Origin of the sequence: Streptomyces sp. S.PNR 29, from assembly GCF_030386795.1 — a bacterium.
Lineage (GTDB): Bacteria > Actinomycetota > Actinomycetes > Streptomycetales > Streptomycetaceae > Streptomyces.
This window is the reverse complement of record NZ_JANUQM010000016.1, coordinates 150,969-206,712: the sequence shown is the minus strand read 5'-3', so window position 1 is coordinate 206,712 and position 55,744 is coordinate 150,969. Positions and strand designations below refer to the sequence as shown.

General features: G+C 71.1%; 53 protein-coding genes, 2 tRNA genes and 1 pseudogene (2 of these 56 only partly in view). 27 read left to right on the top strand and 29 right to left on the bottom strand.

Annotated elements, in window-relative coordinates; genetic code table 11:
• The 3 genes from NW895_RS34965 to NW895_RS34955 form a co-directional block, all read left to right on the top strand.
• Positions 1-149, top strand: the 3' end of a protein-coding gene (locus NW895_RS34965) for an MFS transporter (RefSeq protein ID WP_289940889.1). Its footprint begins 1,063 nt before the window's first position; only the last 149 of its 1,212 coding nucleotides appear in the window; the start codon falls outside the window, past its left edge; the stop codon is at positions 147-149.
• A gap of 238 nt (positions 150-387) precedes the next feature.
• Positions 388-978, top strand: a complete 591-nt coding sequence (locus tag NW895_RS34960; RefSeq protein ID WP_289940838.1) for a TetR/AcrR family transcriptional regulator — start codon at positions 388-390, stop codon at positions 976-978.
• Between the two features lie 145 nt (positions 979-1,123).
• Positions 1,124-3,349: an MMPL family transporter gene (locus tag NW895_RS34955; protein WP_289940836.1), complete on the top strand. Its 2,226-nt coding sequence runs from the start codon at positions 1,124-1,126 to the stop codon at positions 3,347-3,349.
• A 116-nt stretch (positions 3,350-3,465) separates the two neighbouring features.
• Here NW895_RS34955 and NW895_RS34950 read toward each other — a convergent pair whose 3' ends face one another.
• Entirely contained in the window at positions 3,466-5,787 is a 2,322-nt protein-coding gene (locus NW895_RS34950) for an MFS transporter (protein ID WP_289940833.1), read from the bottom strand.
• 358 nt (positions 5,788-6,145) lie between these two features.
• Between NW895_RS34950 and NW895_RS34945 the strand changes: the two genes are divergently transcribed.
• The 5 genes from NW895_RS34945 to ugpC all read left to right on the top strand — a co-directional run bounded on the left by NW895_RS34945 (position 6,146) and on the right by ugpC (position 10,869).
• Positions 6,146-6,219 (top strand) — tRNA-Pro (locus tag NW895_RS34945).
• A 270-nt stretch (positions 6,220-6,489) separates the two neighbouring features.
• Complete coding sequence (locus NW895_RS34940; RefSeq protein ID WP_289940832.1) at positions 6,490-7,770, top strand: ABC transporter substrate-binding protein; 1,281 nt, start codon at positions 6,490-6,492, stop codon at positions 7,768-7,770.
• 67 nt (positions 7,771-7,837) lie between these two features.
• Entirely contained in the window at positions 7,838-8,791 is a 954-nt protein-coding gene (locus NW895_RS34935) for a sugar ABC transporter permease (protein WP_289940831.1), read from the top strand.
• Positions 8,791-9,624, top strand: a complete 834-nt coding sequence (locus NW895_RS34930; RefSeq protein WP_289940828.1) for a carbohydrate ABC transporter permease — start codon at positions 8,791-8,793, stop codon at positions 9,622-9,624. Before NW895_RS34935 ends, NW895_RS34930 begins: the two co-directional genes overlap by 1 nt.
• Before the next feature lie 51 nt (positions 9,625-9,675).
• Positions 9,676-10,869, top strand: coding sequence for a sn-glycerol-3-phosphate ABC transporter ATP-binding protein UgpC (ugpC, locus tag NW895_RS34925; RefSeq protein WP_289940827.1), 1,194 nt, complete (start codon positions 9,676-9,678; stop codon positions 10,867-10,869).
• A gap of 28 nt (positions 10,870-10,897) precedes the next feature.
• Here ugpC and NW895_RS34920 read toward each other — a convergent pair whose 3' ends face one another.
• The 7 genes from NW895_RS34920 to NW895_RS34890 all read right to left on the bottom strand — a co-directional run bounded on the left by NW895_RS34920 (position 10,898) and on the right by NW895_RS34890 (position 17,423).
• Positions 10,898-11,920, bottom strand: coding sequence for an FAD-dependent oxidoreductase (locus NW895_RS34920; protein ID WP_289940826.1), 1,023 nt, complete (start codon positions 11,918-11,920; stop codon positions 10,898-10,900).
• Between the two features lie 4 nt (positions 11,921-11,924).
• Positions 11,925-12,452, bottom strand: a complete 528-nt coding sequence (locus tag NW895_RS34915) for an NUDIX hydrolase family protein (protein WP_289940825.1) — start codon at positions 12,450-12,452, stop codon at positions 11,925-11,927.
• A gap of 83 nt (positions 12,453-12,535) precedes the next feature.
• Positions 12,536-13,654, bottom strand: a complete 1,119-nt coding sequence (locus NW895_RS34910; RefSeq protein WP_289940824.1) for an amidohydrolase family protein — start codon at positions 13,652-13,654, stop codon at positions 12,536-12,538.
• Between the two features lies 1 nt (position 13,655).
• Positions 13,656-15,059, bottom strand: coding sequence for a glutamine synthetase family protein (locus NW895_RS34905; protein WP_289940823.1), 1,404 nt, complete (start codon positions 15,057-15,059; stop codon positions 13,656-13,658).
• Positions 15,060-15,096: 37 nt separating this feature from the next.
• Positions 15,097-15,909 carry an SAM-dependent methyltransferase gene (locus tag NW895_RS34900; RefSeq protein WP_289940822.1) on the bottom strand — a complete coding sequence of 271 codons (813 nt, stop codon included), beginning with the start codon at positions 15,907-15,909 and terminating at the stop codon, positions 15,097-15,099.
• Positions 15,910-16,015: 106 nt separating this feature from the next.
• Positions 16,016-16,837, bottom strand: coding sequence for a hypothetical protein (locus tag NW895_RS34895; protein WP_289940821.1), 822 nt, complete (start codon positions 16,835-16,837; stop codon positions 16,016-16,018).
• Positions 16,838-16,871: 34 nt separating this feature from the next.
• Positions 16,872-17,423 carry a response regulator transcription factor gene (locus NW895_RS34890; protein WP_289940819.1) on the bottom strand — a complete coding sequence of 184 codons (552 nt, stop codon included), beginning with the start codon at positions 17,421-17,423 and terminating at the stop codon, positions 16,872-16,874.
• A gap of 58 nt (positions 17,424-17,481) precedes the next feature.
• Here NW895_RS34890 and NW895_RS34885 point away from each other — a divergent pair.
• Positions 17,482-17,873 (top strand): annotated as a pseudogene (locus tag NW895_RS34885) (ATP-binding protein); the annotation flags it as partial.
• A 58-nt stretch (positions 17,874-17,931) separates the two neighbouring features.
• Here the strand turns inward: NW895_RS34885 and NW895_RS34880 are convergent.
• The 6 genes from NW895_RS34880 to NW895_RS34855 all read right to left on the bottom strand — a co-directional run bounded on the left by NW895_RS34880 (position 17,932) and on the right by NW895_RS34855 (position 21,568).
• The gene (locus tag NW895_RS34880) at positions 17,932-18,744 is read right to left on the bottom strand and encodes an SAM-dependent methyltransferase (protein ID WP_289940817.1); all 813 of its coding nucleotides are present in this window, start codon (positions 18,742-18,744) and stop codon (positions 17,932-17,934) included.
• A gap of 45 nt (positions 18,745-18,789) precedes the next feature.
• Positions 18,790-19,437 carry an endonuclease gene (locus NW895_RS34875; protein ID WP_289940816.1) on the bottom strand — a complete coding sequence of 216 codons (648 nt, stop codon included), beginning with the start codon at positions 19,435-19,437 and terminating at the stop codon, positions 18,790-18,792.
• A 2-nt stretch (positions 19,438-19,439) separates the two neighbouring features.
• Positions 19,440-19,784 (bottom strand): DUF3140 domain-containing protein, encoded by a 345-nt coding sequence (locus NW895_RS34870; protein WP_289940815.1) that lies wholly within the window; start codon positions 19,782-19,784, stop codon positions 19,440-19,442.
• A 141-nt stretch (positions 19,785-19,925) separates the two neighbouring features.
• On the bottom strand, positions 19,926-20,405 hold the full coding sequence (locus NW895_RS34865; protein WP_289940814.1) for a DNA starvation/stationary phase protection protein: 480 nt from the start codon (positions 20,403-20,405) through the stop codon (positions 19,926-19,928).
• A complete protein-coding gene (locus NW895_RS34860) occupies positions 20,402-20,659 on the bottom strand; it encodes a WhiB family transcriptional regulator (protein WP_289940813.1) in 258 nt (85 codons plus the stop codon). The genes NW895_RS34865 and NW895_RS34860 overlap by 4 nt, the downstream gene beginning before the upstream one ends.
• Positions 20,660-20,758: 99 nt before the next feature.
• Complete coding sequence (locus NW895_RS34855) at positions 20,759-21,568, bottom strand: alpha/beta hydrolase (RefSeq protein WP_289940812.1); 810 nt, start codon at positions 21,566-21,568, stop codon at positions 20,759-20,761.
• Between the two features lie 153 nt (positions 21,569-21,721).
• Here NW895_RS34855 and NW895_RS34850 point away from each other — a divergent pair, with 153 nt between their 5' ends.
• Positions 21,722-22,909 carry a thiolase family protein gene (locus NW895_RS34850; RefSeq protein WP_289940811.1) on the top strand — a complete coding sequence of 396 codons (1,188 nt, stop codon included), beginning with the start codon at positions 21,722-21,724 and terminating at the stop codon, positions 22,907-22,909.
• Between the two features lie 99 nt (positions 22,910-23,008).
• Complete coding sequence (locus NW895_RS34845) at positions 23,009-23,782, top strand: sulfite exporter TauE/SafE family protein (RefSeq protein WP_289940810.1); 774 nt, start codon at positions 23,009-23,011, stop codon at positions 23,780-23,782.
• 24 nt (positions 23,783-23,806) lie between these two features.
• On the opposite strand, the gene NW895_RS34840 is transcribed toward NW895_RS34845, so the two are convergent.
• The gene (locus tag NW895_RS34840; protein WP_289940809.1) at positions 23,807-24,607 is read right to left on the bottom strand and encodes a TIGR01458 family HAD-type hydrolase; all 801 of its coding nucleotides are present in this window, start codon (positions 24,605-24,607) and stop codon (positions 23,807-23,809) included.
• 84 nt (positions 24,608-24,691) lie between these two features.
• Here NW895_RS34840 and NW895_RS34835 point away from each other — a divergent pair, with 84 nt between their 5' ends.
• Positions 24,692-25,438, top strand: a complete 747-nt coding sequence (locus NW895_RS34835; protein ID WP_289940808.1) for a cobalt-precorrin-6A reductase — start codon at positions 24,692-24,694, stop codon at positions 25,436-25,438.
• Positions 25,439-25,470: 32 nt separating this feature from the next.
• Here NW895_RS34835 and cobF read toward each other — a convergent pair whose 3' ends face one another.
• Together cobF and NW895_RS34825 are read right to left on the bottom strand one after the other, a co-directional pair.
• Positions 25,471-26,241, bottom strand: a complete 771-nt coding sequence (cobF, locus tag NW895_RS34830) for a precorrin-6A synthase (deacetylating) (RefSeq protein WP_289940807.1) — start codon at positions 26,239-26,241, stop codon at positions 25,471-25,473.
• Positions 26,242-26,319: 78 nt separating this feature from the next.
• Positions 26,320-26,847, bottom strand: a complete 528-nt coding sequence (locus NW895_RS34825) for a DUF309 domain-containing protein (RefSeq protein ID WP_289940806.1) — start codon at positions 26,845-26,847, stop codon at positions 26,320-26,322.
• Positions 26,848-26,945: 98 nt separating this feature from the next.
• On the opposite strand from NW895_RS34825, the gene NW895_RS34820 reads away from it, so the two are divergent.
• Positions 26,946-27,019, top strand: a tRNA-Pro gene (locus tag NW895_RS34820).
• 134 nt (positions 27,020-27,153) lie between these two features.
• Here NW895_RS34820 and NW895_RS34815 read toward each other — a convergent pair.
• Entirely contained in the window at positions 27,154-30,741 is a 3,588-nt protein-coding gene (locus tag NW895_RS34815; protein WP_289940805.1) for a serine protease, read from the bottom strand.
• Positions 30,742-30,780: 39 nt separating this feature from the next.
• Complete coding sequence (locus NW895_RS34810; protein WP_289940804.1) at positions 30,781-31,071, bottom strand: trypco2 family protein; 291 nt, start codon at positions 31,069-31,071, stop codon at positions 30,781-30,783.
• An 83-nt stretch (positions 31,072-31,154) separates the two neighbouring features.
• Between NW895_RS34810 and NW895_RS34805 the strand changes: the two genes are divergently transcribed.
• The 7 genes from NW895_RS34805 to NW895_RS34775 all read left to right on the top strand — a co-directional run bounded on the left by NW895_RS34805 (position 31,155) and on the right by NW895_RS34775 (position 38,675).
• Positions 31,155-31,355 (top strand): helix-turn-helix domain-containing protein, encoded by a 201-nt coding sequence (locus NW895_RS34805; RefSeq protein ID WP_354670147.1) that lies wholly within the window; start codon positions 31,155-31,157, stop codon positions 31,353-31,355.
• Between the two features lie 348 nt (positions 31,356-31,703).
• The gene (locus NW895_RS34800; protein WP_289940802.1) at positions 31,704-33,278 is read left to right on the top strand and encodes a Re/Si-specific NAD(P)(+) transhydrogenase subunit alpha; all 1,575 of its coding nucleotides are present in this window, start codon (positions 31,704-31,706) and stop codon (positions 33,276-33,278) included.
• Between the two features lie 6 nt (positions 33,279-33,284).
• Complete coding sequence (pntB, locus tag NW895_RS34795; RefSeq protein ID WP_289940801.1) at positions 33,285-34,757, top strand: Re/Si-specific NAD(P)(+) transhydrogenase subunit beta; 1,473 nt, start codon at positions 33,285-33,287, stop codon at positions 34,755-34,757.
• Positions 34,754-35,602 carry an NAD(P)-dependent oxidoreductase gene (locus NW895_RS34790; RefSeq protein ID WP_289940800.1) on the top strand — a complete coding sequence of 283 codons (849 nt, stop codon included), beginning with the start codon at positions 34,754-34,756 and terminating at the stop codon, positions 35,600-35,602. Before pntB ends, NW895_RS34790 begins: the two co-directional genes overlap by 4 nt.
• Before the next feature lie 173 nt (positions 35,603-35,775).
• Positions 35,776-36,462, top strand: a complete 687-nt coding sequence (locus NW895_RS34785; RefSeq protein WP_289940799.1) for a lytic polysaccharide monooxygenase auxiliary activity family 9 protein — start codon at positions 35,776-35,778, stop codon at positions 36,460-36,462.
• 102 nt (positions 36,463-36,564) lie between these two features.
• Complete coding sequence (locus tag NW895_RS34780; protein WP_289940798.1) at positions 36,565-37,548, top strand: aldo/keto reductase; 984 nt, start codon at positions 36,565-36,567, stop codon at positions 37,546-37,548.
• Between the two features lie 323 nt (positions 37,549-37,871).
• The gene (locus NW895_RS34775) at positions 37,872-38,675 is read left to right on the top strand and encodes a DUF427 domain-containing protein (RefSeq protein ID WP_289940797.1); all 804 of its coding nucleotides are present in this window, start codon (positions 37,872-37,874) and stop codon (positions 38,673-38,675) included.
• On the opposite strand, the gene NW895_RS34770 is transcribed toward NW895_RS34775, so the two are convergent.
• The 6 genes from NW895_RS34770 to iolC are packed head-to-tail and all read right to left on the bottom strand — an operon-like array spanning position 38,676 to position 45,667.
• Positions 38,676-39,461, bottom strand: coding sequence for a GntR family transcriptional regulator (locus NW895_RS34770; RefSeq protein WP_289940796.1), 786 nt, complete (start codon positions 39,459-39,461; stop codon positions 38,676-38,678).
• A 25-nt stretch (positions 39,462-39,486) separates the two neighbouring features.
• Complete coding sequence (locus NW895_RS34765) at positions 39,487-40,980, bottom strand: CoA-acylating methylmalonate-semialdehyde dehydrogenase (protein ID WP_289940794.1); 1,494 nt, start codon at positions 40,978-40,980, stop codon at positions 39,487-39,489.
• A gap of 44 nt (positions 40,981-41,024) precedes the next feature.
• The gene (gene iolD, locus NW895_RS34760) at positions 41,025-42,899 is read right to left on the bottom strand and encodes a 3D-(3,5/4)-trihydroxycyclohexane-1,2-dione acylhydrolase (decyclizing) (RefSeq protein ID WP_289940792.1); all 1,875 of its coding nucleotides are present in this window, start codon (positions 42,897-42,899) and stop codon (positions 41,025-41,027) included.
• Positions 42,899-43,789, bottom strand: coding sequence for a 5-deoxy-glucuronate isomerase (iolB, locus tag NW895_RS34755; RefSeq protein WP_289940791.1), 891 nt, complete (start codon positions 43,787-43,789; stop codon positions 42,899-42,901). Before iolB ends, iolD begins: the two co-directional genes overlap by 1 nt.
• A 14-nt stretch (positions 43,790-43,803) precedes the next feature.
• Entirely contained in the window at positions 43,804-44,682 is an 879-nt protein-coding gene (locus tag NW895_RS34750; protein ID WP_289940790.1) for a deoxyribose-phosphate aldolase, read from the bottom strand.
• Between the two features lie 28 nt (positions 44,683-44,710).
• Positions 44,711-45,667, bottom strand: a complete 957-nt coding sequence (iolC, locus tag NW895_RS34745; RefSeq protein ID WP_289940789.1) for a 5-dehydro-2-deoxygluconokinase — start codon at positions 45,665-45,667, stop codon at positions 44,711-44,713.
• A gap of 309 nt (positions 45,668-45,976) precedes the next feature.
• On the opposite strand from iolC, the gene NW895_RS34740 reads away from it, so the two are divergent.
• The 6 genes from NW895_RS34740 to NW895_RS34715 are packed head-to-tail and all read left to right on the top strand — an operon-like array spanning position 45,977 to position 51,240.
• Positions 45,977-46,993, top strand: coding sequence for a sugar ABC transporter substrate-binding protein (locus NW895_RS34740; RefSeq protein ID WP_289940788.1), 1,017 nt, complete (start codon positions 45,977-45,979; stop codon positions 46,991-46,993).
• On the top strand, positions 46,993-48,069 hold the full coding sequence (locus NW895_RS34735) for an ABC transporter permease (RefSeq protein WP_289940786.1): 1,077 nt from the start codon (positions 46,993-46,995) through the stop codon (positions 48,067-48,069). Before NW895_RS34740 ends, NW895_RS34735 begins: the two co-directional genes overlap by 1 nt.
• Positions 48,070-48,074: 5 nt before the next feature.
• The gene (locus NW895_RS34730; RefSeq protein WP_289940783.1) at positions 48,075-48,989 is read left to right on the top strand and encodes an ATP-binding cassette domain-containing protein; all 915 of its coding nucleotides are present in this window, start codon (positions 48,075-48,077) and stop codon (positions 48,987-48,989) included.
• A gap of 1 nt (position 48,990) precedes the next feature.
• Positions 48,991-49,893, top strand: coding sequence for a sugar phosphate isomerase/epimerase (locus NW895_RS34725; protein ID WP_289940781.1), 903 nt, complete (start codon positions 48,991-48,993; stop codon positions 49,891-49,893).
• 18 nt (positions 49,894-49,911) lie between these two features.
• Positions 49,912-50,931 carry a Gfo/Idh/MocA family oxidoreductase gene (locus tag NW895_RS34720; RefSeq protein WP_289940779.1) on the top strand — a complete coding sequence of 340 codons (1,020 nt, stop codon included), beginning with the start codon at positions 49,912-49,914 and terminating at the stop codon, positions 50,929-50,931.
• Positions 50,932-50,973: 42 nt separating this feature from the next.
• Positions 50,974-51,240 carry a hypothetical protein gene (locus tag NW895_RS34715; protein WP_289940777.1) on the top strand — a complete coding sequence of 89 codons (267 nt, stop codon included), beginning with the start codon at positions 50,974-50,976 and terminating at the stop codon, positions 51,238-51,240.
• A gap of 5 nt (positions 51,241-51,245) precedes the next feature.
• Here the strand turns inward: NW895_RS34715 and NW895_RS34710 are convergent, their stop codons facing one another.
• Complete coding sequence (locus tag NW895_RS34710) at positions 51,246-52,268, bottom strand: Gfo/Idh/MocA family oxidoreductase (RefSeq protein ID WP_289940775.1); 1,023 nt, start codon at positions 52,266-52,268, stop codon at positions 51,246-51,248.
• Between the two features lie 193 nt (positions 52,269-52,461).
• Between NW895_RS34710 and NW895_RS34705 the strand changes: the two genes are divergently transcribed.
• The gene (locus NW895_RS34705; protein WP_289940774.1) at positions 52,462-53,064 is read left to right on the top strand and encodes a GPP34 family phosphoprotein; all 603 of its coding nucleotides are present in this window, start codon (positions 52,462-52,464) and stop codon (positions 53,062-53,064) included.
• A gap of 45 nt (positions 53,065-53,109) precedes the next feature.
• Here NW895_RS34705 and NW895_RS34700 read toward each other — a convergent pair whose 3' ends face one another.
• The 3 genes in view from NW895_RS34700 to NW895_RS34690 are tightly spaced (at most 49 nt apart) and all read right to left on the bottom strand, a layout consistent with a single transcriptional unit that may run on beyond the window.
• The gene (locus NW895_RS34700) at positions 53,110-54,114 is read right to left on the bottom strand and encodes a Gfo/Idh/MocA family oxidoreductase (RefSeq protein WP_289940772.1); all 1,005 of its coding nucleotides are present in this window, start codon (positions 54,112-54,114) and stop codon (positions 53,110-53,112) included.
• A 49-nt stretch (positions 54,115-54,163) separates the two neighbouring features.
• The gene (locus NW895_RS34695) at positions 54,164-54,940 is read right to left on the bottom strand and encodes an SDR family oxidoreductase (protein WP_289940771.1); all 777 of its coding nucleotides are present in this window, start codon (positions 54,938-54,940) and stop codon (positions 54,164-54,166) included.
• Between the two features lie 15 nt (positions 54,941-54,955).
• Positions 54,956-55,744: the 3' portion of a phytanoyl-CoA dioxygenase family protein gene (locus tag NW895_RS34690; protein WP_289940770.1), read on the bottom strand. 390 nt of this gene lie beyond the right edge of the window; the window shows 789 of its 1,179 coding nt (coding positions 391-1,179); its start codon lies off the right edge, out of view — the gene reads right to left on this strand; its stop codon occupies positions 54,956-54,958.

Below are 55,744 nucleotides of genomic sequence, written 5' to 3'. Positions count from 1 at the left end.
CCATCGGCCAGCAGGCGTCCATCGCCGTCCTCACCGCGCTCGCCGGGCTGCTCGCCGACGCCACCGGCCCACGCACCGCCATCACGGTCGCGGGACTGCTCGTCCTGACCACCCCGCTCCTGCTTCCCCGACGCGACCACACGCCTTAGCACGAGCCGGAACTGACTCACCGTCACTCATGACCCACCGCAACCTGCCGTGAGGCCTCACGTAAGCACTGCCCTGGCGGGCGGCACTGCCCGGGAAGCCGTTTCAACGGTCCCGCGGCCGGCTCTCGGCTGAGAGCCGCATGGGGAGTGCGAAACGAAACGGTTCCGTACTACACTGCGGAGGAGTGAGGGGAACGAAACAGTTTCGTTCTGGCTGCGCTCTGGAGAGGTGAGTGACATGACCGAGGTCGCAGCGCCGCGTCGCGGTCGGATCACGCCCGAGCGCGAGGCCGAGGTGTACTCGGCCGTGCTCGATGTGCTCCGCGAGGTCGGCTATGACGGCCTGACCATGGACGGAGTGGCGGCACGTACCCACTCCAGCAAAGCCACGCTCTACCGCCAGTGGGGCGGCAAGGCCGAGCTGGTCGTCAGGGCGATGCGGCACACCAAGCCGGGCAGCAGCGCCGACGTCGACACGGGATCACTGCGGGGCGACTTTCACGCCCTGCTCTCCCGCGGGGACGAATCGGCCATGGAACAGACCTCCTCGCTGATGCGCGGTCTGGCCATGGCGATGCACCACAACCCGGACCTCATGCGCGTCTTCCGGGAACAGCTCGTCGAACCGGAAATGGACGACTGCCGCCGGGTGGCGCAGCGCGCTGTCGACCGGGGCGAGGTCCGTGCGGACAACCCCGCGCTGGACTATGTGGCGCACATGCTGATCGGCGCGCTCGTCGCCCGTACCGTGATCGACAACCGCCCGCCGACGCGGGCGTTCTTCCGTTCCTACCTCGACGCCGTGGTCCTCCCCGTTCTCGGCGTCTGACCCCTCGCCCAGTCCCCAGCAACGCAGTTCAGCCGTACCTGACACGACCTCCCCCATTGCCTCAAGGGCATGGGCGGGACCCCCATCGTCGTCGGGCCGGTCCCCCCTGCCCTGAACAACCCACGACTGACCGGGAGTACGTCCCGTGGCCACCTTCCTTTACAAACTCGGCCGGTTCGCCTTCCGGCGACGGCACTTCGTAGCCCTCTTCTGGGCGGCGCTGCTGGCCGTCGCAGGCGTCGCGGCGTTCAACGCCCCCTCCGCGGGATCGTCGTCCTTCTCGATCCCCGGCACCGAGGCCCAGAAGGCCTTCGACCTGCTGGACCAGCGCTTCCCCGGCATGAGCGCGGACGGCGCGACCGCGCGGGTCGTCTTCAAGGCTCCCTCGGGAGAGAAGATGAGGGACCCCGACAACAAGGCCGTCGTCACGCAGACCGTCAAGGAGCTCCGTGGAGGCGCCGAGGTCGGTTCCGTCACCGACCCGTTCACCTCGCACGCGGTGAGCAAGGACGGGACGATCGCCTACGCCCAGGTGAGGTACGACGTCCCCGCCATGGAGCTGAAGGACTCCACCAAGGACTACCTGGACAGGACGGTGGAGGAGTCCCGGCACTCCGGGCTGACCGTCGAGGTCGGCGGTGACGCGCTCCAGGCGACGCCCGAGACGGGAGCGGGAGAGATCGTCGGCCTCGCCATCGCCGCGGTCGTCCTCGTCGTCACCCTGGGCTCGCTGGTCGCGGCCGGGCTGCCGCTGCTGACCGCGATCATCGGAGTGGGCATCGGCGTGGCGGGCATCACGGCCCTCGCCAGCACGCTCGACCTCGGCACCACCACCTCCACGCTGGCCCTGATGATCGGCGTCGCCGTCGGCATCGACTACGCCCTGTTCATCGTCTCCCGCTACCGGGCCGAGCTGGCCGAGGGCCGCGAGCGCGAGGAGGCGGTCGGCCGGGCCACCGGCACGGCGGGCTCGGCGGTGGTCTTCGCCGGACTGACGGTCGTGATCGCGCTCGTCGGGCTCGCGGTCGTCAATGTCCCGATGCTGACCAAGATGGGCATCGCGGCGGCGGCCACGGTCGCCATCGCGGTACTGATCGCCCTCACGATGATCCCGGCGCTGCTCGGGTACGCGGGCCGGAAGATCCAGCCGCTGGGCAGGAAGAGCAAGCGGTGGGGCCGCAAGAAGGTGCACGACAACGCCGAGACCAGGCCCAACATGGGCACGCGCTGGGCGAGCTTCGTCGTCCGCCGTCCCGCCGCCGTCCTGCTGCTGGCCGTGGCCGCTCTCGGCGCGGTGGCCGTCCCGGTGACCCAGCTGGAGCTGGGGCTGGGCGACGACGGCACCCAGCCGAAGTCCACGACGCAGCGGCAGGCGTACGACCTCCTCTCGGAGGGCTTCGGCCCGGGCTTCAACGGCCCGCTGATGGTCGTCGTCGACGCGAAGGACAGCGCCGACCCGAAGGCGGCCGCCACCACGGTGAGCGACGAGATCAAGGGCCTGAAGGACGTCTCGACCGTCACTCCGGCGGCCTTCAACAAGGCCGGCGACACGGCGACGATCACCGTCGTCCCGGACTCCAAGCCGTCCTCGACCGAGACCGAGGACCTGGTGCACGGCATCCGTGACAAGGCGGACGGCGTCAAGGCCGACACGGACGCGCGAGTGCTGGTGACGGGCACGACGGCGATGAACATCGACTTCTCGCAGAAGCTGACCGACGCGCTGATCCCCTACCTGTGCCTGGTGGTCGGCCTCGCCTTCCTGCTCCTGATGGTGGTCTTCCGCTCGATCCTGGTCCCGCTGAAGGCGGCCCTCGGCTTCCTGCTGTCGGTGCTTGCGGCGCTCGGTGCCGTGGTCGCGGTCTTCCAGTGGGGCTGGCTGGCCGATCTGCTCGGCGTCGAGGAGACCGGCCCGATCATGTCGATGACGCCGATCTTCCTGATCGGCGTGGTCTTCGGCCTGGCCATGGACTACGAGGTGTTCCTCGTGACCCGCATGCGCGAGGCCTACGTCCACGGCGAGCGGCCCCAGCAGGCCGTGGTGACCGGCTTCAAGCACGGCGCGCGCGTGGTCACGGCCGCCGCGATCATCATGATCGCCGTCTTCGCCGGCTTCATCAGCTCCAGCGAGTCCATGATCAAGATGATGGGCTTCGGGCTGGCGATCGCGGTCTTCTTCGACGCGTTCATCGTCCGTATGGCCATCGTCCCGGCCGTCCTGGCCCTGCTGGGCAAGGCGGCCTGGTGGCTCCCGAAGTGGCTGGACCGCGCCCTGCCCAACGTGGACGTGGAGGGCGAGGGCCTGCGCGCGCAGGCCAACCCGGAGGTTGCGTCCATCGAGCGGGAGCCGACCCCCGCGCCGGTGCGGTAGCCGGTGCTCGTGGGCGCCGGTGCCCTGTGAGGCCCCTTGACTGACAGGCGCCGACGTCAAAGCGTCCGCCGCCCGGATGATCCCGGGAGGCGGACGCTTCCGTGTGAGCAGGGGGCTCACGCCTCCTTGTGGCTCAGCAGGATGTCGACGCCGTCCTCGCTGCCGTTCAGCGTGATCGACGTGGCGACCGGCGGATAGCCGCTGGCGATCACGGTGTACTGCTGGCTGGAGAGGTCGGCGAAGGAGTAGCTCCCGTCGACGCCGGTCGTGTGCGTCCCCACGACGTTGCCGGCGGCGTCGAGCAGGGTGACGCGGGCGTCGTCGAGCGCACGGCCGTCCTGGGTGTGCACCGTCCCGCGCAGCGTCGCCGCGACGAGCAACTGGATGTCGCAGTGCGCGCCCTCGGCGGTGACGGTGGCCGGCACGGCGGCCGGGCGGTGGCCGGGGGCGCTGACACTGAGGGTGTAGTCGCCGGGCAGCAGGTCGCTGACGCGGTACCCGCCGTCGTTTCCCGTGGTAGTGGAGGCCGTCACCTCACCGCCCTGGTCGGTGGCCACCACCAGGGCGCCGGACAGGGCGTCGCCGTCCCCGCCGCGCACGGTACCGGCCACGCCGCCCCTGCCGGGGAGGATCACGAGGTCGTGGGAGACCGGGGTGCCGTTCAGGCTCAGGGTGGCGACCTGCGGCTGGTGACCGGGTGCCGAGCCGATGAGGACCAGGCTGCCGCGCTCGGGGGTGTCCAGCGCGTACGAGCCGTCCTCCCGTGAGGTGGTGCGGGCCACCTGGTGGCCGGCCGAGTCCAGCAGGGTGATCGCGGTGCGCGGCACGGGTGCGCCGGCCCCGTCCCGGACGCGTCCGCGGATGACCGGGTCGGCGATCGGAGGCGCAGCCGTGGGGGCGGTCTGCCCGGCGGCCTCGGGTCCGACCGCGGCCGGGGCCTCAGCCTGCTCCTCGGATTCCTCGGCGGGCGCGCTCGCGCTCTTCCTGGAGCGGAACAGCAGCACCGTGACGATCACGGCGAAGGCGAAGAACCCGGCCGACCACCAGTAGGCGACCTCGTAGCTGTGCAGCGCGGCGTTCGCCTTGACCAGCGGGTCGTTCAGGTGGTCCTGCGCATAGTCGGTGGCGGCGCTCGCGGCCAGGGTGTTCAGCAGCGCGGTGCTGATCGAACCGCCGATCTGCTGGGTGGTGTTGACGGACGCCGAGGCGACGCCCTGGTCGCTCGCCTGCACTCCCAGGGTGGCGTAGCTCATCGCCGCGGGCATCGACATACCGAGCCCCGCGCCCAACAGCAGCAGCGGCGGCAGCACATGTGCCGCGTAGCTGCTGTCCAGGCCGAGGCGGGTCAGCCAGACCATGCCGCCCGCGGCCACCAGCAGGCCGACGGGCACGACGATCTTGGGTCCGATCTTCGGCACCAGCCAGTTGGTGGACAACTGCGCCAGCACCATCAGCGCGCCCACCATCGGCAGGAAGGCCACGCCGTTCTTCACCGGCGAGTAGCCCAGCGTCGACTGCAGGTAGTAGGTGAGGAAGAGGAAGACGCCGAACATCCCGGCGGACGAGATGAGGATGGTCGACAAGGCGGCGGCGCGGTCGCGGTCGGCCAGCACCCTGAGCGGCAGGAGGGGGTGCTTCGCCCGGGCCTGCCAGAGGAAGAAGGCCAGCAGCAGGACGCCACCTCCGGCGAGGAAGCCCCAGGTCATCCAGTTGTCCCAGTCGTGGGTCTCCGCGTTGGCGAAGCCGTAGACGATGCCGAACAGGCCGCCGGAGACCAGGACGGCACCGAAGATGTCCAACTGCGGCCGCACGGCCGGGACGGAACGGCTGACGAAGACGATCGCACCGATCAGGGCCGGCACCGCGATGATGTCGTTGACGTACAGCGTCCAGCGCCAGTCCAGGTACTCGGTGAGCAGACCGCCGAGAACCAGTCCCACGGCGGCCCCTGAGCCGGCGATGGCACCGAATACGCCGAACGCCCGGGCGCGTTCCTTGGCGTCGGTGAAGGTCGTCGTCAGCAACGACAGCGCCGCCGGAGCGAGCAGGGCACCGAACAGCCCCTGCACCGCACGCGCCACGACCAGCATGGTGAACCCATGGGCGGCGCCGCCGAGCGCCGAGGCCGCGGCGAAGCCGACGATGCCGATGATGAAGGTCGTCTTACGGCCGAAGAGGTCGGCGAGTCGCCCGCCGAGCAGCAGCAGACTGCCGAACGCCAGCGAGTACGCGGTGACGATCCATTGCCGTCCGTTGTTGTCGAAGCCCAGGTCCTGCTGGGCGGACGGCAGCGCGATGTTCACGATCGTCGCGTCGAGCACCACCATGAGCTGAGCCAGGCCGATCACGGCCAGCGCCCACCATCGATGCTTCGCCTGCGCTGGGGTCCGGCCGTACAGCCCGGCCTGGACGGTGTCGGCCGAGGGCTCTGTCGTCATGGCACTCACCCACAATTAGTCCGAAACGGTTTCGTACAGGAATCTAGGGCAGGCCTGCAACGAAACTCAATCGTTTCGATGTGCGGGGAAGGTAAGAAGAAATGAAAAAAGGCGGAGACGCGTGGCCTCCGCCTCCCGGTCCGAGCTTCGCCGTCGGCAGAGCCGACCTGCTCGGGGGCTGCTGTCACCCGGGCACCGGCACCGCCCCGCCCGGCAGGAAGCTCCCGATTCAGGTCAAGCGCCGGGTGCGGCGAGGGGTGTCGCCGGCCCCCAGGAAACCGGCGCGCGACCACCGGCCCGAGTGCGGTATTGTTTCCATGCGCGTCCGGCCAGGGGAAACCCCAGGTCAGGCGGGCAACGGGACGTGGCGCAGCTTGGTAGCGCACTTGACTGGGGGTCAAGGGGTCGCAGGTTCAAATCCTGTCGTCCCGACAGAATGCCTGGCGTGTCAGCCAGGGCGGGGCCTTGTTCCACTTCGGTGGAACAAGGCCCTCAGTCATTTTCCTGGTCCGAGCCGCCGCTGTCGTTGACCTTGCGTCTCCACCGCTTGACCATCCGTGCCGCGACCCGACGCTGCGTATTGGGTGATTTATGTAGTTATGTCCTTGATGTTGCCTTATGTTGTGCTTAGCGTTCGCCGGGAGACCATCTCCGCGGGGTGTGAGTCCCGCGCCGCCGTCCCGGAAGCGAGGTGTGGAGCGCGTGCACGTGAGGTGCCGCTCAAAAGGGACGCGCTGGCTGAGGGCGTTCGCCGTCCTGCCGCTGCTGGCGTCGACGCTCGCCGCGTGCGGCAGTGACGAGGGCGGTGGTCGGCCCACCCTCAACTGGTACAACTTCCCCGACGACTCCGGTGCGCTCCAGATGGCTGCCGACCGGTGCAGCCGGGCGTCCGGCGGCCGCTACCGGATCAGCTACAACAAGCTGCCGCGCGCCGCCGACGGGCAGCGTCAGCAGATGGTCCGCAGGCTCGCCGCCGAGGACGACTCGCTCGACATCCTCGGGCTGGACGTCACCTGGGCGGCGGAGTTCGCCGAGGCGCGCTGGATCCGGGAGTGGACGGGGGCGGCGAAGCGGCAGGCCACCGAGGGCACCCTGCGCGTACCGCTGCAGACGTCGACCTGGAAGGGCAAGCTGTACGCCGTCCCGTACAACACCAACACCCAACTCCTGTGGTACCGCTCGGACTTGGTGCCCACCCCGCCCAAGACCTGGTCCGAGATGCTGGACATGGCCCGCGACCTCGCCCGGCAGGGCAAACCGCACTTCGTGGAGATCCAGGGTGCCCAGTACGAGGGTCTGACCGTCTGGTTCAACACGCTGATCAACAGCGCCGGCGGCTCCATCCTCAACCCGACCGCGACCGAGCCCTCCCTCGGCCCTCCCGCCGCGCGGGCCGCCGGAATCATGCGAGAGCTGGCGAACTCCGTGGCCGCGGACCCCTCCCTGCCCAACCAGATGGAGGACCAGAACCGCCTCGCCATGGAGGCGGGCGTGGCGGCGTTCGAGATCAACTACCCGTTCGTCTATCCGTCGATGAGGCAGAACAACCCGCAGCTGTTCAAGAACTTCCGCTGGGCGCCGTACCCCCGGGTCGACGCCGACCGCCCGTCGCGGCCCACCATCGGCGGCATCGACCTGGCGATCAGCGCCTACTCGCGCCACCCGGACCTGGCCTTCGAAGCGGCCCTGTGCCTGCGCAACCGGGAGAACCAGCTCACCGCCGCGCTGATGGGCGGCCTGCCACCCACCCTGCGCGCCCTGTACGACGAGCCGGCGTTCATGAAGCAGTACCCGTTCTCCCGGGAAGTACTGGCCGCCCTGGAATCGGCGAGCGTACGCCCGATCACCCCTGCCTACCAGAACGTGTCGATCGCGGTCTCCCACACACTGTCGCCGCCGTCGGCGATCGAGCCGGTGAGTTCGGTCGAAACCATCGGCGACCAGATCGACGATGCCCTGCGATCCGAGGGTGTGATCCCGTGAACCACCACCCGCACCATCCCGTCGGCCGGCGCCCCCGCGCGCGGGTCTCACCACCGGGCGGTCCGCGATGAGCATGCAGGCGGAACCGGCCGGGGCCCCGGTGCCCCCCGAAGCGGAAGGGGTACGGCAGGACCGGGCCGCAGTCTCGGCGGGCGCCCGGCAGGAGCGCCGGCTCGGCTGGCTGCTGTGCGCGCCGGCCGTCGTCGTCATGCTCGCCGTGACCGCCTATCCGATCGGGTACGCCATCTATCTGTCCCTTCAGCGGTACGACCTGCGCTTTCCGGCACAGGCGGAGTTCGTGGGCCTGAGCAACTACGGAGCGGTGCTGTCCTCCTCGTTCTGGTGGGACGCCTTCTGGGTCACGCTGTTCATCACCGCCGTGTCCGTGGCCATCGAACTGGTCCTCGGCATGGGGCTCGCCCTGGTGATGCACCGCACGATCTTCACCCGCGGTGCCGTCCGCACCTCGGTCCTCATCCCGTACGGCATCGTCACCGTGGTCGCCGCCTTCTCCTGGCAGTATGCCTGGACCCCCGACCTCGGATACCTCGCCGAGCTGCTGCCCGAGGGCGAGGCCCCGCTGACCGAGCAATGGCCCGCCCTGTGGCTGATCATCCTCGCCGAGGTGTGGAAGACGACGCCGTTCATGGCCCTGCTGCTGCTCGCAGGCCTGGCGCTGGTCCCGGAGGAGACGCTGAAGGCGGCCATGGTGGACGGTGCCTCCCCCTGGCAGCGCTTCACCAAGGTCATGGTTCCGCTGATGAAACCGGCCATCCTGGTGGCCCTGCTGTTCCGCACGCTCGACGCGTTCCGGATCTTCGACAACATCTACGTGCTGACCCAGGGGGCACAGGACACCGGCTCCGTGTCGATCCTCGGGTACGACAACCTGTTCACCGCGCTGAACCTGGGCATCGGGTCGGCGATCTCGGTGCTGATCTTCATCTGCGTCGGGATCATCGCCTTCACCTTCGTCAAGCTGTTCGGCGCGGCCGCACCCGGCGCGGAGGTGAAGCGCTGATGGCCGCCGTAGGCAAGACGCACGCCGTCCGCTGGGGTGTCGTCAACGTGGTGGTGGTGCTGTACGCCCTGTTCCCGGTGTGGTGGATCGCCGCGCTGTCGTTCAAGGACCCCAGCACCCTCACGGACGGCGACTACATCCCCCGGGACTGGACCCTGGAGAACTACCGGGGCATCTTCGACACCTCCGAATTCACCAGAGCGCTGCTCAACTCGATCGGTATCGCGCTGATCGCCACGGTGATCGCGGTGGCACTCGGCACCATGGCCGCCTACGCGGTGGCCAGGCTGCGCTTCCCCGGCAAGCAGGTGCTCATCGGCATGTCCCTGCTGATCGCCATGTTCCCGCCGATCTCCCTGGTGTCCCCGCTGTTCAACATCGAGCGGATCATCGGGATCTTCGACACCTGGATCGGGCTGATCATCCCGTACATGACCTTCTCGCTGCCGCTGGCGATCTACACGCTGTCGGCGTTCTTCCGGGAGATCCCCTGGGATCTGGAGAAGGCGGCCAAGGTGGACGGGGCCACGCCCGCACAGGCCTTCCGGCTGGTCATCGTGCCGCTGGCCGCGCCGGGCGTGTTCACCACGGCCATTCTCGTGTTCATCTTCTGCTGGAACGACTTCCTGTTCGCGATCTCGCTGACCTCCACGGAGTCCGCGCGTACCGTGCCCGCCGCGATCGCGTTCTTCACCGGCAGCTCGCAGTTCCAGCAGCCCACCGGGTCGATCGCCGCCGCCGCTGTGGTGATCACCATCCCGATCATCGTTTTCGTCCTGTTCTTCCAGCGGCGGATCGTCGCCGGACTGACCTCCGGGGCGGTCAAGGGCTGACCGGCCGCACCCCCCGGACGCGGAAGGCATGAAGGCAAGGAGGCACCACCCATGGCCGAGATCATCCTTGAGGGAGTCACCAAGCGTTTTCCCGACGGAGCCCTTGCCGTGAGGGACGTGAATCTGGACATCGCCGACGGCGAGTTCGTGATCCTGGTCGGTCCGTCCGGGTGTGGGAAGTCCACGACCCTGAACATGATCGCCGGCCTGGAGGACATCACCGAGGGCACCCTGCGTATCGGCGACCGAGTCGTCAACGAACTCGCTCCCAAGGAGCGGGACGTCGCCATGGTGTTCCAGAGCTATGCCCTGTACCCGCACATGAGCGTGCGGGAGAACATGGGTTTCCCGCTGCGGCTCGCCAAGGTGGACAAGGCCACCATCGACGCCAAGGTCGAGGAGGCCGCACGGGTCCTCGACCTGACCGAGCAGCTGGACCGCCGGCCCGCCAACCTGTCGGGCGGGCAGCGCCAGCGGGTGGCCATGGGACGGGCGATCGTCCGTGACCCCAAGGCGTTCCTGATGGACGAGCCGTTGTCCAACCTGGACGCCAAGCTCCGGGTGCAGATGCGCACGCAGATCTCCCGGATCCAGCGACGCCTCGGCACGACCACCGTGTACGTCACCCACGACCAGACCGAGGCGATGACCCTCGGCGACCGGGTCGTGGTCATGCGGCAGGGCCTGGTCCAGCAGATCGGCACGCCCGCGCAGCTCTACGACTTCCCGCGCAACCTCTTCGTCGCCGGCTTCATCGGTTCGCCGGCGATGAACTTCCTCAACGCCGGCCTGGAAGAAGGGGTTCTGCGCTCGCCCCTGGGCGAACTGCCCCTGGACGACCGCACGCGGCAGACACTGGAGCGGCGGAACGCGCCCCGCGAGGTCATCGTCGGGCTGCGGCCCGAGGCCTTCGAGGACGCGGCCCTGTCGCCCGAGCACGCGGGACGCGGCCCCGTCTTCACCGCCACCGTGGAGGTACTGGAGTCGCTGGGCTCCGACGTGTACGTCTACTTCTCGGCGGAGGGCGGACCCGCGACCACCGCCGAACTGGAGGAACTCGCCTCCGATTCGGGCGCGCGGGACACCGGCGGCACCGAGGCCGCCCAGCAGATCGTGGCCCGTCTGGACGCCGCCACGCGTGCCCGCGAGGGTGCACCGGTGGAGCTGCGGGTCGACATGGCCAAGGCCCATGTGTTCGATCCGGCGACCGGAGCGAACCTGACCCATCAGGAGGCGGCCGGCTGAGAAGGTCCCCACCGAGTTCTCCCGTGACCTAACGCCCCCCGGAGCCCGGGGACAGACCCCGCGGCCGGCACCGGCGGAGCTCGGCCGCCGGTGCGCCGGTGGCGAGTTCCGATGCGACCAGCCGTCCGACGGTCGGGGCCAGGGTGACGGCCGAGTGTGTGACGGCCGCGTACACGGACCCGTCCGGCGTGACGGGTCCGATCAGCGGTCCGTCCGCCGGCACGGGCCGCCCGCCGACCCGGCGTTCCAGGACCCGGCAGGAGTCGGCCCGCCGGAAGGACGCACGCAGCAGCCGCAGGGGGGACGTCGTGTCACCCGTCAGAGATACGGTCATCAGCAGCTGCCCGTCACTGACCTCCCGCACCTCGAAGTCCGGCGCGGCCACGATGGTCCTGACGAGCCCGGGCGGCGCCGCGAGCCGTATCAGACAGGCTGGAGAGGTGCGGACCGGCAGCCGGATCCCCAGCGGTTCGGCCAGCCGCACCACCTCGGTGCCCGCGGCCAGCACCACGGTGGACCCGGCATGGAACCCCACGGACGAGGCCACGCCCCGCACCCGCCCGCCCTCGGCCTCCAGGGACGTCACGTCCGCGCCGAACACCACCCGCGCGCCCAGCGCGCGAGCCGCACGCACCAGCGCCGCGGTGACCGCCACGGCATCGACGCCCGCGTCGGAGGGCGTATGAACCGCCCATTCGGGAGGGGAACGGAGCTCCGGTTCGAGCGCCCGGATCTCGTCGCGACCGACGCGGAACCGTCCCTCACCGGGCTCGGCGTCGGCAGCCAGGTCCAGCGATCCGCACCGGCGCACGGCGACGCCCGGCACCTCCGACTCCAGCCGCCGGTAGTCCGCCCGCACCGACCCGCGCAGATCCCGGGCGCCACCGGGCCAGTCCCCGCCGCGGTCCCCGATCCACGCGAAGGAGCCACCGGTCACCCCCGTGGCCGGTCCCGGTCCCCGGTCGAGCAGTGTCACGGACACACCACGGCGTGCCAGGTGGTACGCCACCGAGGAACCGACGATCCCGGCGCCGACCACGACGACCGACACGGGGTCAGATCACGCAGCCCACATGCGCCAGCGCCTGCTTGAGCAGCACCCCGTGCCCGCCCGGCATCTCGCTCTGCACCGCCGGCGACAGGGCCTCCTGCGGGCTGAACCAGACCAGGTCGAGGGCGTCCTGCCGTGGCTGGCAGTCGCCGGTCACCGGCACCACGTACGCGAGCGACACCGCGTGCTGCCGTGGGTCGTGGTACGGCGTGATGCCCTGCGTCGGGAAGTACTCCGCGACCGTGAAGGGCTGCAACGAGGCCGGGAGCCGGGGCAGCGCCACCGGGCCGAGGTCCTTCTCCAGGTGGCGCAGAAGGGCGTCGCGGACGCGTTCGTGGTGCAGCACCCGGCCGGAGACCAGCGTCCGGCTGACCGTTCCGTCGGGCCCGATGCGCAGCAGCAGGCCGACGCTGGTGACTTCGCCGCTGTCGTCGACGCGCACGGGCACGGCCTCGACGTACAGGATCGGCATGCGGGCGCGCACCAGTTCCAGCTCGTCGGAAGTCAGCCAGCCGGGCGTGGTTTCGGTCATGTCAGACATTGTTTGATCATACTTTCAGGCCTTTCCGCTTAGCGGGAGCCGCTCGGGGACAACTGTGATCGGCCACACGTCGCTCAGCCACCGTCCGGCAGCCGGTAGACCCGGCGGGCGTTGTCCCGCCCGGCCCACCGCGCGATCCGCAGCGCGTCCGGCAGACTCAACTCGTCGGCGTCCACCCGCTCCTGCAGCAGCCCCGCCAGCCCCTGCCGGAAGGACAGGGCTCCCAGGTGGTAGAACTCGGCCACCCCGTAGGCGTCGGAGCTGTACAGCAGCTTGCGGAACGGAGTGATCTCCAGCGCCTCCGCCAGGACCGCCCCGGCTCGGGAGGGGCCCACGTAGTGCAGGGTGAGTCCCACGTCGAGATACACCTGCTCGAACACCGCCGTGAGGTAGGCGGCCTGGCGCTGGTAGGGCCAGCAGTGCAGCAGCAGGACGGGGATCGTGCCGGCCGTCAGGTGCAGCCAGTCCGTCAGATGGGTGGGATCGACCCGGTGCAGGCGGATGTCGCTGTCCCCGAACCCCGTGTGCATCTGGAGCGGCAGACCGAGGTCGACGGCGGTCCACAGCAGGTGCCGTACGAGAACCGGGTCATCGAGCCGGCCGCCGCGCGGGAGCCAGCGCCGGGCCGCCTCGGTGACCTCGGCGGCCGAGGGGCGGGCCGGGTCGAGGTCGAAGCCGGTGCGGTAGGCGGCCACCGACTTCACCGCCACCACGCCCGGCCGCTGCACCGCCTCCCGCGCGGCCGTGCGGAACGTCTCCGCGTACGCGTCCGGCTCCACCCCCTCGGCCGCCACGGCCTCGGCGACGCTCTCCAGCCGTACGACCTCGTGGGCGGAGTCGCCGGCGAGCTCCTGCGGGGTGGTGATGCGGTCGGGCGCGTAGCCGGTGTCCACACAGAACACGTCGGTGCGCGCGGCGGCGAGAAAACGCCGGTTCACTTCGCGCCAGCCCAGTTCGGCCCGCCGGGCCAGATACGCGTCGGCGGGGGCGTGGCGCGGCAGGTCCAGCAGGGGAGCGCAGTGGCGGCGGACGGCGACGCCCACGGGACTGTCGAAGGGCGAGACACCGGGCCACGCCTCGCCCTCGGTGATCAGCGACTCGAAGCCCGCCCGGTCCAGGTCGGCCGCGACGACACCGTGGCAGTGGTGGTCGGTCAGCCTCAGGGAGGTGAGCGCTTCGTGGACCGCGGTCATCTCAGTACGCCCAGCGGTACGCCGCCGCCACCTGCTCGTCGTCCATCCCGGCGACGGCCGCGAGCTCCCCGCGCCGTACGGCGATCACCGCGTCGGCGAGGACCGGCCCGAGCGCGGCCCGCAGCCGCTCGTCGCCGCGGAACTCCTCCACCGCCCGCTCCAGCGAGGTCGGCAACCGATGTACGCCCCGGGCCGCCGCCTGCGCCGCGTCGAGGCGCGCCGGATCTCCGGTGGTCTCCTCGGGCAGGGACGCCTCCGACACGAGGCCGTCCAGCCCGGCGGCGATCAGGCAGGCGAGCGCGACATAGGGGTTCGCGGCCAGGTCGACCGGCTTCACCTCCAGGTTCGCCGCGTGCTCGCGGACGCCCGCGGTGCCGGTGATCACGCGCAGCGCGGCCTCGCGGGTCTCCCGGCCCCAGGCGGTGAACACCCCGGCCCACTGCGAGGGCTTGAGCCGCAGACAGCTCGCCGGACTCGGGGCGGTGACCGCCATCAGTCCCGGGAGGTGGGCGAGCACCCCGGCCGCGAACGACTCCGCCGCGGATGTCATGCCGTACCGGCGGTCGCCGCCGGTGTGCAGGTTCACCCCGTCGCGCCATGCGGAGAGGTGGATGTGGCCGCCGTTGCCGACGCCCCGCGCGAAGACGGCCGGGGCGAAGGAGACCTTCAGTCCGTGGCGCCGGGTCACCGCCCGGATCGTCTGCCGCACCAGCACGCTGCGGTCGGCCGCCGCCACCGGGTCGAGCGCACCCACCGAGATCTCGAACTGTCCCGCCGCGTACTCCGGATGGACCTGGTCGACGTCCACGCCCTGCGCCGCGAGGGCCGCCAGCAGGTCGGCGACGCAGTCGCTCAGCTCCACCTGCCGGGTCGCGCCGTAGGCCGGCCCGGAGACCGCGGGCACGAACGCGCCGTCGGGCGCGTCCCCGCGGCCGACCGCCCACTCGATCTCGACAGCCGCCTTGAACGTGACGCCGTGCCGCTCGGCGGCCTCCGTCACGATCCGGCGCAGGACGGTACGGCCGCACGCCGGATGCGGCTCGCCCTCCTGCGTGATCCGGTCGACCGGCGCCCACGCCCAGCCGGGCTGCCCGGCCAGCACCACCAGCTGGTCGAGATCGGGATACAGGCGCAGATCACCGTCCGGGGAGCCGAGGACGTCGGTGGCGACGATCGTGTCGTTGGCCAGAAAGGTGTCGAACACCGGCGACATGCCGACACCCCAGGCCGCGGCCGAGGCCAGCCTGGCCGTGGGGATCGCCTTCACCCGGCCGATGCCCGCGGTGTCGACGTACGCCAGCACGATCCCGTGCACGCCCCGCCCGGACAGCTCGCCGCTCAGCGCGGTGGCCCGCTCGACGTCTCCGGGACGCCCGCCGGGCACGTGGTCGGCGAGGGTGGTCATATGTCCTCCTGGACGGCTCGGCGGGCTCGGCCGGGTGTCAGGGCTTCACGGCCACCGCGCCGAACTGCGGCACGGGAGCCGCGGAGCCGGGCCCGGCACGCCACTGCGAGCACGACACCAGGCCCGGTTCCAGCAGCTCCAGGCCGTCGAAGAACGTGGCGACGTCCTCGCGGCTGCGGGCGGTGATCGGCGGGGTGGCGTTCTCGTTCCAGAACGTCATGGCCGGGATCTGGCCCTCCCCGCCGAGATCGGCGTCGAAGGTGGGGTGGGTCAGCGCCAGACAGCTGCCCGAGGGGATCGCGGCCATGACCCGGCGCACGATGTCCCTCGCCTTGTCCGTGTCGAGGACGAAGTTGAGGACGCCCAGCATCATCACCGCGACGGGCCGGCTGAAGTCGAGCGTCCGCGCCGCGCGTTCGAGGATGGCGTCCGGGTCGTGCACGTCGGCGTCGATGTAGTCGGTGACGCCGTCGGAGGTGCCGGTCAGCAGGGTCCGGGCGTGCGCGAGGACGATCGGGTCGTTGTCGACGTACACGATCCGCGACTCGGGCGCGATGCGCTGCGCGATCTCGTGGGTGTTGTCCCCCGTCGGGAGCCCGGTGCCGATGTCGAGGAACTGGCGTATCCCGCGCTCCTCGGCCAGGAACCGTACCGCCCGGCCCAGGAACCAGCGGTCCGCCCGGGCGATCTCCCGGATGACCGGGAACATGCCGGCGACATGCTCGCCGACCTGCTGGTCGATCTCGTAGTTGTCCTTGCCGCCGATCCAGTAGTTCCACACGCGCGCGTTGTGCGCCACCCCGGTGTTCAGCCTCGCGGCCCCGCTCGCCGGTGTGCGGCTCTCGGTCACGTCTTCGCTCCTTCACGCGGGTGCGGCCGTCGCCGCCCATTGTGCCGCCCGGTGATCACTCTGTCCGGGGAATCGGCCGAGGAACGGGAGGAGTGACGGGGAACGTTCAGTCGAACTCGCCGGGCTGCGGGGAGGGGGTCTTCCCGGCCAGCACGTCCTGCAGACGCTGGGTGCCCTGCCGCGCCGCCTGCTCCATGGAGTCGTCCTCGCCGCCGGCGAGACCGCCGGCCGTGACGGTGATCGCGTCGGCGCCGACGCGTACCGCGGCGATGTCCAGGGTGAGCGTGGCGGGGGCGCCGGCGGTCGTGCCCTGGACGGTCACATGCAGGCCCTGCCGGGCGTCACCCACGTCGGGCACCGAGGTCTCGATCACCTCGACCGTCCGCTGCCCGCCGGACGGGTCGGTCGCCGTGAAGCGGTCGCAGGTGACCGGCAGGTCGTTCATCCAGGCCAGCGAGTCGTCCAGTTGGTCCCGGTCGTAGGCGGCGACCTGGTGGAGCAGACGGGAGTCGCCCATCTGGAAGCCGGCCAGCGCCGACGCACCCGCGGGCCTGCCCAGCAGGTCGTCGTCGTAGAGGGCGTCGAGCAGCCGCTGGCAGTCGGCGGCGTCCGCCTTCGCGGTGACGAAGTCGGCGACGTCGACCCTGCCGATGAGCAGTCTGTCGTCCCACCGGTCGGCGTTCGCGACCCGCGTCCAGTCGTCCTCCAGATCGGCCTCGGTGATCAGTGCGGCCCGCGCTCCGGCCTCGGTGAGGGTGGGTGAGGGGGAGGGGGAGGCGGTGGTGGGCTGTGCGGCGAGCCGTGAGGCGGCGACCTCCGAGGCGCGCGAGCCCGTCTCGTCGTCCGAGCAGGCCGCGGTGGTCAGCAGCGTCGCCGACGCCAGGGCCGAGGTGAGGACGCGGACGGGACGGGACGGACGACGGCTCATCGCGTATGCCTCCTGGGAACGGGACGCGTGCCCTTCAGCGCACCATCGGGCCGGTCGGGTCACCAGCGCAGCGGACCGTTCGGGTGAGGGCTGGGGGGAGGGGCGTGGTGAGGGCTCGCGGCGCCCGTGCGGCGCGGCGTTCCCGCTCGGTCAGCGGCTCCGCGAGCGGGGCCGGTGCGGGCGCGGGAGGGCGCTGCTCGGCGGTACCCGCGCTGGTGACATGCCTGAGCAGACGGACCGTGACCGAGGGGGAGACCAGCGAGTCGCCGGCCGCGGCCGCGCGGACCGCCTCCGCGAGAAGCGTGGGGCCGGAGTCCTTGAGCAGGAACCCGTAGGCGCCGCCGCGCAGCGCCCCGTACACGTACTCGTCGAGGTCGAAGGTGGTGACCACGACCACCCGCAGCGGATCGGGAACGTCCGGCCCGGCCAGCATGCGCGTCGCCTCCAGCCCGTCCAGCTTCGGCATCCGGATGTCCAGCAGGCACACGTCCGGCCGCTCCCGGCGCGCCAGCGCCACGGCCTCCTCGCCGTCGGGGGCCTCCGCGACCACGGTGATGTTCTCGCCCCCGGCCGTGGGCCGTGACATGCGGCGCGCTGGACGGCGTGGCCCTCCTCGCGCTGCCTCTGCGGTACCAGCATTCGGTCGGCGCCCGGTGGGCGACCTGGCCTCCATCGTCGAGCTGACGGAGGGTTTCGCGAGCCCCGTCCAGAAGGTCACGCTGCGCCGCGATCCCGCGGTGCCCGACGACCTGCCCCACGAGGTGCAGGCGGCCGCCTTCCGGGTCGTGCAGGAGGCGCTGACGAACGTACGACGGCATGCGGCCGACGCGGCGGAGGTCACCGTCGGCCTGCGCCGCGAGGGCGACCGGCTGGAGGTGTCGGTGACGGACAGCTCCCGGAGGCCGCGCACGGCGGCGGCTTCGGCCTCGTCGGCCTGACCGAGCGGGTGACCGCGCTGGGCGGCGCGCTGCATGCCGGGCCGAGGGTCGGTGGAGGCTGGGAGGTACGGGCGGTGTTTCCGGCGCGGCGACGCTGACGACAGCGCCGGGTGGCGCGGCGTGGGGCGAGGCCGGGTGACGTACCCTCCGGGCCCGTCAGCGCTTGAGCCCGACCCCGCCGTACAGGGACACGAGCCCGTCCTCGTCCGGGGTCTCGTCCGTCGCGAGGTCGGGGCGCCAGTCCGACACGGACACGATCCCGGGCTCCAGCACGTCGAGTCCCTTGAAGAAGCGGGACATCTCGGCGTGCGAGCGGGCCACGAGCGTGACCCCCGAGGCGGCGTACGCCGCGATGCCCCGCCGTACGTTCTCCGGCTCGAAGTCGGCGGTCATCGCCGAAAGCACCAGACAGCTGCCCGGCGCGAGCGCGTCGACGAGGGTGTCCACCAGGTCATGGGCGCCGTCCTCGTCGGCGATGAAGTGCAGCAGGGCGTTCAGGGAGACGGCGACGGGCCGGCCGAAGTCGAGGGCCGCCGCGGCCCGTTCGAGGATCTCGCGCGGTTCGCGCGCGTCGCCCTGGACGTACTGCGTCACGCCCTCCGGAGTACCTCGCAGCAGGGCGGCCGCGTGGGCGAGGACGATGGGGTCGTTGTCGGCGTACACGACTCGCGCGTCCGGCGCGAACGACTGTGCGATCTGGTGCAGGTTGGGCTCGGTGGGGATGCCGGACCCGATGTCGAGGAACTGGCGGATTCCCGTCTCCTGGACGAGCAACCGCGTGGTGCGCTGCATGAACCGGCGATTGGCGCGCGCCTGCCGCGGGGCCTGACCGTTGATCGACGCGATCTGCCGGCCGAGCTCCTCGTCGACCGGATAGTTGTCCTTGCCGCCGAGGAACCAGTCGTACACCCGGGCCGGATGCGGTCGGGACGTGTCGATCCGCTGGGCGGCCGGCTCGGTCGCGGTCACGGGTGCTCCTCTGCTCGCCGGTATGTGCGAGCAGTCTGACATGCATCATCCGGCGCGACGGAGGGCGTCTTCGGCCACCTCCTTGTCGACCGCGGCGCGCACCAACGCGGCGGCGAGCACGGCCGGTTCGGTCGTCCCGGCCAGTTCGACAAGCCGGTCCGGGGTCTTCGGCAGCCCGAGGCGTTCCGCGCCTTGGAGGGCCTTGCGATCGAGGTACGGGGCCGCCTCCGGCCATACGAGCTGGACCTCGCGCAGGAAGATGTCGGCGCCGGCCGGACCCACGCCGGGGAACTCCTGGAGCAGATGACGCAGTTCGGACAGCTTGCCGTCCGCTTCCCTCCGCAGCCGTCGCAGGTCGCCGCCCCAGCGCTCGGTCAAGAGCTCGGCGGCGTCGCCCAGTTGGGTGGCGGTGCGTTCGTCGTAGCGCCGGTAGCCGCCCCGGCCGAGCGCGTCCACGCGCTCCTGCCAGTCGGCCCCGGCCATACGACGGGGATCGCGCAGCCCCGCCTCGTACAGGGCACGGGCGGTGGCCACGGCGATCGAGCCGCGGATGCGGGCGCTGAGCAGATGGGCCAGGACCAGCAGCCGGTACAGCGGCTGCGGGGTGTCCTTCAGCCGGATGCCCGCCTCCTCGGCGTACGTCTGCCCGTGCGCGCCGACGAGCTCTCTCACGACGCGCTCGTCGCGGTTCACGGCTACGCCTTGAGCGGATCGTGGCCGAGGGTCATCAGCCGGTGCCGACGGCGCGTGTCCTCGGCCGACTCCTCGGTCTCCGGCTCGTTCTCCACGTCCGCCTGCGCGGTGACGGTGTCCACGACCTTCCGCATCACGCGCAGATCGTCCTCGGTGAGGTCCGTGCGCCGCTTCTGCAGGATCGCCAGGACGTGCTGCCCGGTGGGCGAGCCCGCGTCCTCGGGCAGCGGCTCCGCGTTCTCGTCGGCGTCGCGCACCCGCAGCCAGGCCGCGAGTTCCGCCGAGGTCATGTTCACCACGCGGTGGAAGTCCTCCCACAGCGCGTCGAGTTCAAGGGCGTCGGTCATGGGTGCCCCTTCCGTGCGGGCCATCGGACGACTCGGCCGGGCGAGCCTTCACGTGGCCCCGTTGGTGCGAGCCTCGCGTGGCCCCCGGGCGGGAGCCCTCGCGTGACCCTTTGGTACGTATGTGTTCGGGCCGTGCGCCAGTCAGTCGCGGGGCCAGTTCTCCGCGTCGAACATCCACCGCTGCTTCTCCAGCTCGGCGGTGATGCCGATCAGCAGGTCCTGGGTGACCGGGTCCGGCTTCTCGGTCGCTTCGATACGCTCGCGCAGCCGCCCGATCGCCGCCTCCAGCGACTCCACCATCACCTGGACGACGTCCTTGTCCTGCAGCCAGCCGTCCTTGGGGCCGGGCAGGTGGAAGCGGGCCGCGATGGTCTCCGGGCGGCCGTCCGGCGGGACGCCGAGCGCCGCGGCACGCTCCGCCACCGTGTCGGAGAAACCCCGTGCGGCCGAGACCACCTCGTCGAGCTGGAGATGGATGGAGCGGAACCTCGGTCCCACGATGTTCCAGTGCGCCTGCTTGCCGATGAGTGACAGGCCGAGCAGATCGACCAGGGTGTCCTGGAGCGCATCGCCGGCGACGCGGCGGGCGTCGTCGGGCAGCGTGCTCTTCACGACGGTCATAGCGCGCTTCTCCTCCTCGCGTCGTCTCTGGGGACACGGAGCAGTGCGTCGCGCTCCTCCTCGCAGGTGCCGCCCCACACGCCCGCGGCCTGTCCGCTGCTGATCGCGAAACGCAGACAGTCGTCGGTCACCGGGCAGCGGGCGCAGACACGCTTCGCCGCCGTGATGTCCCGCAGCGCAGGGCCGGACGTGCCGACGGGGAAGAACAACTCGGGGTCCTCGCCTACGCAGGCAGCGCGCCGCAACCACTCCATGCGTGCGCGGGTGCCCAGGCCGAACCGGTGCAAACGCGGCCTGTGATGGCCCTGGAGAGCGGTTTCGGCGTGCGCGGCCGGTGACCGGTGAGAGCGCGATCAGCGTGTCAGGACGCCGTCGAGGAAGCGTGTCAGGTCGGTGAACACCTCTGCCTTGCAGGTCTCGTTGAAGACCTCGTGCCGGGCGCCGGGGTAGATCCGCTCGGTCAGGTCGCCGCCGCTCAGCTTCTCGACGCCGACGCGGCTGCCCGGGAGCGGTACCAGCCGGTCGTCGTCGCCGTGCAGCCACAGCAGCGGCAGCCGTCCGACGTCACCGCCTTGGGACACGGCCTGAAGCGTCCGCGCGAACGCCTCCACCGTCGGCCGCTTCATCGGGCCGTGCCAGACCAGCGGATCAGCGGCGTACGCCGCGCCGACCGCCGGATCGCGGGAGAGCGCGGCCGGGTTGATCGGCGTGTCGGGGATCTCGTCGAGGGCGAGCAGCCGCCGCGGCAGCTCCCAGTCGCCGATCACCGGACCGGACAGCACCAGCGCGCTCAGCTCGCCGGGGTGGCGCTGTGCGTAGCGGGCCGCGATCAGACCGCCCATGGAGTGCCCGATCATGACGACGGGGAGGTCCGGGTGGGCGGCCCGGGCCGACTCGGCGACAGCCCGCACATCGGTGACCACGTCCTCGAAGTCCTCGATCAGCACCCGCTCGCCCGCCGACCTCCCGTGCCCCATGTGGTCGGGCCCGAAAACGGCCGCGTCGTGGGCCACCAGCACACCGGCCGGCTCCTCGTAGCGGCCGGCGTGCTCCCCGTATCCGTGCATGACGAGCGCCACGTACCGGGGCCGCTCCCGAGGCCACTCGCGGACGGCGACCGCTCCCCGGGTTCCGGTGAGGACGTGCTCGCGGATCTCGGCCATAGCTCCTCCAGCTGCGTCGGTGAAGGCCCGGTGAGATCTTCCCAGGGGGCCGCCCGCCGGTCTATAGTAAAAACTAGCAGCGCTAATTAAGGTCGGTGCCGGCGACTTCCGCGGCGCCCGACGACTGAGCGATGACGGTCAGGAGTCCTGGTAGTGCGTCCCGTCCACTTCGCGGCCGCCCGCCGCACCCCCATCGGCAGACTGCGCGGTGCCCTGTCCACCGTGCGGCCCGACGACCTCGCCGCCACGGTGATCCGGACCCTGGTCGCCGACGTGCCCGCACTGGACCCGGCCCGCGTGGACGACGTCTACTGGGGCGCCGCCAACCAGGCCGGCGAGGACAACCGCAATGTCGCCCGCATGGCCGCGCTGCTGGCCGGGCTCCCCGAATCCGTGCCCGGCGCCACCGTCAACCGGCTGTGCGCCTCCGGTCTCGAAGCGGTCACCGCCGCCGCCCGCACCATCGCCGCGGGCGAGGCCGACATCGTGCTCGCGGGCGGTTCCGAGTCGATGAGCCGCGCCCCCTTCGTGCTGCCCCGACCGGACGAGGCCCTGCCGCACCGCGTCGAGACCTTCGACACCCGCCTCGGCTGGCGCCTGGTCAACCCGGCCATGAAGGACCTGCACGGTCTGCTGTCCATGGGGGAAACCGCCGAGGAGGTCGCCGAACGGTACGGCATCCCGCGCGAACGCCAGGACGAGTTCGCCCTGCGCAGCCACCGCCTCGCCGCGGACGCCCGGAAGAACGGCCACTTCGACGACGAACTCCTGCCCGTGGACCGCCCGGACGGCATGGTGGTCGACGCCGACGAGTGCATCCGCGAGGACACCTCGCTGGAGAAGCTGGCGAAGCTGAAGCCGGTCTTCCGCGAGGGCGGCACGGTCACCGCGGGCAATGCCTCACCGATGAACGACGGCGCCGCCGGGCTCCTCCTGGTCAGCGAGGAGGCCCTGAACGAACTCGGCCTGGAGTCGCTCGGCCGCTACGTCGCCGGCGCCTCGGCCGGCGTCCATCCCGACGTCATGGGCATCGGCCCCGTCCCCGCCACCCGCAAGGCACTCGCACGCGCCGACTGGAGCGTCGGTGACATCGAGGAGGCCGAGTTCAACGAGGCGTTCGCGGCCCAGGCCCTCGCCTGCGTGGACCAACTCGGCATCGACCTTGACCTGGTCAACCCCAGCGGCGGCGCCATCGCCCTCGGCCACCCGCTCGGCTGCTCGGGGGCACGCATCCTGACGACCCTGCTCCACCGCATGCGGCGTACGGGGGCGGCCCGCGGGCTGGCGACGATGTGCGTGGGGGTGGGGCAGGGGAGCGCGGTGCTGGTGGAGCGGCACTAGCGCGGCATCCCCCGGCGAGGCCGGCAGCGTCCGTCGGGTGCCACCTGGCGAGACGGCACTTACAGGCACCGGTTGCCTGCACATAGCATCGGTCACCGCATGAACACGATGACGCTCTGGCACCTCACCGGCTGGGAGTTCGCCGCCCTCGCCTTCGCAGCCCTTCTCGTCGGCTTCTCCAAAACCGCCGTGAGCGGTGCCAACACGGTCAGCCTCGCGATCTTCGCGGCGGTCCTGCCCGCCCGCGCCTCCACCGGTGTGCTGCTGCCGGTCCTGATCGCCGGAGACGTGCTGGCCGTGCTCACCTACCGGCGGCACGCCCACTGGCCCACGCTGTGGCGGTTGTTCCCGGCGGTCGCGGCCGGAGTGGTCGTCGGCACGCTGTTCCTGATGTGGGCGGACGACGCGATCGTACGGACGTCGATCGGGGCGATCCTGCTGCTGATGGCAGGCGTGACGGTGTGGCGCCGGCGCAGGGCCGAGGCGGAGGAGGAGCCGGACGCGGTCACCGGCCGGGCGGGCCGTATGAAAGCCCGGTCCTACGGAATCCTCGGCGGCTTCACCACCATGGTCGCCAACGCGGGCGGCCCGGTGATGTCCATGTACCTCCTCTCCGCGGGCTTCCGCAAGCTCGGCTTCCTCGGCACGTCGGCGTTCTTCTTCCTGATCGTCAACGTCTCCAAGCTGCCCTTCAGCGCCGGCCTCGGCCTCATCGACGGCCGCTCGCTGCTCCTTGACGCGGCGCTCGCGGTGTTCGTCGTGCCCGGAGCGTTGTTCGGCACATGGGCCGTGAACCGGATCAACCAGCGTCTGTTCGAGCAACTGGTGATCGCGGCGACCGTCGTGGGTGGCCTCCAACTGCTGCTGCGCTGACCGGTCGCCACCGCGCCGACCCGCTCACTGCAGCGCCGCCCCCCGCAGCAGCCCCGGCAGATCCGCGAAGGAATCGATCACGTGATCGGGTGTGCCGGTGGCGGCCCGGTGGGTCTCCGGCAGATACTTGCCGGTCCTGACGAGGACCCCGGTGACACCGGCCCGCTGCGCCGCCAGCACGTCGGACTCGATGTCGTCCCCCACCATCACCGCCTCCTCCGCGCCGACCCCCAACCGGGCGAGCGCCGCCTCGAAGAACGCCCGCGACGGCTTGCCGGTGATCTCGGCCTCGGTACGGGCGGCCTGTTCGAGGCCGATCAGGAAGGCACCGGAGTCGAGCTGCAGTCCCTCGTCCGTGCGCCAGTACAGATTGCGGTGCATGGCCACCAGCCGGGCCCCGCGCTGCAGCTGCCCGAAGGCCCGGTTGAGCGCCGCGTAATCGAACTCGGGACCGGCACCGCCGACGATGACGACGTCCGGCACGGCCCCCGAGCCGGCTTCGTCGAGGACGGTGACGCCATCGAGGTCCTCCCGGATGTCACCGCTGTTCAGCAAGGTGCAGCGAGCGCCGGGACAGTGCTCGGCGAGGTACGCGGCGGTGACGGCGGGCGCGGTCAGGATGTCCTCGGCGGACACGGGGAACCCCGCGCCCCGAAGCGTCCCCGCGATCGACGCCCGGGTCCGGGAGGTCGTGTTCGTCACCAGCGCGACGCCCCACCCGGCCTCACGGATCTCCCGCAACGCATCCACCGCCCCCGGCAGCGGCTCCCACGAGACGGTGAGGACCCCGTCGATGTCGATCAGTACGGCCCGTACGGATTCCATGTCCGGACGATAGCCGCGCCGGGCCACGCCCGCCGTGCGGACTCGGCGCCGACGTGCCGGGGCGCCCCCCGTACGCTCGACGCCATGCCTCCGCACGTCCTGATCCTCGGCGGTACGACCGAGGCCCGTCGGCTGGCCGCCGAACTGGCGGCGCATCCCGGTGTCCGTGTCACCACGTCGCTCGCGGGGCGCGTGTCCCGGCCGGGGCCGCTCGCAGGGGAGGTCCGGGTCGGGGGTTTCGGAGGGGCGGAGGGGCTGGCCGCCTGGCTGCGCGAGCATCGCGTGGACGCCCTCGTCGACGCCACGCACCCCTTCGCCGCCTCGATCACCGCGAACGCGGCACGGGCCGCGGCGGCGACCGGCATACCCGCGGTGGTCCTGCGTCGCCCGGGCTGGCGGCCCGGCCCGGGGGACCGATGGCACCCGGTCACGTCCCTGGGCGCGGCCGCGGAGCTGTTGCCCCGCCTCGGCCGCCGGGTGCTGCTGACCACGGGCCGCATGGGACTGGCCGCCTTCGCGCATCTGACGGAACTCCACTTCGTCGCACGGTCCGTCGAGCCCCCCGAGCCGCCGATGCCGCCGGACACACAGGTGCTGCTGGCGCGCGGACCGTTCACGGTGGCCGACGAGTCCGCGCTGCTGTGCGATCACCGCATCGACGTGATGGTGACCAAGGACAGCGGGGGAGAGGCCACGGCCGCCAAGCTGACGGCGGCGCGGGAGCTCGGCCTGCCGGTCGTGGTCGTGCGACGGCCGCCGGTGCCGCCCGGAGTCACCGTCGTACCCGACGTGGCGGGCGCCCTGGAGCGTCTCGGCCTCGACCGCCCATGACCGAGACCCGCATGACCCACGCCCCAGTCGTGTCAGTTCCGCGGACGCCTCCGCAGCAGATACGTGTCCATGATCCAGCCCTTGCGCTCACGTGCCTCGGCGCGCAGCCGCTCGATACGGGGCGCGGCCTCGGCGATCGGCCCGGAGGCGAGGATCTCGTCCTCGGTGCCTATGTAGGCGCCCCAGTAGATGTCGATGTCCTGGTCGGCGTACTGCCGGAACGTCTGGTGGGCGTCCAGCATCACCACCACGTCGTCCACGCCCTCGGGGAAGCCCTCGGCGAGCCGTCGGCCGGTGGTGATCTGCACGGGCCGGGCGACGCGGTTGAGCCCCGTCCGATGCCGGGCGACGAGCGCCGAGACACTGCTGATGCCGGGCACGACGTCGTACTCGAACTCCACCGCGCCGCGCCCGAGGACCTCTTCCAGGATCCCGAGCGTGCTGTCGTACAGCGCCGGGTCACCCCACACCAGGAAGGCCCCGCTCTCGTCCTCCCGCAACTCCTCGGCGATGAGCCGCTCGTAGATGTCGGCGCGCGCACTGCGCCAGTCCCCGACAGCCGGAGAGTACGCCGCGCCACCGGCGTTGCGGTCACGCTCCGGGTCACGCGCCTCCACGACCCGGTACGTCCCCTGCGGTATGTGCGCGTCGAGCATGCCCCGGCGGAGCTGCACGAGGTCCGCCTTCACCTCGCCCTTGTCCAGGACGAAGAAGACATCCGTGCTCCGCAGCGCCTTGACCGCCTGCAGGGTCAGTTGGTCGGGGTCGCCCGCGCCGATACCGATGACATGAATCTTTCGCACGCCCCGAGTCTGCCGCACGCCACTGACAGCCGGTGCATCGCACCCCTGCTGACCGGCCAGGACGCCCTGCCCGCCCCGCTACGGCGCCCCGCGCCCCCGCAACCGCGGCGCCCGCGTCCCCGCGTCGACGGGCCCGGCGTCCCGCTCCACGTCCTCCGCCAGCTCCCGCGCCCAGGTCACGACGCCGGGGAGATCGAGCCCGTACGGCCGCTGCCGCCCGGAGGCCGACGCCCATGCCTCCGCGGCACCGGCTCCGCGCCGCAGCAGCCGGGCGCCACCCGTGACATTGCCCCGGGCCGCGTGGGTGAGCCCCACGGCGAGCTGGGCCAGACCCCGCCACAGCGCACGCTCCTCCTCGGGACCCGACTTCCAGGCGTCCTCGAAGACCTCGTGGGCGTGGAACGGCTTCCCCTCGTCCAGCAGCCGCTGGGCCTCGGCGAGGGACTCCTCCGGCGTGCGCACGACCCCCTCGGGCTGCCGGGGCACGCCGTCAGCGTCGTACGGCAGGGGCCGCCCGAGCCCGTCCCGCGGCCGGGCGTTGCGCGCCCGCCCCTCGCTGTCACGGTCCCGCGCGTGCACCGGCCGGCCTGAGGATGTACTGCTCATACACCGATTGTCCCGCGTCCGTGCCCCCTTTCGATGCAGGCCCCGGTGTGAGGTAAAGTGCTGTTCGCGCGATCACGCGGTTCACCGCGGAAGCGCACCGGGACGTGGCGCAGCTTGGTAGCGCACTTGACTGGGGGTCAAGGGGTCGCAGGTTCAAATCCTGTCGTCCCGACTTGTGAGAGTCGCAGGTCAAAGGCCGCATCGGAACATTCGATGCGGCCTTTGGGCATTTCACGGCGAGTTTGGGCATTTCACGGCGAGAGAGACCAGAGGCTCCCCTGTGACCGCCTCCCAGGGCGACGCCGGCTAGGTGGACAGTGAGGCATCCGGTTGCGTGCCGAGCACGGTGCGCAGGCGGTGGGCGAACGGCTCGTTCCCGTGATGCGCCAACCAGTCCTCGGCGAAGCGGATCGCCGGACCTCTCTGGTCAGGGCGGAGGGCCGGGAGCGTGAGCAGATCCTCGATGACCAGACGTGCCTTCGCCAGCCTGCCGTGTTCCCTGAGCCACCGGACAGCGCAGTCCACGGCGCGGGACCGGCGGTCCTCGTCCAAAGCCGGATGGCGTAGGACACCGGAGAGCATGGCGCGGCCCTTGGCCGACGTTTCGGTGCTCAGGCGGTCCAGTGCGATGTCGATGCCGATATGTGCCTGCTCGACCGACAGGTCCGGGCGGGTGAGGAAGGAGGCGAGTACCCGGCGCTGTGCCTTGCCCCCGTGGCACGCCAGCCACTCCAGGCTGACGTCTGCGACGGTACGCGCTTGCTCGGCGGTCAGGCCCTCGAGCCGGCTGAGCATGATCGCCATCAGCTTGTGATCGTCCGGACGCGCGAGGAGGGCCGCGGTTCCCAGGCGGACGGCGTGGCGGAGCTGCGCGGACGACAGGTCCGGCACCGACAGGAGGGGACCGAGCACCAGACTGCACTCCTCGTGTTCCGGGTGGCCGTCGAGCCAGGTGAAGGCGAGCGTGACGGCGACCCGCATTCGGTCACGGCCGAGGTGCTCGTAGTGGAGCAGGAGACGGTGCAGCATGGCCGGGGCGGAGGGAGCGTCCGGCTGCTCGGTCAGCCGGTGCAGAAGGGAAGCGACGGTTTCCGGCGAACTGCCGTCGGTCAGCAGTGCGTGGAGTACGCCGGATTGCGCCGGGAGACCCGCTGCCCTTCCAGTGGCCCACGACTGGGCAAAGGTGACCAACCGGGGCCGGAGGTCCGGCGGGCAGCCGTCCTTGGACAGGAGGTTTCGCAGGACCCTGCCCGCACTCGGGTGGCTGCGCTGCTGCTCCAGCCAGTCCAGTGCACAGCGTGTCAGCTCGGCACGGTCGCTTTCCGCGAGGCCGTCGTACTCCAGGAGGGCGCACAGCTCCGGACCCGCGTCCGAGCCTGTGCGATGAGCGGCGCGCAGCCATGTCAGCATCCGGTCGACGATCTCCTGGCGGGCGGCCGCGCCGACGTCTTCACGCTGGAGGAAGGCGCGAACCACCGGTGCCACCCCGAAGCTGCGATGGGGGGTCAGCCAATCCCGCACGACCTCGACCACACGCCCCAGCCGGTCGTCGGTGTGGTCCATCCGGAGCAGCCGTTTCATCAGGGCAGGCGTGTGGCGCCAGCCTGGCCGGGAAGGCACCCAGGCAAGGGTGCGGTCGACCGCCACGTCCTCGGCTTCCGGAGTGAGATCAGGACGATCCAGCAGGGCGAGCAGCAGATGCTCGGTGTCGGTCTGCTCGCCTCGACGCAGGAGCCAGCCCACGGCTGCCTCCACGAGGCAGGTGGGCGCGCGGTCCACGCTCTGCAGGGCGGCTGTCAGGAACGGCTGCGCGATGTGGTCGGCCTCGGCGCGGGCGAGCCACGGTTCCACGAGGCGCTCCCACACGGTGTGATCGAACCCGTGCCATGGGCGGCTCGTCACCAGCGCCAGGAGTGCCTGCCCGCCGTCATGGCCCGCGTTCGCCAGGAGACGTCCCAGCGGACCGGCGTGGGCTGTGATCCATTCCCGGCAGAATCGTTCCAGTGCAGCGATGCGATGGGTGGATCCCCGCTCCTCCATGTCGGCGGCCAGCCGCCGTACATGGCCGGTCAGCACCGCGAAGGTACGAGGATGCCGCATCAGCGCCGAGAAGACCGAGGCGGCGGAGTTCTCGTCGACGCTCCACCCGGGTGGGGGCATCAGGGCGTGCAGCAGGAGTTCGTCGGTGACGACGTCGTGCACAACGACCAACTGGCCGTCGGTTTCGTCGAGCCATCCCAGAGAGATCAGTGTGTCGACGACCCGTCGGCCCCCCAGCGACCCGGCCGAGCCGTTGGCCGTGCTGAGGAGGGTGTCCACGGCCTGTTCAACGGTTTCCCTGGGTTGAGGGCCGGCTGCGACTGCCACGGCGAACGCCAGTTGGGCGGTGTCGGGGCTGGTGACGTGCAATGGCGAGGGCGTGGGATCGGTGGTCGCTGCAAGAGCGTCTCGCCGCATGCCTTCGCGTAGCCAGTCCAGCAGTTCGCCGGGCCGGGCCGAGACCGCCGGCGGCAGAGGCAGCCGGGCCAGATCCTGCTCCTCGATCGCCCGCGCGATCAGAAGTGCGGTGATCGGACGGCGGCCGCAGAGCCTGGCCAGTGCTTCCCCGCCCCACAGGCGAACGGCTTTGGGGGCTGCGTACTGGATGACCTGGGTGATGACGGCCGATTGGTGGGGCCAGTCGTCCCGCAGACAAACCTCGTCAAAGGCACTGGCACTGCCACGGAGCTGAACGGCCCGCAGAGACCCGGGGCGGACGGAAGCCAGACAAGCCAGGGTGATCCCGCGCCTGCGGGCCTCCGGGAGCAGTACTTCGGCAAGGGCACGCAGGTCCAACTGAGGACAGGCGTCGAGGTAGTCCAGCACCAGCAGGACCCGTCGCCGCTCACAGGACAGAACCGACGCGGCCACATCCTCGACGGTGACGGCGCTGTCGGGCTGTACGTGCAGTGCCTGCCACCCGGCACGGTGGGCCCTGCCCGCCACTTCGAAGGATGTCCGCGTCTTTCCCGAACCTGCTGGTCCGATCAGCAGGACCCCGCGGGAGCCGGCCGTGCTCAGTCGACCGAACAGGCGGTCCGGATGCGAGGGGTGATCCATTCCCGGATGGACGAAGGGCAGGTGCGCCTGGTCGAGGTAGCTGCGCCGTCCGAGAAGGCCGCGCACCACATCGGCGTGAGTGCGGACGCGATCGTGCCTGGCCGCGTTCCACGGAGACGGCATGAGGCCGCCCAACGACACTGGTTCCACCCCGTGCTCGGTGAGCAGGCGCGCGAAGTCCGCATCATGGGTCAGCCGGGAGAAACCGGTCGCGGTCAGGCTCGCCGCTCCGGACGGAACATGGTGGCTCGTGCACACGCCCACCAGAACACCATCCGTGGTGGTCACCCCTGCCCCGGATATGCCCTGCCATGGAGACCCCTGCGCCTGCCGTGGCGCAGGGCTGCTCAGGGACAGCTCCATCTCATGGCCGCCCAGAAACGAGCCCAGGAGAATCGAACCGGTCAGCTGACGCGCCGTCGGTGCGTCCTGCCGGGACGCGTGATCGGGGAATCCGACGGCGACGAACGGAACGGCCCCCACCGCCTGGGGCAGCACGCCCCACCGGGCGGGAGAGAGGGGAGGCGCGCCTTCCCCGAGGACCAACAGGGCCAGGTCCACCTCGTGGATCCGATGCCGGACCACGGCGGTGACGGGTACCCGTATCGCGGACCGCCCGGGCAACCGCACCTCAAAGGTGTCATCGGACCGGGCGAGGCCATGTCCGGCACAGATGACCAGTCGCGTGGCCAGCACGAAACCGGAAGCAGCGAAACGAGGGACGCCGTCGGAGCCGCGACGGACCACCATGGCCACGCGGTCCACGGCATCCGGCACGGTGATCAGCTCGGACATGGTCCGAGCCGCTGCCTACGGGCTGACTCAGCCACGGCGTCAGTCATCCAGAACAGCCGCACGTCCGGAGTTCGTCAGGATCGAGCCGCCGTCGGCCGTCTCAGCGGTGAGCTCCAACGAGATGGTGTGCGTGGCGGATACGTCCTCGGTCGCCTTCCCACCGGCGGACAGGACCCAGAACTTGACCCCGGCTTCGGCTTCCGTCGACGTCGACACGGCGACCTGCATGTCGAGCTTCACCGACTGCACACGAAGCCGGACCGGCTGGCCCTCGCCGTCGGCCATGGCCTGTGCCAGCTCACTGCGCAGCGCCTTGATGGTGTCCGTCAAGCCGATCTCCACGAGTCTCCCGCTTCTCCGAGGTCTGTGTAGTCAGCCAAACATGTTAGGCCCTGACCCGAGTTGCCCCTGCGGTGACGGCTACCGTCGACCGCCGGGTCGAGCTGGAGGCGAAGCGTCTGCTGGCGCACGGCGACCGGACCGCGGCCCAGATCTCGGGCCTGCTCGGCTTCGCCAACCCGTCCCAGTTCAGCGAGTACTTCATGCACCGCACGGGGCAGTCCCCGATCGAATTCCGCAGGGCAGTTCGCGGACATGGCAGTCAGAACGGGTAGGGGGCCCGCTCCGTGGCGAGGGGCGCCCAGCGTGCGTTGCTGAATGCCTCGGCGCCCCAGTGCGCGGCCATGGGACGTCGGAGGAGACGTACAACCACCGGCCCGGGGGTGTCGGCGTGACGGTCTCGGCCGTCTGCTCGGACTCCTGCCGCGACCGGGCGGTCCCGGTGCCGGTCGCCTGCTGGTCCTTCGCACGGGGCAGGAACGTCCAATTCCCGACGAATGACTGGGCTCGACCTTCTCGCAGGGTCGAACGCGAGGGATCAGGGCAGCGATGGGTGGACAGACATACGAATCTCCGGGCGGACAGGCCCGGCGCCAGGACGTCACCGACGAGAGAGGAAGACGATGGTCGCACCGGAACGGGAACCGGAAGCGGAACCCCAACGCATCGGCATACCCGCCGAGTCCGCCGCGGGGGAGACCAGGGTGGCGGCGACACCGTCCACAGTGGGCCGGCTCGTCGCGCTGGGGTACCACGTGATCGTCGAACCGGGAGCGGGCGAGTCCTCCCGCTTCTCCGACGCGGCCTATGAGGAGGCGGGGGCCCGGCTCGGCGACCCCTGGCCGGCGGAGATCGTACTGAAGGTCAACGCCCCGTCGCGTGAGGAGATCGGCCGGCTGAGCGACGGCGCGACGCTGATCGCCCTCATCGGACCCGCCCTCCACCCGGAACTGGTCGAGGAGCTGGCGCGGCGGCCGATCACCGTGCTCGCCATGGACGCCGTCCCGCGTATCTCTCGCGCCCAGTCCCTGGACGTCCTCAGCTCGATGGCGAACATCGCCGGATACCGGGCCGTGATCGAGGCCGCCCATGCCTTCGGCCGCTTCTTCACCGGCCAGGTGACCGCCGCGGGCAAGGTGCCGCCGGCCAAGGTGCTGGTGGCCGGCGCCGGGGTGGCCGGACTCGCGGCGATCGGCGCGGCCCGCAGCCTCGGTGCCGTGGTCCGCGCCACGGACCCCCGGCCCGAGGTCGCCGAGCAAGTACGCTCGCTGGGCGGCGAGTTCCTGACCGTGCGGCCCGATCAGGCGGAACAGGAGGTCAGCACCGACGGTTACGCCAAGGCAACCTCGGACGACTACAACCGGCTCGCCGCGCGGCTGTACGCCGAGCAGGCCGCCGACGTCGACATCATCATCACCACCGCCCTCGTCCCGGGCAGGCCGGCGCCGAAGCTGATCACCGCCGAGCATGTCGCGCGGATGAAACCCGGCAGCGTGATCGTCGACATGGCCGCGGTACAGGGCGGAAACGTCGAGGGAACGGTCGCAGGGAAGGCGGTCGTCACCGACAACGACGTGACGATCATCGGCTACACCGATCTGCCCGGCAGGCTCCCGGCCCAGGCGTCGCAACTGTACGGCACCAACCTCGTCAACCTGATGAAACTGCTCACGCCCGGCAAGGACGGCCGGCTCGTCCTCGACTTCGACGACGTGGTGCAGCGCGCGATGACCGTGGTCCGCGACGGCGCGAAGACCTGGCCGCCACCACCGGTTCAGGTGTCCGCCGCGCCCGCCCCCGCCGGGGCCACGGAACCCGCCGCGCCCTCCGAAGCCCCGGCGAAGCCCGCACGCTCCGAGCGGTCCGCGTACGCGCTCGTCGGGGCCGGAGGACTCGGGCTCTTCCTGGTGACCGCCTTCTCCCCGAGCGAACTCATCGGCCACTTCACGGTCTTCGTCCTGGCGATCGTCATCGGCTTCTACGTCATCGGCCATGTGCATCACGCGCTGCACACCCCGCTGATGTCGGTCACCAACGCCATCTCCGGGATCGTCGTGGTCGGCGCGCTGCTGCAGATCGGGCACGGGAACACCGCGGTCACCGTGCTGTCGTTCGCCGCGATCCTGCTGGCGAGCATCAACATCTTCGGCGGATTCGCCGTCACCCGCCGGATGCTCGGCATGTTCTCGAAGGGCTGATCACGGATGACCACAGTCACGGCCGCAGAGGCCGCCTACGTCGTCGCCGCGCTGCTGTTCATCCTGAGCCTCGCCGGACTCTCGCAGCACCGGACCTCCCGCTCGGGAGTCGTCTGGGGCATCGCGGGCATGGTCGTCGCGCTGGCCGCCACCATCGGTCTCGCCTCCCGGAGCATCACCGTCACCGGTCTCGTGCTGATCGCCGTCGCCACGGCGGTGGGCGCGGGCATCGGACTGTGGCGTGCCCGGGTCGTGGCGATGACCGGTATGCCGGAGCTGATCGCCATCATGCACAGTCTCGTCGGCCTCGCCGCCGCGTTCGTCGGCTGGAACGGCTACCTCGACGTGGACGCCGGAGGCCATGCCGGTGAAGAGCTCACCGGCTCGCTGCTGCGCATCCACCACGCCGAGGTCTTCATCGGCGTGTTCATCGGCGCGGTCACCTTCACCGGTTCCGTCGTCGCCTACCTGAAGCTGGCGGCGCGCATCAAGTCCCGGCCGCTCATGCTTCCGGGCAGACACGCCCTCAACCTCGGCGCGCTCGCCGCGTTCGCCGTACTCACCGTGGCGTTCGTCGCGCGCCCGCACGTGGGACTGCTCATCGCGGTCACCGTCCTGGCCCTGGCCCTCGGCGTGCATCTGGTCGCCTCCATCGGTGGCGGGGACATGCCGGTGGTCGTGTCGATGCTCAACAGCTACTCCGGTTGGGCCGCGGCCGCCTCGGGCTTTCTGCTCGCCAACAACCTGCTCATCGTCACCGGCGCGCTGGTCGGCTCCTCCGGCGCCTACCTGTCGTACATCATGTGCAAGGCGATGAACCGTTCCTTCATCTCGGTGATCGCGGGCGGCTTCGGTGCCCCGGCGGGGACGAGCGACGCCAGTGACCACGGGGAGCACCGGGAGATCGGCGCGGAGGACACCGCGGAGCTGCTGCGCGCCGCCTCTTCGGTGATCATCACGCCGGGCTACGGGATGGCGGTCGCCCAAGCCCAGTACCCGGTCGCGGAGCTGGCACGCAAGCTGCGCGAGCGGGGCGTCGAGGTGCGCTTCGCCGTCCACCCGGTCGCCGGCCGCCTGCCCGGTCATATGAACGTGCTGCTCGCCGAGGCCAACGTGCCGTACGACATCGTCCTGGAAATGGACGAGATCAACGACGACTTCGCCGCCACCTCGGTCGTCCTGGTCATCGGCGCCAACGACACCGTCAACCCGGCCGCCGCAGAGGACCCGGCCAGTCCCATCGCGGGGATGCCGGTGCTGCACGTGTGGGAGGCTGCCGACGTCGTCGTCTTCAAGCGCTCCATGGCCACGGGTTACGCGGGCGTGCAGAATCCGCTGTTCTTCCGGGAGAACACCCAGATGCTCTTCGGGGACGCCAAGGAGCGGGTGGAGGACATCCTGCGCAGCCTCGATGCCACCGACGCGCCGGTCCTGGCCGCGGTCGGCACGACGCCCCGGGCACCGGGGGGTACGCGGTGACCACGCTGACCGTGCTGCACCCGGGGGCCATGGGAGCGGCCGTCGCCGTCCAGGCGTCCCGGTCGGGGCATCAGGTCCTCTGGGTGTCTGCTGACCGAAGCGCCGCGACGCGGGAACGGGCCCGGAAGGCGGGACTGACGGACTGTCCGTCGCTCGCGGAAGCTCTCGGCGCCAGCGAGGTGGTGCTGTCCCTCTGTCCGCCGCACGCGGCTGAGGACGTCGCCGTGTCCGTCGCCCGGCACGGGTTCACGGGACTGTATGTCGAGGCCAACGCCATCAGCCCCCAGCGCATGGAACGCATCGCGCACGAGGTCCGGCCCGCTTCCTCGGTGCTCGACGGTGCCGTCATCGGCCCGCCACCCGGTGACCGGCACACGTGCCGTCTCTATCTGGCGGGGGGTCCGCAGGCGGTGGATCTCCTCCGCTTCGTCTTCCGTGGCTCCCGCGTCCAGGTGGAGGCCGCGGGGGACCGGGTCGGTGCCGCGTCTGCTCTGAAGATGTCCTTCGCGGCCTTCCAGAAAGCCGCCCGCACGCTCGCCGCCGTGTCGCACGCTCTGGCGGACAGCCACGGAGTCGCCGGTCTTCTCACCGCCGAGGCCCGGCGCATGCCCGCGGACTTCCTCTCCAACCCCGCCGACCTGTCCTCAGTCGCCGCCCGAGCGTGGCGTTGGGCTCCCGAAATGGGCGAAGCCGCCGACACCCTGCGCGCCTCCGGGCTGCCTCCCCAGATGGCCGAGGCCGCGGCAGCGGTGATGCGGCGGTGGGAGCAGGACAAGGACCGGTACGAGCTGCCGCTCGCCGAGGTGCTCGCGCACCTGGGGGACGGGGCCCACGGCCGGTCATGAACCTTGCAGCGGGGGGTGTGGCGCATCCCGGCAACGGGATCGCGCCACACGGTGCGGAAGTGGCGCAATCGAATGTTGCCGCCCTGCCCGAGCGCGCGCAGCCTGTGCAGTGCGGGAGCGCTCCCACGCTCTGCTTCCGCACCCCGAATCCCCCACATCTCGGGAGAAGAGACATGTCCTTGGTTTGTCATGATCACGACCAAGAGCGCATCAGGGTCCGCCCTCGCCGGACACTCGCCCTCAGCCTGATCACCGCAGCGCTGATCTGTCTGATCCCCTGGAGCGGCACCGCGAGTGCCCACGGTTCCGTCGTCGATCCGGCATCCCGTAACTACGGCTGCTGGCTCCGCTGGGGGAACGACTTCCAGAATCCGGCCATGGCGCAGCAGGACCCCATGTGCTGGCAGGCCTGGCAGGACAACCCCAACGCCATGTGGAACTGGAACGGCCTGTACCGCAACGGCTCCGGCGGCAACTTCCCGGCCGTCATCCCCGACGGCCAGCTGTGCAGCGGCGGCCGTACCGAGGGCGGCCGCTACAACTCGCTGGACGCCGTGGGGGCCTGGAAGACGACGGACATCGGCGCCAACTTCACCGTGAAGCTGTACGACCAGGCCAGCCACGGCGCGGACTACTTCCTGGTGTACGTCACCCGGCAGGGCTACGACCCCACCACCCAGCCACTGAAGTGGAGCGACCTCCAACTGGTCGCCCGCACCGGCAGGTACGCCCCCAGCCAGAACTACTCGATCCCCGTGAGCACCTCGGGCTACAGCGGCCGCCATGTCGTCTACACGATCTGGCAGGCGTCGCACATGGACCAGACCTACTTCCTGTGCAGTGACGTGAACTTCCGCTGAGCCGCCGGTCCCGGGCGGCGCATGGCTTGCCTTGAAGTGCGCTTCAAGCTGAAGACTCCCGTCACGCGCCCCGGACGTGGGCGCGGACGGGAGGGAACCGCAATGCAGTACCGCACCATCGGCACCGACCCGACGACCCGCCGTGAGGTGAGCGTGCTCGCGCTCGGCACGATGCTGTTCGGATCGGTGACGGACGAGAAGACGTCCTTCGCCGTACTGGACCGGTATGTCGAGGCCGGCGGGAACTTCATCGACACATCCGACAACTACGCCTTCTGGGTCGACGGGGGCCAGGGCGGACAGAGCGAGGAACTGCTCGGCCGGTGGCGGCGCAGCCGCGGCATCGGCGACGAGGTGACGATCGCGACCAAGCTCGGCGCCCGCCCCCTGGCCCCCGGTACGAGCTACCTCGACAACGCGGAGGGCCTGTCGGCGAAGGTGATCCGCGAGTCGGCCGAGCGCAGCCGGGAACGGCTCGGAGTGGAGAGGCTCGATCTGCTGTACGCGCACATCGACGACCCGACCGTGCCTCTCCGCGAGACCGTCGAGGGCTTCGCCGAACTGGTCGCGGAGGGCACGGTCGGCCTGCTGGGCGTGAGCAACCAGGCCGTCTGGCGGGTGGAGCGGGCCCGCGCCCTGGCCGCCGCGGCGGGCCTGCCCGGCTACGAGGTGCTCCAGTACGCACACAGCCACCTGCGGCCCCGCACCGACATACCCGACGATCTGTTCCCCGACGGCAGCCTCGGCCACGCCGGCCCGGAGCTGCTGAGCTACCTGAGGGCCGAGCCCGCCCTGACCCTGGTCGCCTACTCGCCGCTGCTCAAGGGCGCCTACACCCACCCGGACCGGCTGCCGCGGGACTTCGACCACCCGGGCACCCCGGCGCGGCTGGCGGTCCTGCACGAGGTGGCGAAGGAGACCGGGGCGACCGTCAACCAGGTCGTGCTGGCCTGGCAGATCGGCGGCGAGCTGCCGGTCGTCCCGCTGGCCGGGGTGTCGTCGGTGGCGCAGCTGGAGGAGAACCTGGCAGCGGTGGACCTTCAGCTGACGCCGGAGCAGCGGGCGCGGCTGGACGGGGCCCACTGAGGCCACCGGCCCGCTCGCGGCGATCTGCCCCCGGGGCAGCACGACGACGCGGCAGGGGGTGCGGAGGCGCAGCCGTCGGTCGCATGCGGCGGGCCGCGGAGGCACAGGCCGACCGGGGCCCGTCGCCGGGGCCGGCTCAGCGGCCTCCGGCGGCCCGTCCCGGCCCACGCAGCGGAGTCACGCGGAGGCCGCGGCTGACGGTCGACAGGGAGGAGTTCGTGCCGGAGGGCCGAGCGGAGGCATGCTGTGTTTCTGGGCGTGTCGGTCCTGGCGACCGCCGCCCGCCCCGTCGCCTCCGCAACCTGCCGGAAGGAGAGCGGGCCATGACCCTCCTCCCCACCGAACGAAGCATCCGCACCACCCCCGAGGGCCTGCTGTGGGAGCCCAGCGACCGCTGGGTGCGGGGCCGCAAGGCCGACGTCACCGTCGTCGACAGCCGGCACCCGGTGCTCGTCTGGGAGCCCGGGCTCCCCGTGCCGCAGTACGCCTTCCCGCGCGAGGAGGTCCGCGAGGACCTGCTCCGTCCCGCGAAGAGCCCCCGCAGGGGCACGCACGCCGGATCGCAGATCTTCTACGACCTCGAAGTCCACGGCGAGCTGCTGGAGAACGCGGCCTGGACCTTTCCCGCCGACGACCTCGCCGGCCACATCGCCTTCGAGTGGTTCCGGCGCTGGGGCCACAGCCTCGACCACTGGTACGAGGAAGAGGAGGAGATCTTCGTCCATCCCCGTGACCCGCACAAACGGGTGGACGCGATGCCCAGCAGCCGCCATGTCCGCGTGGAGATCGCCGGCACGGTCGTCGCCGACACCCGCCGCCCGGCGCTGCTCTTCGAGACCGCCCTGCCGACGCGGTACTACATCCCGGCCGAGGACGTCCGCCTCGATCTGTTCGAGCCCACCGGCCACAGCACCCAGTGCCCGTACAAGGGCACGGCGCGGTACTGGACCTGGCGCGGGGGAGGAGACGTGCCGCCGAACATCGTCTGGAGCTATCCGGATCCGCTGCCCGCGGTGGCCGCCGTACGGGGACTCCTCGCCTTCTTCAACGAAGCGGTCGACATCACCGTGGACGGCGAGCGCCGGGAGCGCCCGGTCACGCCGTTCACCGCGACCCTCAAGACCTGATCAAGGCCTGACCAGCAGCTGGAAGTCGAACGCGTACCGGGACGCCCGGTAGATGTGCGTCCCGTACTCGACCGGCCGCCCGGTGTCGTCGAACGCCGTGCGCTGCATCGTGAGCAGCGCCGCACCCTGCTGCTCGTCGAGGCGGGCGGCCTCCTCGGCGGTGGCCGAGCGGGCACCGATGGTCTGCCGGGCGCTGTGCAGGGTGATGCCGGCGGTGCGCATCATCCGGTACAGGCCGGTCGACTCCAGCCGGGCGGTGTCCAGCTGCAGGAGCGGCGCGGGCAGGTAGTTGCAGAGGAAGGCCACGGGCTGGCCGTGCGTGCAGCGCAGCCGCTCCAGGACGGTCACCTCGCTGCCCTCCGCGATGCCGAGGGCGGCCGCGACGTCCGCGGACGCCGCTTCCGTCTCGTTGCGCACCACCTGCGTGGTCGGGCCCTGCCCGGCCGCCTCCAGGTCGTCGTACAGGCTGCTCAGCTCCAGCGGCCGTTTGACCTGGCTGTGCACCACCTGCGTGCCGACCCCGCGCCGCCGGACCAGCAGCCCCTTGTCGACGAGGGACTGGATGGCCTGGCGGACGGTGGGACGGGACAGGCCGAGGCGTACGGAGAGGTCCACCTCGTTGCCCAGGAGGTTGCCCGGGGCGAGGACGCCGTGCTCGATCGCCGCCTCCAGCTGCTGTGCCAGCTGGTAGTACAACGGCACCGGACTGCCGCGGTCCAGGGCGAAGTCCAGGGAGCTGAGCGCGCCGGCGCTCCCGGCACGTGCGCGGTCACCGGTCTTCGCCATGGACGTACCTCCTCCGGGGACGGGATCAGGAGTTGCTCGGGAACCCGAGGTTGATGCCCGCGTCGGCCGGGTCCGGCCAGCGCGTGGTGATCACCTTGCCCTGCGTGTAGAAGGCGATGCCGTCGTTGCCGTAGATGTGCAGGTCGCCGAAGAGGGAGTCCTTCCAGCCGCCGAAGGAGTGGTAGCCGACGGGCACCGGGATCGGCACGTTGACGCCGACCATGCCCGCCTTGACCTCCAGCTGGAAGCGGCGGGCGGCGCCGCCGTCCCGGGTGAAGATCGCGGTGCCGTTGCCCCAGCGGGAGGAGTTGATCAGCTTGATGGCGTCGTCGTAGGTCTCCGCCCGGACCACGCACAGCACCGGGCCGAAGATCTCGTCCTGGTACGCGTCCGCCGTCACCGGCACCCGGTCGAGCAGCGACACGCCGAGGAAGAAGCCGTTCTCGTGGCCGTCGACCGTGTAGCCCGTGCCGTCGACCACGACCTCGGCACCCTGCTCGGCGGCGCTCGCCACGTACGAGGCCACCTTGTCGCGGTGCTCGCGGGTGATCAGCGGGCCCATCTCGCTCGCCGGGTCGTTGCCGGGGCCGATGCGCAGGTTCTTCGCCCGCTCCGCGATCTTGCCGACCAGCTCGTCGCCCGTGTCACCGACGGCCACGACCACCGACACGGCCATGCAGCGCTCGCCCGCCGAGCCGTACGCCGCGTTGATCGCCTGGTCGGCGGCGAGGTCCAGGTCGGCGTCCGGCAGGACCAGCATGTGGTTCTTGGCGCCGCCCAGGGCCTGTACGCGCTTGCCGTGCTCGACCGCCTTGAGCTGGATGTACTTCGCGATCGGTGTCGAGCCGACGAAGGAGACCGCCTCGATGTCCGGGTGCTCCAGGATGCGGTCCACGGCCACCTTGTCGCCCTGCACGACGTTCAGCACACCGTCCGGCAGCCCGGCCTCGGCGGCCAGTTCGGCGAGCCGGAAGGACGCCGACGGGTCCTTCTCGGACGGCTTCAGCACGAAGGTGTTGCCGCACGCGATGGCCAGCGGGAACATCCACATCGGCACCATCGCCGGGAAGTTGAACGGCGTGATGCCCGCGACCACGCCCAGCGGCTGGCGGATCGAGGCGACGTCCACACGGGTGGAGACCTGCGTCGACAGCTCGCCCTTCAGCTGGACCGAGATGCCGCACGCGAGCTCCACGATCTCCAGTCCGCGCGCCACCTCGCCGAGGGCGTCGGAGTGCACCTTGCCGTGCTCGGCGGTGATCAGCTCCGCGATCTCGTCCCGGTGCGCGTCCAGCAGCTCGCGGTACTTGAACAGGATCTGCGTGCGCTTGGCCAGCGAGGAGCTGCCCCACGTCTCGAACGCCTGCTTCGCGGCGGCGACGGCGGCGTCCACCTCGTCGACGGTCGCGAACGTGACCTGCTTCTCCTGGGCGCCGGTGGCCGGGTTGTAGACGGGGCCGAAGCGGCCGGAGGTGCCCTCGACGGGCTTGCCGCCGATCCAGTGGGTGATGGTCTTCATGGTGCGCAAGGGGCCTTTCGTGAGCCTGAATTCAGCGGGGGACTTCAGAGGTGGTGGCGGCGTCCGGCGACCTGGCGGTCGTACCGCTCGCGGGCCTCGACGGCCGCCTCACGGGAGGCCACCTCGGCCACCGGCACGTCCCACCAGGCCTCGGCCGGGGGAGCGGTCGGCGTGGCGGTGTCGGTCTCCACGTACACGCACGTCGGACGGTCCGAGGCACGCGCCGTGGCCAGCGCCTCGCGCAGCTCGCGCACGGTCTTGGCGCGCAGCACGTCCATGCCGAGGCTGGCGGCGTTCGCGGCGAGGTCCACGGGCAGCGGGGCGCCGGTGAAGGTGCCGTCGGCCGCGCGGTAGCGGTAGGCGGTGCCGAAGCGCTCGCCGCCGGTCTCCTCCGACAGGCCGCCGATGGAGGCGTAGCCGTGGTTCTGGATGAGGACCACGTTGACCGGCAGGCCCTCCTGGACGGCGGTCACGATCTCCGTCGGCATCATCAGGTACGTGCCGTCGCCGACCAGCGCCCACACCGGCGTGCCGGGAGCGGCCTGCTGGACGCCGAGCGCGGCCGGGATCTCGTAGCCCATGCAGGAGTAGCCGTACTCCAGGTGGTACTGGCGCGGGCTGCGGGAGCGCCACAGTTTGTGCAGGTCGCCGGGGAGCGAGCCCGCCGCGTTGATCACCACGTCGTCGTCGCCCACGACCGCGTCCAGGGCGCCGAGCACCTGCGTCTGGGTCGGTACCGCGTTCTCGTCCTCGGCGCCGTAGGCCGACTCGACGACCTGGTCCCAGCGCTCCTTGCCGGCGCGGTACTCGGCCTCGTACGACCCGCCCACGCGGTGTCCGGCGAGGGCTTCGGTGAGCTTCTCCAGCCCTGCCCTCGCATCGCAGACCAGCGTGCGCGCGGCCAGCTTGTGCGCGTCGAACCCGGTGATGTTGAGGTTGAGGAACCGCACCCGAGGGTTCTGGAAGAGCGTGCCGGAGGCCGTGGTGAAGTCCGTGTACCGGGTGCCGACGCCGATCACCAGGTCGGCGGTGCGGGCGAGCTCGTCGCTGACCGCGGTGCCGGTGTGGCCGATGCCGCCGAGGTCGGCGGGGTGGTCGTAGCGGAGCGAGCCCTTGCCGGCCTGCGTCGAGGCGACCGGGATGCCGGTGGCGTCCACCAGCGCCCGCAGCGCCTCCTCGGCCTCGCTGTGGTGCACTCCGCCGCCCGCGACGATCAGGGGGCGCTCGGCGGCCCGGATCGCGGCGACCGCCTCGGCGAGCTCCACCGGGTCGGGCGCGGGGCGCCGTACGCGCCACACGCGCTCGGCGAAGAACTCCTCCGGCCAGTCGTACGCCTCCGCCTGCACGTCCTGCGGCAGCGCGAGCGTGACGGCGCCCGTCTCGGCGGGGTCGGTGAGCACCCGCATGGCGTTCAGCGCGGAGGGGATCAGGGCCTCGGGGCGGGTGATGCGGTCGAAGTAGCGCGAGACCGGGCGCAGGGTGTCGTTGACCGACACGTCCGCCTCGGTCGGGTGCTCCAGCTGCTGGAGCAGCGGGTCGGGGGCGTGCGATGCGAAGTAGTCGCCCGGCAGCAGCAGGACCGGAAGGCGGTTGATGGTGGCGAGGGCGGCTCCGGTGACCAGGTTCGTGGCGCCGGGGCCGATGGACGTCGTCACGGCCTGCGCCGACAGCCGGTTGAGCTGGCGGGCGTGGCCGACTGCCGCGTGCACCATGGACTGCTCGTTGCGGCCCTGGTGGTACGGCATGACGTCGGCGTACTCGACGAGCGCCTGCCCGATGCCGGCCACGTTGCCGTGCCCGAAGATGCCCCAGGTGCCGGCGATCAGCCGGTGCCGTACCCCGTCCCGCTCGGTGTACTGCGCGGACAGGAATCCGACCAGCGCCTGGGCTGTCGTCAGTCGGCGGGTGGTTGCGCTCATCAGGACCTCTCGGGCGCGGTGTAGAGGGGCAGACGGGGGTCGACGGGCTGCTCGGGCCAGGTGTCGCGGATCCAGGCGTGATCGGGGTGGTCGCAGATCAGCCAGGCGCGTTCGGCCTCGGGGCCCGCCATGACGTTGAGGTAGTACATGTGGTGGCCGGGCACGGCCATGGAGGGCCCGTGCCAGCCGTCGGGGATCAGTACGACGTCGCCGCCGCGCACCTCCGCCAGGACATCGGTCTCACGGCCGTGTCCGGAGGGCGAGACGCGCTGGTAGCCGAGGCCGGGGACGCCGTCGTGGCCGGCGAACTCGAAGTAGTAGATCTCCTCCAGCACGGACTCCTCGCCGGGCCGGTGCTCGTCGTGCTTGTGCGGAGGGAAGGACGACCAGTTGCCGCCCGGGGTGATCACCTCGACGGCGATCAGCTTGTCGCACTCGAAGACCCCGGCCGCGCCGAAGTTGTTCACCTGGCGGGAGCAGTTCCCGGTGCCGCGCAGCTCCACGGGGACGGACGAGGCCGGTCCGTAGCGGGCGGGCAGCCGGCGGGTGCAGCGCGCGCCGGTCAGCGCGAACCGTCCGCCGCCGGTGGACGTCACGGTCGCGCGGGCGTCCCGCGGCACGTACGCGAAGTCGCTGACGCCGCTGAACACGTCGGAGCGGCCGTGCAGCTCGAATGTCTCCTGGCCGAAGTCGTCGGCTGCGCTGACCGTGCAGCCGCCGGTCAGCGACAGGACGATCCACTCGCTGTCGCCGGTTTCGAAGGTGTGCGTGCCGCCGGGCGGCAGTTCCAGGATCCGCAGGCTGGAGTAGCCCCAGCCGGCCTTCTCGGGCGTGATGTCCACGACGTACGGGCCGCCGAGGGCCTTTCCGGCGGGAAGGTGATGGGTCATGGTGTGCCTCCGGGTCACAACAGGCCGACGGCCGTGTCCACCGCCTGTTCCACGCTGCCCTCGGCCGGGTAGAGCAGCGAGCGGCCGACGACCATGCCCTGCACGGTGGGCAGGCGCAGCGCCTTGCGCCACCGCTCGTACGCGCCCTCCTGGTCGTCCCCGACCTCCCCGCCGAGCAGCACGACGGGCAGCGTGGAGGTCTCCAGCACCTCCGCCATGTCGTCCGGGTCGTCGGTGACCGGGAGCTTCAGCCACGTGTAGGCGGAGGTGCCGCCCAGGCCCGAGGCGATGGCGATGGAGCGGGTGACGGCCTCGGCGGACAGGTCGTTGCGGACCTTGCCGTCGATCCGGCGGGAGATGAAGGGCTCGACGAAGAGGGGCAGCCGGCGTGCGGCCATGTCGTCGATGGCGCGGGCGGTGGACTCCAGGGTGGCCAGGGAGCCGGGGTCGTCGTAGTCGATGCGCACGAGCAGCTTGCCCGCGTCGAAGCGCAGGCGCTCGATGTCCTCGGCGCGGTGGCCGGTGAAGCGGTCGTCCATCTCGAAGACGGCGCCGGCGAGGCCGCCCCGGTTCATGGAGCCCATGACAACCTTGTCGTCCAGCACGCCGAGCAGCAGCAGGTCCTCGAGGATGTCCGCGGTGGCGAGCACCCCGTCCACGCCGGGCCGCGACAGCGCGATGCACAGACGCTCCAGCAGATCCGCCCGGTCGGCCATGGCCAGCCTGCGGTCGCCGACGCCGAGGGCGCCGCGCGCCGGGTGGTCGGCGGCCACGATCATCAGGCGGCCGCTGTCGCCGATCAGCGGGCGGCGCACCCGGCGGGCGGCCGCCTCGGCGATGGCCTCCGGCCGGCGGGCTCTGACCGCGGTGAGGTCGGGGATGCTGATGCTCAAGACAAGCTCCGTTCAGGGAGGGCTGACGTCAGCCGCGGGCGAGGAGGTCTTTGACCTCGGACTCGGTCGGCATCGCGGACGAGCAGGCGAGACGGGAGGCGACGAGGGCACCGGCGGCGTTGGCGTACCGCATGATCTTCTCCAGCTCCCAGCCCGCCAGCAGTCCGTGGCACAGCGAGCCGCCGAACGCGTCGCCCGCGCCGAGGCCGTTGACCACCTCGACCGGCACCGGCGGCACCTCGGCCGTCGTCCCGTCGCGGTGCACGGCGAGCACACCCTTCGGGCCCTGCTTGACCACGGCCAGCTCCACGCCCGCCTCCAGCAGCGCCTCCGCGCACGCCCGGGGTTCGCGGAGGCCGGTGGCGACCTCGCACTCGTCCAGGTTGCCGACCGCGACCGTGGTGTGGCGCAGCGCCTCGGCGTAGTAGGGGCGGGCCTCCTCCGGGTCCTTCCAGAACATCGGGCGCCAGTCCAGGTCGAAGACGGTGGTGCCCGCCTTGTCGCGCGCCTTGAGGGCGGCGAGCGTGGCCGAGCGGCTCGGCTCCTCGCTCAGGCCGGTGCCGGTGATCCAGAAGATGCGGGCCGCGCGGATGCCGAAGAAGTCCAGCTCGTCGGTGTGGATCTCCAGGTCGGGGGCCTTGGGCTGCCGGTAGAAGTACAGCGGGAAGTCGTCCGGCGGGAAGATCTCACAGAACGTGACCGGGGTCGGGTAGGCGTCGACCGGTGTCACCCAGCGGTCGTCGACCCCGAACTCCTTCAGCGCCTGGTGCAGATAGGCGCCGAAGGGGTCGTTGCCCGTGCGGGTGATCACGGCGGTGGAACGGCCGAGCCGCGCGGCAGCGACCGCCACATTGGTGGCGGAACCTCCAAGGAACTTCCCGAAGGTCTCCACCTGGGTCAGGGGGACGCCCGTCTGCAGGGGATAGATGTCGACCCCGATGCGGCCCATCGTGATCAGATCGAAATGCCGGGCTGACTCGGTCATGCGTCACGCTCCTTGAGCTGCCGGGGATGCGGGTCCCAGGGCCTCCTGCGACGGTGAGCAGCGGGTCCCAGGGGCCTGCCGCCTCTCAGGTGTAGGGCTCGGAGGGCGGCCCTGTCAATACTTTGTACTTACATTCGGACCTGCTTGTGAAATGATGTCTTAACAAAGTATTGACAGCGGGCGTGCCAGGGGATTGGATCCCGTCCCAACACGACCGCCTTATCGGCACCTGCCCCGGAGTCCCGAGCTCCGGGTCCGTAAGATCCACGCGATCCCTTTCCCCCCGTCGCACAGTGAGGTGCAGGAAAGATGGCCCACTCTCACTTCCGCTCCCGCACAATCGCCTCCGTCGTGGCCCTCGCCGCGGCATCGGCCCTGACCCTCGCCGGCTGCTCCAGCAGCTCCGGCGGCAAGAAGGCCGAGGAGGGCGGGGCGGAAGCCAACGCCGGCAAGGCCACCACGCCCCGCATGACCGTCGCCCTGGTCACCCACCAGGCGCCCGGCGACACCTTCTGGGACACCGTCCGCAAGGGTGCCGAAGCCGCGGCTGCCAAGGACAACATCAAACTCGTCTACTCCGCCGACCCGAACGCGGGCAACCAGGCCAACCTGGTGCAGAACGCGATCGACCAGAAGGTCGACGGCATCGCGGTCACCCTCGCCAAGCCCGACGCGCTCAAGGGCGTCATCGGCAAGGCCGAGAAGGCCGGCATACCGGTCGTCGGCCTCAACTCCGGCCTGAGCGACTGGAAGAAGCTCAACCTGCTGGAGTTCTTCGGCCAGGACGAGTCCGTCGCCGGTGAGGCGTTCGGCAAGAAGCTGAACGAGGTCGGCGCCAAGCATGTCCTCTGCGTCATGCAGGAGCAGGGCAACGTCGGCCTCACCCAGCGTTGCGACGGCGTGGCGAAGACCTTCGACGGCAAGGTCGACCCCCAGAACGTCAACGGCACCGACATGCCGTCCGTGAAGTCGACGATCACCGCCAAGCTGAAGCAGGATCCCTCCATCGACTACGTCGTCACGCTCGGCGCTCCCTTCGCGCTGACCGCGGTGCAGTCCGTGAGCGATGCCGGCAGCAAGGCGAAGGTGGCCACCTTCGACCTCAACAAGGAACTCATCAACGCCATCAAGGGCGGCACCATCCAGTTCGCCGTCGACCAGCAGCCCTACCTCCAGGGCTACCTCGCCGTCGACGGCCTGTGGCTCTACAAGAACAACGGCAACTACAGCGGTGGCGGTGAGCAGCCCGTGCTGACCGGCCCGGCGTTCGTCGACAAGAGCAATGTCGAAAAGATCGCCGAGTTCGCCGCGAAGGGTACCCGGTGATGAGCATGACCCAGCACGCCGAGCCGGCGGTGACCACACCGCCGGCCCCCGGCCCCAAGGCAGCCGACGGGCGCACCGCTCAGCGCCCCCTGGCGCTCAGACTTCTCGCCCGGCCCGAAGTCGGCGTCTTCCTCGGAGCCGTCGCCGTCTTCGTGTTCTTCCTCGTCATGGCACCCCCGGTGCGCGACGGCAGCTCCATGGCCAACATCCTGTACGCGTCGTCGACGATCGGGATCATGGCCCTGCCGGTGGCGCTGCTGATGATCGGCGGCGAGTTCGACCTGTCGTCCGGCGTCGCCGTGATCAGCTCGGCGCTGACCGCGAGCATGCTCAGCTACCAGCTGACCCTGAACGTCTGGGTTGGCGTGATCGTCGCCCTCGTCGTCTCGCTCGCCATCGGCTTCTTCAACGGCTGGATGGTGGTCAGGACCGGCCTGCCGAGCTTCCTGGTGACCCTCGGCACTTTCCTGATCCTGCAGGGCGCCAACCTGGCCATCACCAAGCTGGTGACCAGCAACGTCGCGACCGACGACATCAGCGACATGGACGGCTTCGCCCAGGCGGAGAAGATCTTCGCCTCGACCTTCCAGGTCGGCGGTGTCACCATCAAGATCACCATCGTGTACTGGCTGGTCTTCGCGGCCCTGGCCACCTGGGTGCTGCTGCGCACCAAGTACGGCAACTGGATCTTCGCGGTCGGCGGCAACAAGGAGAGCGCGCGGGCCGTCGGTGTGCCGGTGAACTTCACCAAGATCACCCTGTTCATGGGCGTGGGCTTCGGCGCCTGGTTCGTCGGCATGCACCAGCTGTTCACCTTCAACACCGTGCAGTCCGGTGAGGGCGTCAGCAACGAGCTGATCTACATCGCGGCTGCGGTGATCGGCGGCTGTCTGCTCACCGGCGGCTACGGTTCCGCGATCGGCCCGGTCTTCGGTGCCTTCATGTTCGGCATGGTGAACCAGGGCATCGTCTACGCCGGCTGGAACCCCGACTGGTTCAAGGCCTTCCTCGGCGTGATGCTGCTCGGCGCCACCCTCGTCAATCTGTGGGTCCGCCAGTCGGCGACCCGGAGGTGATCTCCATGACCAGCACCAACGGAACCGGCACCCACGGCGCCGTCCTCGCCGACACCGCCCCCGAAAAGGACCGCCCCGTCGTCCAGCTGAAGAACGCGGGCAAGTCCTACGGCAACATCCGCGCCCTGCACGGCGTCGACCTGGCCGTCCACCCCGGCAAGGTGACCTGCGTCCTCGGTGACAACGGCGCCGGCAAGTCCACCCTCATCAAGATCGTATCCGGACTGCACCAGCACACCGAGGGCGAGTTCCTCGTCGACGGCGAACCGGTGCACTTCGCCACCCCGCGCGAGGCGCTCGACAAGGGCATCGCCACCGTCTACCAGGACCTCGCCGTGGTCCCGCTGATGCCGGTGTGGCGCAACTTCTTCCTCGGCTCGGAGATGACCAAGGGCCCCTGGCCCGTCCGCCGCCTCGACATCGAGCGCATGAAGAAGACCGCGGACGAAGAGCTGCGCAACATGGGCATCGTCCTGGACGACCTGGAGCAGCCCATCGGCACCCTGTCCGGCGGCCAGCGCCAGTGCGTCGCGATCGCCCGCGCCGTCTACTTCGGCGCCCGTGTCCTGATCCTGGACGAGCCCACCGCCGCGCTCGGCGTGAAGCAGTCCGGCGTGGTGCTGAAGTACATCGCCGCCGCCCGCGACCGGGGCCTGGGCGTCATCTTCATCACCCACAACCCCCACCACGCCTACATGGTCGGCGACCACTTCAGCGTCCTGCGCCTGGGCACCATGGAACTCAGCGCCGCCCGTGACCAGGTCAGCCTGGAAGAGCTGACCAACCACATGGCCGGCGGCGCCGAACTGGCGGCTCTGAAGCACGAGTTGGCGCAGGTCCGCGGCGTCGACGTCGAGGAACTCCCCGAGGAGGAGGACCTCACCGCCCCCGTAGCGGCGTCTCCGGAAGGAAAGTCCTGACATGACCTCCCCCCTGGACCGCATCCGGGTCGGCTCCGCCCCCGACTCCTGGGGCGTCTGGTTCCCCGACGACCCCCAGCAGGTGCCCTGGGAACGCTTCCTCGACGAGGTCGCCGAGGCCGGCTACTCGTGGATCGAGCTGGGCCCGTACGGCTACCTGCCGACCGACCCGGCCCGCCTCACCGACGAGGTGAACAAGCGGAACCTCAAGGTCTCCGCGGGCACGATCTTCTGCGGCCTGCACCGCGGCCCCTCCGAGTGGGACTCCACCTGGGAGCAGGTCAGCCGGGTCGCCGCCCTCACCCAGGCGATGGACGCCAAGCACCTCGTCGTCATCCCGTCCTTCTGGCGGGACGACAAGACCGCCGAGATCCTGGAGCCGCCGGAGCTGACCACCGAGCAGTGGGCGTACCTGACCAAGGGCATGGAGCGGCTCGGCCACGAGGTGAAGGAGACGTACGGCCTGGACATCGTCGTCCACCCGCACGCCGACACGCACATCGACACCGAGGAGCACGTCGAGCACTTCCTCGACTCGACCGACTCCGACCTGGTCAACCTCTGCCTGGACACCGGGCACTACGCCTACTGCGGCGGCGACAGCGTCAAGCTGATCGAGACGTACGGCGAGCGCATCGGCTACCTGCACCTGAAGCAGGTCGACCCGGAGATCCTCGCGGACGTCCGCGCGAACGAGATTCCGTTCGGGCCCGCCGTGCAGCGCGGTGTGATGTGCGAACCGCCCGCCGGCGTCCCGGAGCTGGGACCGGTCCTCACGGCCGCCCAGAACCTGGGCGTGGACCTCTTCGCCATCGTCGAGCAGGACATGTACCCCTGCGAGCCGGACAAGCCGCTGCCCATCGCGGTGCGCACCCGCAAGTTCCTGAGGTCCTGCGGCGCCTGACGACCCGAAAGGACGGCCATGACTGAGTCCGCCACCCTTGGAGTCGCAGTCATCGGTACCGGAAAGATGGGCGCCGACCACGTGCGCCGTATCCAGGAGGTCACCAGCGGGGCACGGGTGACCGCCGTCGTGGACGTCGACGCGGAACGCGCGAAGGCCGTGGCGGCCCGCGTCGACGGCTGCACCGCCTACACCGACCCGGCCGCCGCGATGGCGGCGGCCGACGTCGACGCCGTCCTGATCGCCTCCCCGGGCCCCGCCCACGAGGCCACGCTGCTGACGGCCTTCGAGCACGACCTGCCCGTGCTGTGCGAGAAGCCGCTCACCCCGGACGCGGCCTCCGCACTGCGCGTGCTCCAGGCCGAGCAGCGACTCGGCCACCGCCGGGTCCAGGTCGGCTTCATGCGCCGCTACGACCCGGAGTACACCAAGCTCAAGGCCCTGCTCGCGACCGGCCAGCTGGGCCGCCCGCTGATGCTGCACAACCGGCACCGCAACGTCGCGAGCCCGCCCTTCTTCACCAGTGAGATGCTCATCAGCGACTCCGTGGCCCACGAGACGGACGTGACCCGCTGGCTGCTCGGCCAAGAGATCACGGCCGTCACGGTGCTGCGTCCGACACCGTCCGCGAACGCGCCGGACGGTATGACGGACCCCCAGTTCGTCGTCTTCGAGACCGACGGCGGCGCGATCTCGGACGTCGAGATCTTCGTCAACTGCGGCTTCGGCTACCAGGTCCAGGCCGAGGTGGTCTGCGAACGCGGCACCGCCCGCATCGGCGACGGTCACGCCCTGGTCACCAACATGGCCGGCCGGTGGGGCGGCACCATCGCCCAGGACTTCACCGAGCGCTTCGAGGCGGCGTACGACCGCGAGATCCAGGCCTGGGTCGACGCCACCCGCCGCGGCGGGGTGACCGGCCCGAGCACCTGGGACGGCTATGCCGCCGCGGCGGTCTGCGAGGCGGGCGTGCGGGCGCTGGAGGAAGGCGGCCGGGTGGAGGTGCACCTCGTGGAGAGGCCGTCGCTCTACGGGTGAGGGGCCGACTGACTCAGTTCGGTCGGCGGACCGCTGCCCCGGGTGTACTGGCGGTCCGCCGGCGAGGACTACCACCGGCCGCAAGACCTCCGCGAGGCCCTGCGTGAGCGCGTCGACCGCCTGCGGAAGGACACCGGCCGGCTGTTCGACCACCACCTCGCCGACACGCCCGGGACCAAGCTGGGCGGCCACCCGGGCTGGAGCCAGGAACCCGCCTGGCCGGACTGCGCGTCGTGCGGGCGGCGTCCACATATTCGAGGCCGCTCCTGTCCCGACCGCCCGATCGGCCACTGGTTCGACTGTTCCTGAGCGCGTCAGCTCCCGACGGCGGTGCGCGGCCGCGGATCGAAGCCGGCAGCGCGGTAACAGGCGTCGATCAGCGTCATCGTCGCCACGGCGTCGTCCGCGTCCAGGGGCACCGGCGTGCCCTCACGGACGCGGGCGGCGAAGGCCTCCAGCTGATAGGTGTACGACGAGCGCGTGCCGAGTTGTTCGGTGCGCTCGCCGTCGGCCGTGCGCACCACGACCCGGTCGTCCATCTGCGGCAGCACGAAGTTCGGGGCGGTGACCTCACCCCGGGTGCCGGCGATCCGGATGCTCATCTCCAGCTCGCCGTACGCCATGTGACAGCGGGCGGAACCCGTCGCGCCGCCGGGGAACTCCAGGTCGGCGTCCAGCCACTCGTCGACGCCGGGCGCGCCCGCGCGCTCCCCGCCCCGGGCGGAGACGAGCCGTGGCGCACCGCCCGCCCAGGGCGCGAGCATCCGCAGCGCGTGCAGGCTGTAGCAGCCCAGGTCCATCAGGGCGCCGCCGGCCAGCGGCAGCGACCAGCGCGGGTCGGTGTCCGGCGGGGCGGGGATCGCGACCAGCGCCTCGACGTGGCGCAGTTCGCCGAGTTCCCCGGAGGCCAGCAGCTCGTGCAGGCGCCGGGTGACCGGGTGGAAGAGGTAGTGGAAGGCCTCCATGAAGACCGTCCCGGCCTTCTCGGCGGCCTTCCGGACGTCCGTGGCCTCCTCCGCGTTGCTCGCCGACGGCTTCTCGGACAGCACGTGCTTTCCGGCCGCGAGCGCTGCCACGTTCCACGGGCCGTGCAGGCCGTTGGCGAGGGGGTTGTAGACGACGTCGATCTCCGGGTCCGCCACCAGGTCGGCGTACGAGTCCGCGACCCGCTCCACACCGTGTTCCTCGGCGTAGGCCTGCGCGCGGGAGCGGTCGCGGGCGGCCACCGCGACGAGGCGGTGGCCGGTCGCCCGGGCGGGGGCGATGAGGGAGCGTTCGGTGATCCGTGCCGCTCCCAGCAGTCCTATGCGCAGTGGTTCCCGGCCCGCATCGCTCATGCCTGCCGTACCTCCTCCATCGTCACGGGACGGTGTGCCCGTGCAGGGACAGTGTGCACGCCTCGGGGTTCGGGCCCGCCTCCAGGGCGTCCTGGACGGCGCGGGGGCTGCCGGGGCGTCTTACGGATCCGCTCGCCCCGCGGGCGGCAGCGGCGTAGCGTGATCAGTGCCCGGCGGGCAGAGGGGAGCACCGATGAGCACTGCACGCGACCTGGTGATCGTGGCCCTGGACGTGGCGGCGATCCGTCCGGTGCCGCAGGGCGAGCTGTCGCTCGGGCTGGCGGGGGCCGAGATGATCGACCTGCACGGTGACGAGGCGGTGACGCTGGACGGCGACCGCATCCTGCCGCGCCTGGCGCCGCCCCTAGACGACCCTCTGCTGGAACAGGCCGCGACGGCGCTCCGGCGCGACGAGCCGTTCGAGTCGATCGAGGACTGGCTGTGGCGCAGGGGCCGCGGACTGGCCCAGGAGTACGTGACCGCCCTCCAGGAGGAGGGACTGGTCTCACGGCCCCGTGCCTCCTGGATCCCCTTCCGCAGCGCCAGGCCGACGCCGGTCGAGTCCCCTGCCCGGCAGCGGGCCAGGCACCGCTGGGCGGCCGACGAGCCGGTGCTCGCCACCCTCGCGGCGGTCGTCGGGGCACGCGACGAAGTGCCCGAGGACCTCACGGTCTCCGACGACGCGGCCCAGGCCGTGTTCGCCGCGGTGGCCGCCGCCGTGACGGAACTGGACGCCGTCCGCCACCGGCGGGCCATCGAGGACGCGGCGTTCGCCAACGTCTGGCGCGGTGCGTGAGCCGGCACGTGATCTGCGGCTCGCCCGCCCCGTGCCTGCCGTAGGTCAGACCGCCCGTACCTCCTCGATCGTCACGGGACGGTGCTCGTGCAGCGACAGTGTGCACGCCTCGGCGATCCAGCCCGCCTCCAGGGCGTCCTCGATGGTGCAGGGGGAGGGCCGGGTGCCGGCGACGACCTCGGTGAAGGCGGTGAGTTCGGCGCGGTAGGCCTCGGTGAAGCGGTCCATGAAGAAGTCGTGCGGGGTGCCGGCCGGGAAGGTCACGCCGGGCTCGACCGAGCGCAGCGGCAGCTTGTCCTCCAGGCCGACGGCGATGGAGTCCGTGAAGCCGTGGATCTCCATGCGGACGTCGTAACCCCGGGCGTTGTGGCGGGAGTTGGAGACCACGGCGATCGTGCCGTCGTCCAGGGTGAGGATCGCGCCGGTGGTGTCGGCGTCCCCCGCCTCCTTGATGTAGTCGGCGCCGCGATTGCCGCCGACCGCGTACACCTCGGTCACCTCACGGCCCGTCACCCAGCGGATGATGTCGAAGTCGTGCACCGAGCAGTCCCGGAAGATGCCGCCGGAAGCGGCGATGTACGCGGCCGGGGGCGGCGCCGGGTCCAGCGTGGTGGACCGTACGGTGTGCAGCTTGCCCAGCTCACCGCCCTGCACCGCGGCCCGTGCCGCGACGAAACCGGCGTCGAAGCGGCGGTTGTAGCCGATCTGGATCGGCACCTCCCTGCCCTGGACGGCCTTCAGCACGTCGACGCCCTCGCTCATGGTCCTGGCGACGGGCTTCTCGCAGAAGACGGGGATACCGGCCTCGACCCCGGCCAGGATCAGGGCGGGGTGGGCGTCCGTCGCGGCCGCGACGACGATGCCGTCCACGCCGGCGGACAGCAGAGCCTGGGGCGAGTCCACGACCTCCGCACCGAACCGTTCCGCGGCGGCCTTGGCGGCGTCCGCGAACGGATCGGTGACGACGAGCGAGGTGACGGCGTCCAGTCCGGAGAGGGTCTCGGCGTGGAAGGCGCCGATGCGGCCGAGGCCGAGGATTCCGATGCGCATGGGGGTGGGTGCTCCTTAGTGCGGGTTTCTTACGAGCGGAGGGAGTTCATCAGTCGAGGCCGCCGAGGACGTTCTGGTCCCAGTCGATCACCGAGCCGGTGACCACCCCGGAGCGGTCCGACAGCAGGAAGACCACGAAGTCGGCGATCTCGTCCGGCTGGCCGAGCTTGCCCATCGGCAGCTTCGCGGCGGCCTGTTCGCGCCAGTCGTCCCCGGCGCCGTGGAACGTCTTCTGGGTGGTGTCCTCGCCCTCGGTCGCGGTCCAGCCGATGTTCAGACCGTTGATCCGCACCCGGTCCCAGCGGTGCGCGTGCGCGGCGTTGCGGGTCAGACCCATCAGCCCGGCCTTCGCGGCCACGTACGGCGCGAGGAACGGCTGTCCGCCGTGCGCCGAGGACGTGATGATGTTGACGACCGTGCCGGGCGCCTTCCGCGCCACCATGTCCGCGACCGCCGCCTGCATGGCGAAGAACGGCGCCTTGAGGTTGATCGCGATGTGCTGGTCGAACAGCTCGGGCGTGGTGTCCAGCAGCGTCCCCCGGGAGGTCAGCCCCGCGGAGTTCACCAGGCAGTCGATACGGCCGTAGGCGTCCACCACCTGCGCGACGGAGGCCTTCGCCTGCTCGGCGTCGGCGAGGTCGGCGCGGACGAACGTGGCCTTGCCGCCCGCGGCGACCAGCTCCTCCACCAGGGCCTCGCCGGGTTCGGGGCGGCGCCCGGTGACGGCCACGACCGCCCCCTCGCGGACGGCGGCCCGCGCGATGGCGGCGCCCACGCCCTGGCTGCCGCCATTGACCAGGACGATCTTGTCGTCGAGAAGTCCCATGGGTGTCAGGTCCTTTCAGCTCTCACGCCGCTGGGCGCCGGCCCGCAGCTCCTGCCGCAGGGTCCGCGGGGTCCACTCCTCGCGCAGCGCCCGCCGCACGACGTCCGCCTGCGAGGGCGGGGCCGGCCCGGTGAGATCGCCGCCCGGCGGGTCGCTGTCGAGGTTGGTGGGGAAGGGGTAGCCCTCGGCGCTGGCCGCGATCACGTTCTCCAGCCACTGCTCGCCGACGCCCTCGGCCCTGCGCTGCAACAGCACGGGGTACACGGCACCCGCGATCGCCTCGCGGTCCACCGTCTCCATCGCCCGCCCGAACGCGGAGGACACCTGGAGCAGGTTCGCCATGCGCCGGATGTCCGTGGAGCGGTTGGTGCCGGCGGCGTGGAACAGCGCGGGGTTGAAGAAGGCCGCGTCGCCCTTGGCCAGGGGGAGCTGGACGTGGTGGGCCCCGAAGTAGGCCTGGAACTCCGGCAGGCGCCAGGCCAGGTAGCCGGGGCCGTACTTCTGCGAGTGCGGCAGGTACATCGTCGGGCCGGTCTCGACGGGCATGTCGCAGTGCGCGACGGCGCCCTGGAGCGTGAGCACGGGGGAGAGACGGTGCACGTGCTCCGGGTAGGCGGCCGCGACCTCGCCCGAGAGGAAGCCGAGGTGGTAGTCGCGGTGCACGGTCTGCGCGGCGCCGCCCGGGTTGACGACGTTGACCTGGGAGGTGACCTGGTAGCCGGGGCCGAGCCAGGCCTGGGACACCAGGGCCAGGATGTCGTTGGCGTAGTAGTCGGCGAACGCGGCCGGGTCGTACAGGGCCGC

Excerpts from the sequence above, each read along its gene's own strand:
- NW895_RS34780 (WP_289940798.1), top strand. The coding sequence starts at position 36,565 with ATGCAGTACCGCACCATCGGCACCGACCCGACGACCCGCCGTGAGGTG.
- NW895_RS34735 (WP_289940786.1), top strand. The coding sequence starts at position 46,993 with ATGAGCATGACCCAGCACGCCGAGCCGGCGGTGACCACACCGCCGGCC.
- NW895_RS34915 (WP_289940825.1), bottom strand. The coding sequence starts at position 12,452 with ATGACCGAAACCACGCCCGGCTGGCTGACTTCCGACGAGCTGGAACTG.
- NW895_RS34730 (WP_289940783.1), top strand. The coding sequence starts at position 48,075 with ATGACCAGCACCAACGGAACCGGCACCCACGGCGCCGTCCTCGCCGAC.
- NW895_RS34785 (WP_289940799.1), top strand. The coding sequence starts at position 35,776 with ATGTCCTTGGTTTGTCATGATCACGACCAAGAGCGCATCAGGGTCCGC.
- NW895_RS34960 (WP_289940838.1), top strand. The coding sequence starts at position 388 with ATGACCGAGGTCGCAGCGCCGCGTCGCGGTCGGATCACGCCCGAGCGC.
- NW895_RS34725 (WP_289940781.1), top strand. The coding sequence starts at position 48,991 with ATGACCTCCCCCCTGGACCGCATCCGGGTCGGCTCCGCCCCCGACTCC.
- NW895_RS34845 (WP_289940810.1), top strand. The coding sequence starts at position 23,009 with ATGAACACGATGACGCTCTGGCACCTCACCGGCTGGGAGTTCGCCGCC.
- NW895_RS34775 (WP_289940797.1), top strand. The coding sequence starts at position 37,872 with ATGACCCTCCTCCCCACCGAACGAAGCATCCGCACCACCCCCGAGGGC.
- NW895_RS34935 (WP_289940831.1), top strand. The coding sequence starts at position 7,838 with ATGAGCATGCAGGCGGAACCGGCCGGGGCCCCGGTGCCCCCCGAAGCG.
- NW895_RS34855 (WP_289940812.1), bottom strand. The coding sequence starts at position 21,568 with ATGGCCGAGATCCGCGAGCACGTCCTCACCGGAACCCGGGGAGCGGTC.
- NW895_RS34740 (WP_289940788.1), top strand. The coding sequence starts at position 45,977 with ATGGCCCACTCTCACTTCCGCTCCCGCACAATCGCCTCCGTCGTGGCC.
- NW895_RS34865 (WP_289940814.1), bottom strand. The coding sequence starts at position 20,405 with ATGACCGTCGTGAAGAGCACGCTGCCCGACGACGCCCGCCGCGTCGCC.
- NW895_RS34895 (WP_289940821.1), bottom strand. The coding sequence starts at position 16,837 with ATGAGCCGTCGTCCGTCCCGTCCCGTCCGCGTCCTCACCTCGGCCCTG.
- NW895_RS34910 (WP_289940824.1), bottom strand. The coding sequence starts at position 13,654 with ATGACCGCGGTCCACGAAGCGCTCACCTCCCTGAGGCTGACCGACCAC.
- NW895_RS34800 (WP_289940802.1), top strand. The coding sequence starts at position 31,704 with ATGGTCGCACCGGAACGGGAACCGGAAGCGGAACCCCAACGCATCGGC.
- NW895_RS34860 (WP_289940813.1), bottom strand. The coding sequence starts at position 20,659 with ATGGAGTGGTTGCGGCGCGCTGCCTGCGTAGGCGAGGACCCCGAGTTG.
- NW895_RS34710 (WP_289940775.1), bottom strand. The coding sequence starts at position 52,268 with ATGAGCGATGCGGGCCGGGAACCACTGCGCATAGGACTGCTGGGAGCG.
- NW895_RS34825 (WP_289940806.1), bottom strand. The coding sequence starts at position 26,847 with ATGAGCAGTACATCCTCAGGCCGGCCGGTGCACGCGCGGGACCGTGAC.
- NW895_RS34840 (WP_289940809.1), bottom strand. The coding sequence starts at position 24,607 with ATGGAATCCGTACGGGCCGTACTGATCGACATCGACGGGGTCCTCACC.
- NW895_RS34905 (WP_289940823.1), bottom strand. The coding sequence starts at position 15,059 with ATGACCACCCTCGCCGACCACGTGCCCGGCGGGCGTCCCGGAGACGTC.
- NW895_RS34705 (WP_289940774.1), top strand. The coding sequence starts at position 52,462 with ATGAGCACTGCACGCGACCTGGTGATCGTGGCCCTGGACGTGGCGGCG.
- NW895_RS34870 (WP_289940815.1), bottom strand. The coding sequence starts at position 19,784 with ATGACCGACGCCCTTGAACTCGACGCGCTGTGGGAGGACTTCCACCGC.
- NW895_RS34835 (WP_289940808.1), top strand. The coding sequence starts at position 24,692 with ATGCCTCCGCACGTCCTGATCCTCGGCGGTACGACCGAGGCCCGTCGG.
- NW895_RS34890 (WP_289940819.1), bottom strand. The coding sequence starts at position 17,423 with ATGTCACGGCCCACGGCCGGGGGCGAGAACATCACCGTGGTCGCGGAG.
- NW895_RS34700 (WP_289940772.1), bottom strand. The coding sequence starts at position 54,114 with ATGCGCATCGGAATCCTCGGCCTCGGCCGCATCGGCGCCTTCCACGCC.
- NW895_RS34930 (WP_289940828.1), top strand. The coding sequence starts at position 8,791 with ATGGCCGCCGTAGGCAAGACGCACGCCGTCCGCTGGGGTGTCGTCAAC.
- ugpC (WP_289940827.1), top strand. The coding sequence starts at position 9,676 with ATGGCCGAGATCATCCTTGAGGGAGTCACCAAGCGTTTTCCCGACGGA.
- NW895_RS34950 (WP_289940833.1), bottom strand. The coding sequence starts at position 5,787 with ATGACGACAGAGCCCTCGGCCGACACCGTCCAGGCCGGGCTGTACGGC.
- iolD (WP_289940792.1), bottom strand. The coding sequence starts at position 42,899 with ATGAGCGCAACCACCCGCCGACTGACGACAGCCCAGGCGCTGGTCGGA.
- iolB (WP_289940791.1), bottom strand. The coding sequence starts at position 43,789 with ATGACCCATCACCTTCCCGCCGGAAAGGCCCTCGGCGGCCCGTACGTC.
- NW895_RS34770 (WP_289940796.1), bottom strand. The coding sequence starts at position 39,461 with ATGGCGAAGACCGGTGACCGCGCACGTGCCGGGAGCGCCGGCGCGCTC.
- iolC (WP_289940789.1), bottom strand. The coding sequence starts at position 45,667 with ATGACCGAGTCAGCCCGGCATTTCGATCTGATCACGATGGGCCGCATC.
- NW895_RS34695 (WP_289940771.1), bottom strand. The coding sequence starts at position 54,940 with ATGGGACTTCTCGACGACAAGATCGTCCTGGTCAATGGCGGCAGCCAG.
- pntB (WP_289940801.1), top strand. The coding sequence starts at position 33,285 with ATGACCACAGTCACGGCCGCAGAGGCCGCCTACGTCGTCGCCGCGCTG.
- NW895_RS34815 (WP_289940805.1), bottom strand. The coding sequence starts at position 30,741 with ATGTCCGAGCTGATCACCGTGCCGGATGCCGTGGACCGCGTGGCCATG.
- NW895_RS34720 (WP_289940779.1), top strand. The coding sequence starts at position 49,912 with ATGACTGAGTCCGCCACCCTTGGAGTCGCAGTCATCGGTACCGGAAAG.
- NW895_RS34765 (WP_289940794.1), bottom strand. The coding sequence starts at position 40,980 with ATGAAGACCATCACCCACTGGATCGGCGGCAAGCCCGTCGAGGGCACC.